The organism is Anoxybacteroides tepidamans (assembly GCF_014201465.1).
Taxonomy (GTDB): domain Bacteria; phylum Bacillota; class Bacilli; order Bacillales; family Anoxybacillaceae; genus Anoxybacteroides; species Anoxybacteroides tepidamans.
Map to the genome: position 1 here is coordinate 53,961 of NZ_JACHEP010000008.1, position 57,150 is coordinate 111,110.

65 protein-coding genes and 1 pseudogene (2 of these 66 running past the window's edge) are annotated in these 57,150 nt (G+C 43.7%); 11 read left to right on the forward strand and 55 right to left on the reverse strand.

What is annotated here, in order from left to right; genetic code table 11:
* The 3 genes from HNQ34_RS08905 to HNQ34_RS08915 all read right to left on the reverse strand — a co-directional run.
* A protein-coding gene (locus HNQ34_RS08905; protein WP_183253848.1) for a metal ABC transporter permease crosses the window boundary here: on the reverse strand, positions 1–352 show its 5' end (the start). Its footprint begins 482 nt before the window's first position; the window shows 352 of its 834 coding nt (coding positions 1–352); the start codon lies at positions 350–352; its stop codon lies beyond the left edge, outside the window.
* Between the two features lie 15 nt (positions 353–367).
* Positions 368–1,123 carry a metal ABC transporter ATP-binding protein gene (locus HNQ34_RS08910; protein WP_183253717.1) on the reverse strand — a complete coding sequence of 252 codons (756 nt, stop codon included), beginning with the start codon at positions 1,121–1,123 and terminating at the stop codon, positions 368–370.
* 95 nt (positions 1,124–1,218) lie between these two features.
* Complete coding sequence (locus HNQ34_RS08915; RefSeq protein WP_183253719.1) at positions 1,219–2,100, reverse strand: YitT family protein; 882 nt, start codon at positions 2,098–2,100, stop codon at positions 1,219–1,221.
* 84 nt (positions 2,101–2,184) lie between these two features.
* Between HNQ34_RS08915 and HNQ34_RS08920 the strand changes: the two genes are divergently transcribed.
* Positions 2,185–2,445: a DUF2624 domain-containing protein gene (locus HNQ34_RS08920; protein ID WP_183253721.1), complete on the forward strand. Its 261-nt coding sequence runs from the start codon at positions 2,185–2,187 to the stop codon at positions 2,443–2,445.
* Here HNQ34_RS08920 and HNQ34_RS08925 read toward each other — a convergent pair.
* The 3 genes and pseudogenes from HNQ34_RS08925 to HNQ34_RS08935 form a co-directional block, all read right to left on the reverse strand.
* Positions 2,422–3,938, reverse strand: a pseudogene (locus tag HNQ34_RS08925) (IS1182 family transposase). The gene HNQ34_RS08920 and the pseudogene HNQ34_RS08925 overlap by 24 nt on opposite strands.
* A gap of 105 nt (positions 3,939–4,043) precedes the next feature.
* On the reverse strand, positions 4,044–4,937 hold the full coding sequence (locus HNQ34_RS08930) for a deoxyribonuclease IV (protein ID WP_183253723.1): 894 nt from the start codon (positions 4,935–4,937) through the stop codon (positions 4,044–4,046).
* A gap of 30 nt (positions 4,938–4,967) precedes the next feature.
* The gene (locus HNQ34_RS08935) at positions 4,968–6,278 is read right to left on the reverse strand and encodes a DEAD/DEAH box helicase (protein WP_183253725.1); all 1,311 of its coding nucleotides are present in this window, start codon (positions 6,276–6,278) and stop codon (positions 4,968–4,970) included.
* Positions 6,279–6,446: 168 nt separating this feature from the next.
* Here HNQ34_RS08935 and vrrA point away from each other — a divergent pair, with 168 nt between their 5' ends.
* On the forward strand, positions 6,447–6,935 hold the full coding sequence (gene vrrA, locus HNQ34_RS08940) for a VrrA/YqfQ family protein (protein ID WP_183253727.1): 489 nt from the start codon (positions 6,447–6,449) through the stop codon (positions 6,933–6,935).
* Positions 6,936–7,008: 73 nt separating this feature from the next.
* Positions 7,009–7,956, forward strand: a complete 948-nt coding sequence (locus HNQ34_RS08945) for a 4-hydroxy-3-methylbut-2-enyl diphosphate reductase (RefSeq protein WP_183253729.1) — start codon at positions 7,009–7,011, stop codon at positions 7,954–7,956.
* A gap of 41 nt (positions 7,957–7,997) precedes the next feature.
* On the opposite strand, the gene HNQ34_RS08950 is transcribed toward HNQ34_RS08945, so the two are convergent.
* From HNQ34_RS08950 to rpsU, 20 genes are all read right to left on the reverse strand, one after another.
* On the reverse strand, positions 7,998–9,119 hold the full coding sequence (locus HNQ34_RS08950; protein ID WP_183253730.1) for a Nif3-like dinuclear metal center hexameric protein: 1,122 nt from the start codon (positions 9,117–9,119) through the stop codon (positions 7,998–8,000).
* A complete protein-coding gene (locus HNQ34_RS08955) occupies positions 9,116–9,820 on the reverse strand; it encodes a tRNA (adenine(22)-N(1))-methyltransferase (RefSeq protein ID WP_183253732.1) in 705 nt (234 codons plus the stop codon). Before HNQ34_RS08955 ends, HNQ34_RS08950 begins: the two co-directional genes overlap by 4 nt.
* A gap of 89 nt (positions 9,821–9,909) precedes the next feature.
* Positions 9,910–10,272, reverse strand: a complete 363-nt coding sequence (gene cccA / locus HNQ34_RS08960) for a cytochrome c550 (RefSeq protein WP_183253734.1) — start codon at positions 10,270–10,272, stop codon at positions 9,910–9,912.
* 133 nt (positions 10,273–10,405) lie between these two features.
* Positions 10,406–10,942, reverse strand: coding sequence for a hypothetical protein (locus HNQ34_RS08965; protein ID WP_183253736.1), 537 nt, complete (start codon positions 10,940–10,942; stop codon positions 10,406–10,408).
* Positions 10,943–11,117: 175 nt separating this feature from the next.
* On the reverse strand, positions 11,118–12,242 hold the full coding sequence (gene rpoD, locus HNQ34_RS08970; RefSeq protein ID WP_183253738.1) for an RNA polymerase sigma factor RpoD: 1,125 nt from the start codon (positions 12,240–12,242) through the stop codon (positions 11,118–11,120).
* A 34-nt stretch (positions 12,243–12,276) separates the two neighbouring features.
* Positions 12,277–14,076 (reverse strand): DNA primase, encoded by a 1,800-nt coding sequence (dnaG, locus tag HNQ34_RS08975; protein WP_183253739.1) that lies wholly within the window; start codon positions 14,074–14,076, stop codon positions 12,277–12,279.
* A gap of 36 nt (positions 14,077–14,112) precedes the next feature.
* The gene (locus tag HNQ34_RS08980; RefSeq protein WP_183253741.1) at positions 14,113–14,556 is read right to left on the reverse strand and encodes a YaiI/YqxD family protein; all 444 of its coding nucleotides are present in this window, start codon (positions 14,554–14,556) and stop codon (positions 14,113–14,115) included.
* A 335-nt stretch (positions 14,557–14,891) separates the two neighbouring features.
* Complete coding sequence (locus HNQ34_RS08985) at positions 14,892–15,689, reverse strand: pyruvate, water dikinase regulatory protein (RefSeq protein WP_183253743.1); 798 nt, start codon at positions 15,687–15,689, stop codon at positions 14,892–14,894.
* 12 nt (positions 15,690–15,701) lie between these two features.
* Positions 15,702–16,337 (reverse strand): helix-turn-helix transcriptional regulator, encoded by a 636-nt coding sequence (locus HNQ34_RS08990; protein WP_183253744.1) that lies wholly within the window; start codon positions 16,335–16,337, stop codon positions 15,702–15,704.
* A gap of 149 nt (positions 16,338–16,486) precedes the next feature.
* On the reverse strand, positions 16,487–17,242 hold the full coding sequence (gene recO, locus HNQ34_RS08995; RefSeq protein WP_183253746.1) for a DNA repair protein RecO: 756 nt from the start codon (positions 17,240–17,242) through the stop codon (positions 16,487–16,489).
* A gap of 30 nt (positions 17,243–17,272) precedes the next feature.
* Positions 17,273–17,416 (reverse strand): YqzL family protein, encoded by a 144-nt coding sequence (locus HNQ34_RS09000; protein WP_183253748.1) that lies wholly within the window; start codon positions 17,414–17,416, stop codon positions 17,273–17,275.
* Positions 17,417–17,535: 119 nt separating this feature from the next.
* Positions 17,536–18,444, reverse strand: a complete 909-nt coding sequence (gene era / locus HNQ34_RS09005) for a GTPase Era (protein WP_183253750.1) — start codon at positions 18,442–18,444, stop codon at positions 17,536–17,538.
* Positions 18,437–18,829, reverse strand: a complete 393-nt coding sequence (locus tag HNQ34_RS09010) for a cytidine deaminase (RefSeq protein WP_409978364.1) — start codon at positions 18,827–18,829, stop codon at positions 18,437–18,439. Before HNQ34_RS09010 ends, era begins: the two co-directional genes overlap by 8 nt.
* A 123-nt stretch (positions 18,830–18,952) precedes the next feature.
* Positions 18,953–19,312, reverse strand: coding sequence for a diacylglycerol kinase family protein (locus HNQ34_RS09015; protein WP_183253753.1), 360 nt, complete (start codon positions 19,310–19,312; stop codon positions 18,953–18,955).
* 3 nt (positions 19,313–19,315) lie between these two features.
* Positions 19,316–19,786 carry an rRNA maturation RNase YbeY gene (gene ybeY / locus HNQ34_RS09020; RefSeq protein WP_183253755.1) on the reverse strand — a complete coding sequence of 157 codons (471 nt, stop codon included), beginning with the start codon at positions 19,784–19,786 and terminating at the stop codon, positions 19,316–19,318.
* 69 nt (positions 19,787–19,855) lie between these two features.
* Positions 19,856–20,818 carry a PhoH family protein gene (locus HNQ34_RS09025; RefSeq protein WP_183253757.1) on the reverse strand — a complete coding sequence of 321 codons (963 nt, stop codon included), beginning with the start codon at positions 20,816–20,818 and terminating at the stop codon, positions 19,856–19,858.
* A 3-nt stretch (positions 20,819–20,821) separates the two neighbouring features.
* Positions 20,822–22,009 (reverse strand): sporulation protein YqfD, encoded by a 1,188-nt coding sequence (gene yqfD / locus HNQ34_RS09030; RefSeq protein WP_183253759.1) that lies wholly within the window; start codon positions 22,007–22,009, stop codon positions 20,822–20,824.
* Positions 22,010–22,021: 12 nt separating this feature from the next.
* Entirely contained in the window at positions 22,022–22,309 is a 288-nt protein-coding gene (gene yqfC, locus HNQ34_RS09035; RefSeq protein ID WP_183253761.1) for a sporulation protein YqfC, read from the reverse strand.
* A gap of 100 nt (positions 22,310–22,409) precedes the next feature.
* Positions 22,410–22,853, reverse strand: coding sequence for a GatB/YqeY domain-containing protein (locus HNQ34_RS09040; protein WP_183253763.1), 444 nt, complete (start codon positions 22,851–22,853; stop codon positions 22,410–22,412).
* Between the two features lie 14 nt (positions 22,854–22,867).
* Positions 22,868–23,041, reverse strand: a complete 174-nt coding sequence (rpsU, locus tag HNQ34_RS09045; RefSeq protein ID WP_027407847.1) for a 30S ribosomal protein S21 — start codon at positions 23,039–23,041, stop codon at positions 22,868–22,870.
* Between the two features lie 153 nt (positions 23,042–23,194).
* Between rpsU and HNQ34_RS09050 the strand changes: the two genes are divergently transcribed.
* Positions 23,195–24,133 (forward strand): Na/Pi symporter, encoded by a 939-nt coding sequence (locus HNQ34_RS09050; protein WP_183253764.1) that lies wholly within the window; start codon positions 23,195–23,197, stop codon positions 24,131–24,133.
* On the opposite strand, the gene deoC is transcribed toward HNQ34_RS09050, so the two are convergent.
* The 13 genes from deoC to gpr all read right to left on the reverse strand — a co-directional run bounded on the left by deoC (position 24,117) and on the right by gpr (position 38,846).
* Entirely contained in the window at positions 24,117–24,788 is a 672-nt protein-coding gene (gene deoC / locus HNQ34_RS09055) for a deoxyribose-phosphate aldolase (RefSeq protein ID WP_183253766.1), read from the reverse strand. The two genes, HNQ34_RS09050 and deoC, sit on opposite strands and share 17 nt — an antisense overlap.
* Before the next feature lie 123 nt (positions 24,789–24,911).
* Positions 24,912–26,267, reverse strand: coding sequence for a tRNA (N(6)-L-threonylcarbamoyladenosine(37)-C(2))-methylthiotransferase MtaB (gene mtaB / locus HNQ34_RS09060; RefSeq protein WP_183253767.1), 1,356 nt, complete (start codon positions 26,265–26,267; stop codon positions 24,912–24,914).
* A 10-nt stretch (positions 26,268–26,277) separates the two neighbouring features.
* Positions 26,278–27,030: a 16S rRNA (uracil(1498)-N(3))-methyltransferase gene (locus tag HNQ34_RS09065; protein WP_183253770.1), complete on the reverse strand. Its 753-nt coding sequence runs from the start codon at positions 27,028–27,030 to the stop codon at positions 26,278–26,280.
* Between the two features lie 15 nt (positions 27,031–27,045).
* Complete coding sequence (gene prmA, locus HNQ34_RS09070; RefSeq protein ID WP_183253772.1) at positions 27,046–27,984, reverse strand: 50S ribosomal protein L11 methyltransferase; 939 nt, start codon at positions 27,982–27,984, stop codon at positions 27,046–27,048.
* A gap of 8 nt (positions 27,985–27,992) precedes the next feature.
* A complete protein-coding gene (gene dnaJ / locus HNQ34_RS09075) occupies positions 27,993–29,132 on the reverse strand; it encodes a molecular chaperone DnaJ (RefSeq protein WP_183253774.1) in 1,140 nt (379 codons plus the stop codon).
* Between the two features lie 166 nt (positions 29,133–29,298).
* Positions 29,299–31,131 carry a molecular chaperone DnaK gene (dnaK, locus tag HNQ34_RS09080; protein WP_183253776.1) on the reverse strand — a complete coding sequence of 611 codons (1,833 nt, stop codon included), beginning with the start codon at positions 31,129–31,131 and terminating at the stop codon, positions 29,299–29,301.
* A 21-nt stretch (positions 31,132–31,152) separates the two neighbouring features.
* The gene (gene grpE, locus HNQ34_RS09085; protein ID WP_183253778.1) at positions 31,153–31,743 is read right to left on the reverse strand and encodes a nucleotide exchange factor GrpE; all 591 of its coding nucleotides are present in this window, start codon (positions 31,741–31,743) and stop codon (positions 31,153–31,155) included.
* A gap of 110 nt (positions 31,744–31,853) precedes the next feature.
* Entirely contained in the window at positions 31,854–32,888 is a 1,035-nt protein-coding gene (hrcA, locus tag HNQ34_RS09090) for a heat-inducible transcriptional repressor HrcA (RefSeq protein ID WP_183253779.1), read from the reverse strand.
* A gap of 81 nt (positions 32,889–32,969) precedes the next feature.
* Complete coding sequence (hemW, locus tag HNQ34_RS09095) at positions 32,970–34,112, reverse strand: radical SAM family heme chaperone HemW (RefSeq protein ID WP_183253781.1); 1,143 nt, start codon at positions 34,110–34,112, stop codon at positions 32,970–32,972.
* A gap of 65 nt (positions 34,113–34,177) precedes the next feature.
* Positions 34,178–36,004 (reverse strand): translation elongation factor 4, encoded by a 1,827-nt coding sequence (lepA, locus tag HNQ34_RS09100; protein ID WP_183253783.1) that lies wholly within the window; start codon positions 36,002–36,004, stop codon positions 34,178–34,180.
* Positions 36,005–36,107: 103 nt separating this feature from the next.
* Positions 36,108–36,446, reverse strand: a complete 339-nt coding sequence (locus HNQ34_RS09105) for a YqxA family protein (protein ID WP_183253785.1) — start codon at positions 36,444–36,446, stop codon at positions 36,108–36,110.
* A 15-nt stretch (positions 36,447–36,461) separates the two neighbouring features.
* Positions 36,462–37,661: a stage II sporulation protein P gene (gene spoIIP / locus HNQ34_RS09110; RefSeq protein ID WP_183253787.1), complete on the reverse strand. Its 1,200-nt coding sequence runs from the start codon at positions 37,659–37,661 to the stop codon at positions 36,462–36,464.
* Positions 37,662–37,736: 75 nt separating this feature from the next.
* Entirely contained in the window at positions 37,737–38,846 is a 1,110-nt protein-coding gene (gene gpr, locus HNQ34_RS09115) for a GPR endopeptidase (RefSeq protein WP_183253789.1), read from the reverse strand.
* A gap of 208 nt (positions 38,847–39,054) precedes the next feature.
* On the opposite strand from gpr, the gene rpsT reads away from it, so the two are divergent.
* A complete protein-coding gene (rpsT, locus tag HNQ34_RS09120; RefSeq protein WP_183253791.1) occupies positions 39,055–39,321 on the forward strand; it encodes a 30S ribosomal protein S20 in 267 nt (88 codons plus the stop codon).
* A 226-nt stretch (positions 39,322–39,547) separates the two neighbouring features.
* Here rpsT and holA read toward each other — a convergent pair whose 3' ends face one another.
* On the reverse strand, positions 39,548–40,573 hold the full coding sequence (gene holA, locus HNQ34_RS09125) for a DNA polymerase III subunit delta (protein WP_183253792.1): 1,026 nt from the start codon (positions 40,571–40,573) through the stop codon (positions 39,548–39,550).
* Positions 40,574–40,858: 285 nt separating this feature from the next.
* On the opposite strand from holA, the gene HNQ34_RS09130 reads away from it, so the two are divergent.
* A complete protein-coding gene (locus HNQ34_RS09130; protein ID WP_183253793.1) occupies positions 40,859–40,990 on the forward strand; it encodes a YqzM family protein in 132 nt (43 codons plus the stop codon).
* 282 nt (positions 40,991–41,272) lie between these two features.
* On the opposite strand, the gene HNQ34_RS09135 is transcribed toward HNQ34_RS09130, so the two are convergent.
* The 3 genes from HNQ34_RS09135 to HNQ34_RS09145 form a co-directional block, all read right to left on the reverse strand.
* Positions 41,273–43,570 (reverse strand): DNA internalization-related competence protein ComEC/Rec2, encoded by a 2,298-nt coding sequence (locus tag HNQ34_RS09135; RefSeq protein WP_183253795.1) that lies wholly within the window; start codon positions 43,568–43,570, stop codon positions 41,273–41,275.
* Between the two features lie 62 nt (positions 43,571–43,632).
* The gene (locus HNQ34_RS09140; RefSeq protein WP_183253797.1) at positions 43,633–44,088 is read right to left on the reverse strand and encodes a ComE operon protein 2; all 456 of its coding nucleotides are present in this window, start codon (positions 44,086–44,088) and stop codon (positions 43,633–43,635) included.
* 67 nt (positions 44,089–44,155) lie between these two features.
* Entirely contained in the window at positions 44,156–44,767 is a 612-nt protein-coding gene (locus tag HNQ34_RS09145) for a helix-hairpin-helix domain-containing protein (RefSeq protein WP_183253799.1), read from the reverse strand.
* A gap of 99 nt (positions 44,768–44,866) precedes the next feature.
* Between HNQ34_RS09145 and comER the strand changes: the two genes are divergently transcribed.
* Positions 44,867–45,688, forward strand: coding sequence for a late competence protein ComER (gene comER / locus HNQ34_RS09150; RefSeq protein ID WP_183253801.1), 822 nt, complete (start codon positions 44,867–44,869; stop codon positions 45,686–45,688).
* 66 nt (positions 45,689–45,754) lie between these two features.
* Here comER and HNQ34_RS09155 read toward each other — a convergent pair whose 3' ends face one another.
* From HNQ34_RS09155 to HNQ34_RS09190, 8 genes are all read right to left on the reverse strand, one after another.
* Positions 45,755–46,498 (reverse strand): class I SAM-dependent DNA methyltransferase, encoded by a 744-nt coding sequence (locus HNQ34_RS09155; RefSeq protein WP_183253803.1) that lies wholly within the window; start codon positions 46,496–46,498, stop codon positions 45,755–45,757.
* 209 nt (positions 46,499–46,707) lie between these two features.
* Positions 46,708–47,067, reverse strand: a complete 360-nt coding sequence (gene rsfS / locus HNQ34_RS09160; RefSeq protein ID WP_183253805.1) for a ribosome silencing factor — start codon at positions 47,065–47,067, stop codon at positions 46,708–46,710.
* The gene (yqeK, locus tag HNQ34_RS09165) at positions 47,060–47,641 is read right to left on the reverse strand and encodes a bis(5'-nucleosyl)-tetraphosphatase (symmetrical) YqeK (RefSeq protein ID WP_183253807.1); all 582 of its coding nucleotides are present in this window, start codon (positions 47,639–47,641) and stop codon (positions 47,060–47,062) included. The genes rsfS and yqeK overlap by 8 nt, the downstream gene beginning before the upstream one ends.
* Positions 47,628–48,200, reverse strand: a complete 573-nt coding sequence (locus tag HNQ34_RS09170; protein ID WP_183253809.1) for a nicotinate-nucleotide adenylyltransferase — start codon at positions 48,198–48,200, stop codon at positions 47,628–47,630. The genes yqeK and HNQ34_RS09170 overlap by 14 nt, the downstream gene beginning before the upstream one ends.
* Positions 48,201–48,232: 32 nt before the next feature.
* Entirely contained in the window at positions 48,233–48,526 is a 294-nt protein-coding gene (gene yhbY / locus HNQ34_RS09175; protein ID WP_183253810.1) for a ribosome assembly RNA-binding protein YhbY, read from the reverse strand.
* Positions 48,520–49,362: a shikimate dehydrogenase gene (gene aroE / locus HNQ34_RS09180; protein WP_183253812.1), complete on the reverse strand. Its 843-nt coding sequence runs from the start codon at positions 49,360–49,362 to the stop codon at positions 48,520–48,522. The genes yhbY and aroE overlap by 7 nt, the downstream gene beginning before the upstream one ends.
* 21 nt (positions 49,363–49,383) lie before the next feature.
* Positions 49,384–50,478: a ribosome biogenesis GTPase YqeH gene (gene yqeH, locus HNQ34_RS09185; protein WP_183253813.1), complete on the reverse strand. Its 1,095-nt coding sequence runs from the start codon at positions 50,476–50,478 to the stop codon at positions 49,384–49,386.
* Between the two features lie 4 nt (positions 50,479–50,482).
* The gene (locus tag HNQ34_RS09190; RefSeq protein WP_183253815.1) at positions 50,483–50,998 is read right to left on the reverse strand and encodes a YqeG family HAD IIIA-type phosphatase; all 516 of its coding nucleotides are present in this window, start codon (positions 50,996–50,998) and stop codon (positions 50,483–50,485) included.
* 343 nt (positions 50,999–51,341) lie between these two features.
* Here HNQ34_RS09190 and HNQ34_RS09195 point away from each other — a divergent pair, with 343 nt between their 5' ends.
* A complete protein-coding gene (locus HNQ34_RS09195; protein ID WP_183253817.1) occupies positions 51,342–51,482 on the forward strand; it encodes a sporulation histidine kinase inhibitor Sda in 141 nt (46 codons plus the stop codon).
* Positions 51,483–51,747: 265 nt separating this feature from the next.
* Here HNQ34_RS09195 and HNQ34_RS09200 read toward each other — a convergent pair whose 3' ends face one another.
* Positions 51,748–52,527: a phosphatidylserine decarboxylase gene (locus HNQ34_RS09200; RefSeq protein ID WP_183253819.1), complete on the reverse strand. Its 780-nt coding sequence runs from the start codon at positions 52,525–52,527 to the stop codon at positions 51,748–51,750.
* A 120-nt stretch (positions 52,528–52,647) separates the two neighbouring features.
* On the opposite strand from HNQ34_RS09200, the gene pssA reads away from it, so the two are divergent.
* The 3 genes from pssA (at position 52,648) to motB (ending at position 54,898) form a co-directional block, all read left to right on the forward strand.
* Positions 52,648–53,187, forward strand: a complete 540-nt coding sequence (pssA, locus tag HNQ34_RS09205) for a CDP-diacylglycerol--serine O-phosphatidyltransferase (RefSeq protein ID WP_183253821.1) — start codon at positions 52,648–52,650, stop codon at positions 53,185–53,187.
* Between the two features lie 177 nt (positions 53,188–53,364).
* A complete protein-coding gene (motA, locus tag HNQ34_RS09210) occupies positions 53,365–54,156 on the forward strand; it encodes a flagellar motor stator protein MotA (protein ID WP_183253823.1) in 792 nt (263 codons plus the stop codon).
* Positions 54,149–54,898 carry a flagellar motor protein MotB gene (gene motB, locus HNQ34_RS09215; protein ID WP_183253825.1) on the forward strand — a complete coding sequence of 250 codons (750 nt, stop codon included), beginning with the start codon at positions 54,149–54,151 and terminating at the stop codon, positions 54,896–54,898. Before motA ends, motB begins: the two co-directional genes overlap by 8 nt.
* Before the next feature lie 40 nt (positions 54,899–54,938).
* Here motB and ytvI read toward each other — a convergent pair whose 3' ends face one another.
* The 3 genes from ytvI to HNQ34_RS09230 all read right to left on the reverse strand — a co-directional run.
* Positions 54,939–55,967: a sporulation integral membrane protein YtvI gene (gene ytvI, locus HNQ34_RS09220; RefSeq protein WP_183253827.1), complete on the reverse strand. Its 1,029-nt coding sequence runs from the start codon at positions 55,965–55,967 to the stop codon at positions 54,939–54,941.
* A gap of 100 nt (positions 55,968–56,067) precedes the next feature.
* Positions 56,068–56,847 carry an undecaprenyl-diphosphate phosphatase gene (locus tag HNQ34_RS09225; protein ID WP_183253828.1) on the reverse strand — a complete coding sequence of 260 codons (780 nt, stop codon included), beginning with the start codon at positions 56,845–56,847 and terminating at the stop codon, positions 56,068–56,070.
* 10 nt (positions 56,848–56,857) lie between these two features.
* Positions 56,858–57,150 carry the 3' end of a DedA family protein gene (locus tag HNQ34_RS09230; RefSeq protein ID WP_183253830.1) on the reverse strand. It continues 310 nt past the right edge of the window, so 293 of the gene's 603 nt are visible here — the last part of the coding sequence; its start codon lies off the right edge, out of view — the gene reads right to left on this strand; its stop codon occupies positions 56,858–56,860.

Below are 57,150 nucleotides of genomic sequence, written 5' to 3' on the forward strand. Positions count from 1 at the left end.
CCAGTGAAATGAAAATCACGCTTAACCCGATTCCGCCCGACAAAATAATCGGAATCGCCAGCTCTTGATAATGCTTATATACGCCGCGCAATTTTTCAATAAATAGCGAACCGGCTACGGAAAAGCCCATCCCCATATAAAGCGGATTCCAGCCGGCAAACGTCCCGATCTTCTTTTCAAGCAGCAAACTCGCCGCAATCCCGGCAAGCGTCACATGGCTCAGCGCATCGGCAATAAGCGACAAACGGCGAACAACAATAAACACACCTAATAAAGGCGCTACGAATCCAATCAACACACCTGCGAAAAACGCATTTCGCAAAAACTCGTAATGAAACATGGCTTCAATCATCACAAAGTACCCCCGTCAATGCTGGTGGGAAAGCACATGAAGATGATGACCATAAAATTTTGACAAATCATGATCTTTCAACTGCGCAAATTCATCTGCTTTCCCATGAAAATATAAATGCTTGTTTAAGCACGCCACATGTGTCACTTTTTCCGTAATCGTTCCGATATCGTGTGTCACTAATAGAAGCGTAATACCAAGACGGTTTAATTCATCGAGCATATTGTAAAAATTTTGCACATGATGAACGTCGACGCCAACAGTTGGCTCATCTAAAATCAACAGCTCCGGCTTGCTCACAATCGCCCGAGCAATAAACACGCGCTGCTGCTGTCCGCCTGACAATTCTCCAATGTTTTGCTGACGAAACTCGCCCATTCCAACTGCATCAATTGCCTCCATTACCGCCTGCTTTTCTTTGCTCGTCAAAAAGCGAAACAATCCGAGTTTAGCGGTTAATCCGCTAGCGACAACTTCATACACGGTCGCTGGAAATCCCGTATTAAAACTGTTCGCTTTTTGTGACACAAAGCCGACGCGGTGCCACTCTTTAAACTCCGAAATCGGGGTACCAAATAAATAAATGTTGCCTTGCTGCGGCTTTAATAAACCTAGTATGCATTTTAACAGCGTCGATTTTCCTGAGCCGTTCGGACCGACTAGCCCGACAAACGCCCCCTTCGGCACAGAAAACGTCACATCTTCCAGCACATTTTCTTTTTCGTAACGGAACGACACATGTTCCACCTTTAATACTTCTTCCGTTTTCATCGTGTCCCCACCTAGTATAATTCAAATTAAGAATGATTACGATTTAGCTACGAATGTAGTATAACGGAAAGATTCCGATTTGTAAACGAGCGAGCTCAGTGAATCGCTGATTTAAATTTTGCTCCTCTTACTTCATGCGTATTCATAACCGTAATAAACGCATTCGGGTCCTTCTCGTATACGATCGCTTTTAGCTTCGTCAATTCAAGGCGGGTGACAACGGCATAAATCACTTCCTTTTGCGCGTCCGTGTAGCCGCCTTTTCCCATCAATTTCGTCGTGCCGCGCCCAAGACGATGCAAAATCGCATCCGATATATCTTCGTATTGATCAGAAACGATAATAACCGCTTTCGTTTCATCTAATCCTTCAATGACCGTATCAATCGTTTTAAACGCAATGTAGTACGTCATCACCGAATACATCGCTTGTTCTAATCCGAACACAAATGCGGCCCAGCTGAAAATAAAAATATTCATAAACATGACAAACTCGCCGACGGAAAACGGCAGTTTTTTCGTTAACAAAATCCCTAAAATTTCCGTCCCGTCTAACGAACCACCATGGCGGATCACAAGCCCGACGCCCACTCCTAAAGTAAGGCCGCCAAAAACGGTTGCTAAAATCGGCTCATTCGTCAGCGGCGCTAAACGGTGCAACGCCCGCTCCACAACTGCTAAGCAAACAATGCCGAAAATAGACGAGAACATAAACGTCTTTCCGATTTGCTTATAGCCGTAATACATAAACGGTGCGTTCAACAGCACAACAAGCGTCGCAAAATTGAGAAACGACCATTTTTCCGGCAAAACGTAGTCTAAAATGAGCGAAATCCCGATGATTCCCCCATCAATAATTTGATTTGGCACTAAAAACCGCTCGATCGACAGTGCCGCCAAAGAAGCTCCGACTAAAATCAACAACAGGCGGTACATAGCATGCGCAGCACTTTCTTTTTTATGCTGTTTCTGGATCAATCTAACTCCCCCTTTTTCTTTTTATTATAACACGTTTTGCGCCTATGTTTCATACGATACCCATATACAGAGGAGGCGATGAATATGAATCTTTATCAACAGCTTATTAATCAAAAAATTAAAACGATTACCCCTGAAGAACTTGTATCATACAGCCGTGATTACGGCATTTCATTAACGGTCGAGGAAGCGAAAAAAATCATTCATATCGCCCGGACCAATAAAATTAACATCTTTGATCCGCAAGAGCGGGCAAAATGGGTACGGGAATTGGCCAAGATTACGTCACCGCAAACTGCCAAACAGGCCAATGAGCTGTTTTTAAAATTTATGAACAAAAAATAAGCGATCTCTCAAGGGAGATCGCTTCAGACTGTTGACAAAATGGGTTACAGACGAATGTCTGTAACCCATTTTGTTCCATAAAAGAGTTGGATTTCTAAAAAAAACAGAGAGAATAAGTGACCATATGAATGAAAAGGAAGGACGGTGCTTCGTCTTCCATAGGTAATTCGCCAGTTTTTTCAAATTCATGGCAGCACAAACAAGCATCGCCTGCGCCTGATTTCTTTCCAATCCTCGGTAATTCGTCCAACGCAGACCATGCTTCTCTTTTAAATCGGCAAAATCCCGTTCAATCGTTTCTTTTCGGAGGGCATAGAGTTCGCGATACTCCGGAACATATCGCAAATGTTCGGCTTCTTCATAGTAGTCCTGCCATACATGACGCGTGACGACTTTCGTGTGATTCTTGCTTTCTGTACACTGACGAAGATACGGACAGCTTCGGCATACCGATGGGTCGGATTTATATTCCCGATATCCTTCTCGATTTGTGGTAGAGTAAGATAAGACTTGATCATTCGGACATAGATAACAGTCAAAATATTCGTCGTACACAAAATCAGATTTCCGAAAGAACCCCTCTTTTGTTTTTGGGCGAGTGTACGGCCAAATGAGCTTGACGTTTTGGTCCAGTAAATACTTGGCGATAGCCGGAGTTTTATATCCTGCATCTGCGCACAAGGCTTCCGGACATTCTTTGATTTCCTGTTTCACTCGTTTGAACAGTTCAAAAAACGCCTGACTATCGTGAATATTTGCCGCCGTCACATAAGGATATAACACCCATCCGTGGCGGTCACAAGCCGTGTGGTACGAATAAGCAAACACTCGCTCCCGTTCATTTTTCACAAACAGCCCACTGTCCGGATCCGTTTTGCTTACTTTCACTTCTCGTTTTTTTTTTTCGTTTCCGGTGGCAATGGAGACTTTCCATGAGCGATGCGATCCTGTTCGATTTCTTTTTCGAGTTCTTGTTGGTAAGCTTTCGCTTCTACTTCTGCCATTTCTGTTGTAAACTTCTTTTTATTAGCACTTGCCTTGACATGAGTCGAGTCCACGTACACCACACTTGGATCGACCAATCCGTGTTGAAAGGCTTCGTCTAAGATTCGTGAAAAAATCTGATGGAACACATCCGTTCCGGCAAAACGACGCGCATAGTTTTTACTCGGTGTCGAGTGATGAGGGACGGGATCATGAAGGCTAAGCCCCAAAAACCAACGGTAGGCCACGTTGGTTCGGATTTGTTCGACCGTTTCACGCATCGAGCGGATTCCAAATACATACCGAATCAAATACATTTTAAACAGCATCACCGGATCAATGCTCGGACGTCCATGATCAGGAGAATAGAGATCTTTTACGATGTCGTAAATAAAGGAAAAATCAATGGCTGCATCTAGCTTTCTCACCAAGTGATCCTCTGGGACAAGATCATCCAGTTTTACCGTCGTTTCTGTATAGCGCCCTTCTTCTTGGCGTGGACGAAGCATCGTTCTTTTCCCTCCGTTCTTCCTCTGTACTACTGTACTACCCTCATAATAAAACAGCTTGTCGACTTTGTCGACAAGCTGAAGCGATCTCTCAAGGGAGATCGCTTATGATTGCACGATTTTCGCTAAAACATCTTCGTCAAACGTTTGCGCACGCAGCATCGCAATTTCAAAGCGGTACGGCGGCTTTTTATTGTTTTTATCTTCGCCGACGTACGGCGTTTCTAAAATTTTCGGAATGTCAGCGAGGCTCGGATGATGAACGATATAATTGAGCGCTTGAAATCCAATATGGCCGAAACCGATGTTTTCATGGCGGTCTTTCCGGCTGCCACGCGGATTTTTACTGTCGTTAATATGAAGCACTTTTAACCGCTCCAAACCAATTACTTTATCAAATTCCTCTAATACCCCGTCAAAATCGTCGATGATATTATAGCCAGCATCGTGAACGTGACACGTATCAAAGCAAACCGATAATTTGTCGTTATGCACAACACCATCAATGATTTTTGCCAGCTCTTCAAAGCGGCTGCCGCATTCCGATCCTTTCCCGGCCATCGTTTCCAAGGCGATTTGCACGTTTTGTTCACGCGTGATGACCTCGTTTAATCCCTCGATAATTTTTGCAAGCCCCGCTTCCACTCCTGCCCCGACATGCGCACCGGGATGAAGGACGATTTGCTTTGCGCCGATCGCAGTTGTCCGCTCAATTTCTGCACGCAAAAAATCGACGCCGAGCTGAAACGTATCTGCATTGACCGTATTTCCAATGTTGATAATATAAGGAGCGTGCACGACAATTTCTTCAATGCCGTGTTCTTTCATATGTGCAAGCCCCGCTTCGATGTTGAGCTCTTCAATCTTTTTTCGCTTCGTGTTTTGCGGGGCGCCCGTATAAATCATAAACGTATTCGCTCCGTAAGAAACTGCTTCTTCACTGGCAGCGAGCAGCATTTTTTTGCCGCTCATCGATACGTGTGAACCAATTTTTAACATCTCCATCTCCCCCTTCTTTTCAATGCCGCCTTATTTTTTCTTTAAGCGGCGGAGCCGTTTTTTCTGTTTCTCGATTTGTTCTTGCAGTTTTTTCTTATATCCCGGTTTCACTTGCTTCGGTTTTTTCAGCGCTCTTTTCATAAGCGGCTCTAGCTCGTCTTCTTGTTTTGCCCGCTTGCTCCGCTCGTTCCATGGCGCCAGTTCTTCCCACTCGCCGCGCACAAGATCGCGGTGCATAAACACAATTCCTTTTTTCTCGAGCTTTGTCAACATATCTTGGTCTGAAGGTTCATAAATCGTAGCCGCAATCCCCGTATAGCCGGCACGCGCTGTACGGCCGACGCGATGAACATAAAAGTCTAAATCGTGTGGCAATTCGTAGTTAATGACGTGGCTGACTCCTTCAATGTCGATGCCGCGAGCGGCTAAATCAGTGGCGACAATGTATTGGAACTCAAGATCACGAATTTGCTTCATCATTTTCTTTCGTTCTCGCGGCGTTAAATCGCCGTGCAAAATGCCAACTTTCAATCCTTTTTCGTTGAGCGCATCGGCCACTTCATCCGCCATTTTTTTCGTATTCGTAAATACGATCGCCAAATACGGATTATATGCAACGAGCATATCGTACAATAATTTTATTTTATCACGATGGCGAAGCGGAACAAGCACATGCTCGATTTTCTCTGCCGCTACTTGTTTCGGCGCGACATGAACGTATTTCGGGTTCTCCATATACTTTTTCAAAAACGGTTTTAACTTCTCCGGAATCGTCGCCGAAAATACGAGCATTTGCAGTTCTTTCGGCATTTTGGCCGCAATTTGATCAACGTCAACAATAAACCCCATATCAAGCATTAAATCCGCTTCATCGACGACTAGCATCGCTGCCGTATGCACAAACAACGCGTGCTCGCGGATTAAATCGTTCATTCTCCCCGGTGTTCCGATAACAATGTGCGGCTGTTTTTTTAATTTTTCAATCGCTTTTTGTTTGTCCGTTCCACCAACAAAACAGCGGGCCGTAATCGGTGCATCAGGCAAACAATGTTTTGTAATTTTTAACACTTCATGATAAATTTGCGTCGCCAGCTCCCGCGTCGGTGCGGTAATAACCGCTTGCACGTCTGCGCGGGACGGATCGATTTTTTCCATGATCGGCAATAAATACGCGTGCGTCTTCCCTGTTCCCGTTTGCGACTGCCCGATCACGCTTTCTCCGCGAAGAATGCTCGGAATAAGCCGCTCTTGAATTTCAGTCGGTTTATAAAACCCGAGCTGTTTAATCGCTTCTATAATAAAAGGCTGAAACGAAAACCGTTCAAACAACGTTTCTTTCACGCTCTCATCTCCTTTCTTTGCTACGCCGCCAAAACACAAACCTAATTTATCATTATAGCTGATTTTCGCTTCCTCCCGCAACAATAGGCACTTATCTAAATGAAAAACAATTTCCGTGATGTTCGCATACTGTATGATAGAAGCCAGTTTCTCGAAAGGAGGAAAAAGATGATGAGACCCCCAATGTTCCCCCCGCCATCAGCGCGTTCGTTTCCGTTCGCCCGTCCGTTGTTTCCTACACATCCGTACACACAGGCAACAGGAGGCGGCTTTTTATCACGGCTGTTTGCAAGAGGGCCGGCAATGCCTTCGTCCCCTTTTGCAGCGCTAACGCCGATGCAAAATGCAGCCAGTAGCGCAAGCGCAACAGGTGGAGGAATTAGCGGCATGTTGACGAACGTGCAAAAAATGCTTGGCATTGCCCAAAACGTGATGCCGATGGTGCAACAATACGGACCATTCGTCAAAAATCTTCCAGCGATGATGAAAATATGGAAAGAGCTAAAAGCAACAGACGAAAACGAAAAACAAGAAGAAAAGAAGGAAGAAAAAAAAGAAAAGCAACCTTCTCAACGCGAATTGCCATCGGCGAAAGAAACAGCGAAAGAAAAACAGCCAACAGAACCGAAGCCGTCAGTCCCGAAACTGTATATTTAGTTCTTCTTTGTATTCTTCCCACTTCTCCGATATAATGAAAAAGAGTTTCCAAAAGGCGGAGGAGGAACGGTACATGGAAGTCATTAAAATTACGCCGCGTGGCTATTGCTATGGCGTCGTCGATGCGATGGTGATTGCGAGAAATGCCGCGCTCGATCCAACATTGCCAAGACCGATCTATATTTTAGGAATGATTGTTCATAATAAACACGTTACCGATGCGTTCGCTGAAGAAGGCATCATTACACTCGACGGGGAAAACCGCTTAGAAATTCTTGAAAAAATTGATCATGGCACGGTGATTTTTACCGCACACGGCGTTTCTCCGGAGGTAAAAAAACGCGCCCGCGAAAAAGGGCTTGTCACGATTGACGCCACGTGCCCGGACGTGACAAAAACGCACGATTTGATTCGCGAAAAACTGGCGAAAGGCTATGAAATCATCTACATCGGCAAAAAAGGGCATCCCGAACCAGAAGGAGCGGTCGGCATTGATCCAATGCGCATTCATCTTGTAGAGACCGTCAACGATGTCGAGAAACTAACGATTTCAAGCGAAAAAATAATGGTCACCAACCAAACGACGATGAGCCAATGGGACGTTGCACATATTATGAAAAAAGTACAAGAAAAATATCCGCACGTCGAAATGCATAAAGAGATTTGCTTAGCGACACAGCTGCGCCAAGAAGCGGTCGCCGAGCAAGCGAAAAAGGCGGATGTGACGATTGTCGTCGGCGATCCGAAAAGCAACAACTCGAACCGTCTTGCTCAAGTGTCGGAAGAAATCGCCGGAACGAAAGCGTATCGTGTGGCCGACGTCACCGAAATTGAGATTGACTGGATTAAAGACGCGAAAAAAGTCGCCGTCACAGCCGGCGCTTCGACCCCGACGCCGATCACAAAAGAAGTGATCGAATTTCTCGAACAATTTGATCCGAACAATCCTGACACATGGAAGCGCGAACGAAAAGTGCCATTACAAAAAATTTTGCCGAAAGTGAAAGCGAAAAAAGATTGAAAACAGAGGGTGTCTACCAAACGGGGCACCCTCTGTTGCGATTAAAGAAACGCAAACGGATCGGTATGCATTTGTGACACATAGACGGTCGTTGACCATTTTTGCTTGGCAAATTCCTGTTCGAAATAGCGCGCCACGCCATGTTTCATTACTTTTTCGACGTTGTGGCCAGGATCGACGATGTTAAGGCGAAGCGCCATCGCATCGTGCGCCACATGATAATACACATCCCCTGTGACATACACGTCTGCGCCGCTCATTTTCGCTTGCCAAATATACTTATTTCCATCGCCGCCAACGACCGCTACTTTCTTGACTTTATCGTGCAAATTCCCGACGACGCGCACCGCTGGAACGTCAAGCGATTTTTTTACATGTTCTGCAAACTTGGCAAGCGTCATCTCTTCTTGGAGCCATCCAACTCGCCCCAATCCCCATACGCGTCCTTTATTTTCAAGCGGGTATATATCGTATGCCACTTCTTCGTACGGATGGGCTTTGAGCATAGCTGTAACAACCTTTTTTTGCAATGAAGCAGGGAAAATTGTTTCGATTCGCACTTCTTCTACTTGTTCAAGCGTTCCTTTTTCACCAATAAACGGGTTTGCCCCTTCTTGCGGCAAAAACGTGCCGATGCCGCGGCTGTTAAACGTGCAATGGCTGTAGTTACCGATATGGCCGGCACCGGCGCTTCCAATCGCCTCCCGAACAGCAGCGGCATGCGTTTCCGGCACGTAAACGACCAATTTTTTCAGCGCCTCCTCATATGTTGGCACGAGCACATCGACTTCTTGCAGTCCAAGCGCTTCAGCGAGCCAGTCGTTCACGCCTCCTTGTGCGATATCTAAATTCGTATGAGCCGCATACACCGTGATATCATGCTTCATACATTTTTCGACAATCCGGCCTTGTGCTTGATCTGTAACAATTTGTTTCAGCGGACGATAAAGCGGTGGATGATGGGCGATAATGAGATCAACGTTTTTTTCAATCGCCTCGTCGACTACTTCTTCGAGCACATCGAGCGCAATCATCACCGTATGAATCGGTTTGTTCAGCGTGCCGATTTGCAAGCCAATTGGATCCCCTTCCATCGCTAAATGCTTCGGTGCAAACCGCTCAAACAATTGAATGATTTCATATCCGTTTGGAACTTTACTCATGACAACGCCTCCTCGACTAACTGAATTTTTCTCTCGAGCTCTTGCTTTTTTGCCACACTTTCTGGCGTTGTTGCTTTTTCTTTTAGCTGTGCAACAATTCGCTTCCAATGATTCACTTCATTCCGCCATTTTTTCAAAAAGATGTTATTCCGTTCTTTGCATAAAAACGGACCGACCAACAACTCAGCTTCTAAATGATCGTACGGTTTTGTTCCATCACCTTTTTCGGCGACAAGCACTTCATAAATTTGGCCATCTTCCTCCAAAATGCGCTCGGCGATTAACTCCCAGTCGTTAGAAATCAACCATTGCCGAACGATGTGAGCTCCGACATTCGGTTGCAAAATTAACCGCTTCACTCCTTCTAATTTATTCTTTCCAGCTTCTAAAATGTGAGCAATCAACGTTCCGCCCATGCCAGCAATCGTAATGCAATCGACTTCATTCGGCTCAATCACCGCAAGACCGTCGCCTTTTCTTACCGAAATTATATCATTTAATCCCGTTTTGGTGACTTGCTGCTTGGCCGAACGAAGCGGGCCATCAGCCACTTCACCCGCGACCGCTGTCGTAATATATCCATTCAAATACGCATAACATGGCAAATACGCATGATCCGAGCCGATATCGGCAAGTTTCGATCCTTTCGGAATAAACGAAACAACCGTTTCAAGCCGTTTCGATAACTTTACTTCGTTCATCCTATCTTCCTTTCGCTGCTACATAATTTCTTCGCTCATTGTACCATAAACAAAAAATCCCTTCACCTAAGGTAAAGGGACTTCGTCTATTATTTCAATTCTGAAAGCCATTTTGCCATTTCATCCGCTTTTTCAGCCGGAACAAGACCGGCAGGCATATTGCCACGACCGTTTTGAAGAACGTCCTTAATTTGGTCAACAGAAAGTCTTTGGCCAACACCTTTTAGCGATGGACCAACGCCGCCTTCATAGTTGGCGCCGTGACAGGCGATACATGTTTGTTTATAAAACTCTTCTGGATTGGCAGCAGCTGTTTGTTCTGTTTTTGTGCCGCCTTTTTTTTCGTCCGCAAGCTCTTTCGCATCGCCAAGCCCTTTGAATGAAAAAGCAATTGTAAGACCGATCCCAAATACCATAATGAGTACAAACGGGATCAATGGATTTCGATTCATCGTATTTACCTCCCCTTATGTATGCACTCCTAAAAATGTAACCGCTACAAACAATTTTATTTTACTGTAAATCACGAAGAAGGAAAAGCCCTAATCTACAATCTCCTTGAAAATCGTCGAAAAAGTACGAGATCTAGAAAAAGAAAGACACGCCTAGCAGTAAAATGCCGAAAAATCCGGAAATCGTCAAATACAAAAAGCGAAATCGCACGCCGACCGCAATCCATAACAAACAATTCAGTAAAATCATAAACGCAGAAACGGCTGTCATTTGCGGAAAATAGTAATCACTTATTCGAATTGATGCAAGAAATAGGAGAAACGCCCCACTAACGAGTGGCAGATGCACTAATGCTGCTTTTCTCCACATCCACACTCCCATCAAACAAACAATGACAAAAAGTGATAAAAGGAGCATTTGCAAAACGAATGACAATTCAGTAAAATAAATGACAAGAACAGTTGCTGGCAGCAATAGACAAATTAACAAGATAAAGAAAAGGCGGATCCATTTCATCCAATTGAAACGAGCTGAGCGGAAATATGAATGGCTGCCTTCTCCTTCCGTATAAAGGGCTAGCAAATAGTCGCAATATTGTTCAGGAAGAAGGCGAGAGCGCTTCCAATATTCAATTTCTCGCACGATGATTTCGCGTCGTTTTTCATTCATGCTGACCGCCCTTTCCTGATTTGAAAATAAAAATAGTTTACTTCTTACCGAATAGAAGTAAACTATTCGTTCTCAACCTTGAGGGAACGAGCTTGCGAGAAAAGAGACGGTTTCTCTTTTTTTCACAAGCTGTTTCATTCCCGTTCAATCCGGTTGAAAACTGACATACGCCGTTTTACTCTAAAAAGTCTTTTAGCCGTTTGCTGCGGCTTGGATGACGCAATTTTCGAAGCGCTTTTGCTTCAATTTGACGAATGCGCTCTCTTGTGACGCCAAATACCTTTCCAACTTCTTCGAGCGTACGCGTACGTCCGTCATCTAATCCGAAGCGGAGACGAAGCACGTTCTCTTCGCGATCTGTCAACGTATCCAGCACGTCTTCAAGCTGTTCTTTTAACAATTCATACGCCGCATGTTCCGAAGGGGAAGTCGCATCTTGGTCTTCGATAAAATCCCCTAAATGCGAGTCATCTTCTTCGCCGATTGGCGTTTCAAGCGACACCGGCTCTTGGGCAATTTTTAAAATTTCGCGCACCTTTTCAGGCGTTAAATCCATCTCTTCGGCGATTTCTTCTGGAGACGGCTCGCGTCCAAGGTCTTGCAGAAGTTGTCGTTGGACACGAATCAGCTTATTGATCGTTTCGACCATATGGACTGGGATGCGGATCGTCCGCGCTTGGTCCGCAATAGCACGCGTAATCGCTTGACGAATCCACCATGTCGCATACGTACTAAATTTATATCCTTTACGATAGTCAAATTTTTCAACAGCTTTAATTAAGCCCATATTTCCTTCTTGGATTAAGTCAAGAAACAGCATGCCGCGTCCGACATAGCGCTTGGCGATGCTGACGACAAGGCGCAAGTTTGCTTCCGTCAAGCGTCGTTTCGCTTCTTCGTCCCCTTGCTCAATTCGTTTCGCTAACTCAATCTCTTCTTCTGCCGATAGAAGCGGGACGCGCCCAATTTCTTTTAAATACATGCGCACCGGATCGTTAATTTTCACGCCAGGCGGCACTGTTAAATCGTTTAAATCAAATTCTTCTTCTTTCACAAGGTCATCTAAATCCGGATCGTCATCTAAGTCGGATTCGCTGATGACATCAACGCCTTGTTCTGTTAAATATTCATAATATTCATCCATTTGATCGGAATCGAGATCAAAGCTCGATAACCGTTCGGCAATTTCTTCATACGTTAAAACGCCACGCTTTTTGCCTAGTTCGAGTAACTGTTCTTTCACTTGCTCTAATGTTACATCAGAGTCGACTTGTTTTGAACGAGCTGATTTTTCAGCCATCACGTCACCTTCCTTCTAAAACTTTCAAATCACATCATGAAGTGGATAACATTTTTTTCATTTCAATAATTTCTTTCGCAATACGTGCAGCTTTTAAAAAGTCTTTTTGGCGCTCTGCTTCCATTTTTTCCTGTTCTTTTTCCTTTAGCATTAACCATTTCGGGTAATTCAACACATGTTTCATATAATCGTTCAACTCTCGCGAAGAAAGATTTTCGTTAATGAGCATCATCGATAGCTCGGTAACAAGCGGTTTTAACTCATTAGGCATACGGGCAAGCAACGCGCTGACATCCGGTTCATTTCCTTCCTCATAAAAAGCATAGATATAAGCAGCGATCGCCCGGTGCTCTTCAATATTAAATTCCCCTTGAATCGCTTGCTGGACGGTTAAAGCGACATTGCGGTTTCGAATCATATGAGCAAGCAGCATCCGTTCCGCGTTATGAAACGCCGGAAGCAGCTTTTTTTGCAGCGGTTGGCGCACTGCTGCCCGCTCGCTGTTCGAACGAGTCGCCTCTTGCGTTTTTTTATAGCGCTCTAGCTGTTGTTGCAAGGCGGATAAGGAAAGAGAAAACTCGTTCGCAAGCTGCCGCAAATAATAATCCCATTCAATCGGGTTAGGAAGCCGGCTAATTTCTCGCAACACTTCTTCAATGTAGCGAATTTGGTCGCTTTCATTTTGTAAATTTTTTCCTCTACGCAAATACGCCATTTTAAATGCCATGAACGAACTGCTCGCTTCAATCACGTTGCGTTGAAATCGCTCTGAACCATACTTTCGAATATATTCATCCGGATCAAACCCATCAGGAATTGTTGCAATTTTCACATGGCACCCAGCTTGTGACAACAGCTCGGCCGCACGTACCGTCGCTTCCACTCCAGCTGCATCCCCGTCATAGCAAATGACGATCGATTCGACGTTGCGCCGAAGAATGCGCGCTTGTTCATCCGTTAATGCGGTCCCCATCGTTGCGACCGCATTCGTCACCCCTGCACTCACCGCCGAAATGACGTCTGCAAATCCTTCAAATAAAACCGCTTGCTGATGCTTTCGAATGTGCAACCGCGCCTGATGAAAGTGGTATAAAATTTTTCCTTTATGAAAAATCAACGTTTCTGGACTGTTCAAATATTTTGGCTGCCCCTCACCGACAATACGTCCAGAAAACGCAACCGTTTCCCCGTGATGGTTATGAATCGGAAACATAATCCGATTGCGGAAACGGTCAAAATATTCACCGTTTTCTTTTCGAATGACGAGCCCTGCTTTTTCCATTAACTCAAGCGAGAAACCGCGGCCTTTTAAAAACTTCACCGCAAAATCCCATGAAGAGGGGGAATAACCGATTTCAAATTGTTCCATCATTTCGCGGGTCATGCCACGCGCATGTAAATAATCGAGCGCTTCCTGCCCCTCTTTTGTATTTATGAGCAAATGATGGTAAAATTTCTTTAAAAGTTCATGCGCTTCGATCATTTTTTTAGCATCGCTTGTTTCTGCCTGTCTTTTTCGTTGGTCATGAAGAAGCAAATGCGACAAATCAATATGCGCTCTCGCCGCCAACCGTTCGGCCGCATCGATAAACGAAAGACCTTCGATGTCCATCAGAAACGAAAAGACGTTTCCACCCGCCCCACAGCCAAAACAGTGGAAAATTTGCTTTTCAGGAGAAACGGAAAACGACGGTGTTTTCTCTCCATGGAACGGGCATAGTCCAAAATAGTTGCGGCCTTGTTTTTTAAGTTGGACATAGTCGCTAATGACATCAACAATATCGACCGCCCGGCGGATTTCTTCAATCGTTTCTTCGGGAATACGGTATCCCATACGAACAACTCCGTAATTATTATTCTCGGCCCATATCTAATTTCCTGCGAGTTTCGACAAAATTTTTTCAAAACTTTTTTGAAACGCCTGCCGTTCTTCAGCGGAAAAGCGCTTCATTCTTTTGGCGTATATACCTTGCCTGCGCTGCTTCGCTTGAAGATAACGGACATAGAGACGATGCCCCATTTCTTCTTCCGTATATACTTTCCCGCGCGGAGAAACAACATAAATCTCTCGGTTTACTAACATGCTCGCCAATCCGATATCTTGCGTCACAACAACATCACCTTTTCGCGCGTGATTGACAATATACAAATCAACCGCTTCTTTTTCCGCATCTACATATACCCATTTCATCACTTCATCGTGCGAAAAATGGCTATATGAAGATACAAAAACGCTCTCTATATTATATTGACGAGCAAGAAAAAAAATTTCATGTTTTACAGGACAAGCATCCGCATCGACAAAAACAGTCAAACGTCGTCCTTCATGCTTTTTACATTCTACACGATTCTCAAAAATCCTGCTTCTCCTCCTAATGGTGAGACCGAATTTTGTCGATAGGTTTCTTCTTGACAATAAACTACAAATAGTTTACTCGTTCTATATACACTCTAAACGTATTTTTATCACGATTTTTTATTATAATACAAATGTTGAGAATATGCCATAAAAAAATAAAAAGTACATTCTACCATCCCATGAATGTACTTAAAGCAATGAATGATTGCGTCTCACGTTTTCTCTAACACAGAGCGAAACGAGCTAAACGTTTCGGTTTAGCTCGTTTCGCTAGCGAACATCTATGATATTTACAACTTTCTCTTTTTCATGATAATATTCGCCGTTTCCTCGACCGCTTTGTTGGTAACATCAATGACGTCGCAACCGATTTTTTTTATGACTTCGTCAAAATAGTCGAGTTCCTCTTTAATCCGCTCCATATTGGCATAGATCGCTTTATCGTCCAATCCGAGCGCTTTTAGGCGTTCACGGCGAATCGAATTCAATTTTTCCGGACTGATTTTTAACCCGAAACATTTATCCGGAGATACTTTAAACAGTTCTTCCGGCGGCTCGACCTCTGGTACAATCGGGACGTTTGCGACTTTGAGCCGTTTATGCGCCAAATATTGAGAAAGCGGTGTCTTTGACGTGCGCGATACGCCAATGAGCACAATATCCGCGCGCAAAATGCCGCGAGGGTCGCGGCCATCATCATATTTGACTGCGAATTCAATCGCTTCAATTTTCTTGAAATAATCTTCATCTAACACGCGGACTTGTCCAGGTTCATAGCGCGGCGTCATGTCAAACAAATCCCGCATTTTTTCAATGAGCGGGCCGATGATGTCATACACCTCTACTCCTTCACGCTCAGCCTCTTCGATCAAAAACTGGCGCATTTGCGGTACGACAAGCGTAAAAGCAATAATCGCATTATTCATTTTCGCCAGCGCCACAACTTCTTTTAACGTCGATGTGTCCTCGACATACGGTACGCGCTTCAATTGAATGATCGAACTATTAAATTGGCTCGCGGCCGCTTTCACAACTAGTTCAGCGGTCTCTCCTCCCGAATCAGAAACCACGTATACAACACGCTGCATTCTCAATCCCCCTCAAAGCAAGTCATCTTTTGCTAGCGCAACGAACGCTTTTGTGATGTTCGTCTTTGTAATTCTTCCGATCACTTCGTATCCTTTATCCGTCTTTTTCACGACCGGCATCGCATCAATTTGTTTTTCGATTAATCGCTCAGCGACGTCAATTAATAAATCATCTTTATAACAAACGGTAATATTCGGCATTCTCGTCATAATAATATTCACAGGAATCGATGTTAAATCTTGTTTGCCGATGCTTGCCCGCAACAAATCTTTCCGCGACAGAACGCCGACTAATAACGATTCTTCATCGACAACAAACAGCGTCCCGACATCTTCTAAAAACATGGCGACGATCGCATCATATACGCTGACGTTTTCATTGACGACCACCGGAATCGATTGATGATCGCACACTTTTAGTTTTTTCATCCGGTCAGCGAGAAGCTGAGTGCCTGTTTTCCCTGTATAAAAATAGCCGACTCTCGGTCTCGCTTCCAAATAGCCGGCCATCGTTAAAATCGCCAAATCAGGACGTAACGTTGCTCTTGTTAAGTTCAGCTTTTCAGCAATGCTTTCCCCTGTAATCGGACCATGGTCTTTGACGATTTGCAAAATTTGTTCTTGGCGTTTATTCAGTTCGATTGTCATTCACCACCTTACACAAAGACTAAAAAGGTCATAACTTACACGAAAATATTATAACTTAATCAATAGTTTTGCAAAGATGAAATCACGAAAATTCAAAAAAAGAAAACAAATGTGAACATGGAATGTCCGCTGCTTTTGGTCACCCTTGTTCATTGCAAATGCTTTTTTAGTTGTTCAATTTGCGCTAAAAACCGTTTCGTCTTTAACGAAAGCCCAGAGTATTCATCATAGTAGGCGGAAATGGCGTGGTGCAATTCTTTTTTCGTTTCTTCTTTGACAGAAATTTTCCCCAGCCTTGATACATCAAAATAATAAAAGAGACGCAACAGTTTCACTGCTGCAGGAGAAAGCAGCAGGCGGTGAGGATCTTTCGATTCGCAGCGATGGCAAAGAAATCCTCCTTCTTTCACGGAAAAAGAAAATTTCCCTTCTGACAGCTTGCAAACGGCACAACGATCTAACGAAGGGTACAAACCCATAACGTTTAGCATTTTCATCTCATAAATGTATGTAAGAATTTCTAAATCGAGCCCGTCGTTCATATACTTTAATGTTTGCAAAAGTAACTCGAACAAATACGGATTTGGCCGCTGCTCTTCTGTAATTTTATCCGTTAGCTCGACAATATACGACGCATAGGCGGTTGCGAAAATATTTTCGCGAATAGCGCGCAGCGAATCGATCACTTCTCCTTGATGCAGGCTCCCTACCCCGCGGCTTTTTTGAATTAAATAATGGCCGTATGTAAACAATTGGGTGACAGAAGAAAGGCGACTGCTTGGCTTTTTTGCTCCGCGAGCCATCACAGCCACCTTTCCCCATTCCCTTGTCAATAATGTGACGATTTTATTCGTTTCTCCGTAGTCAATCGCTCGAAGCACGATTGCCTCGCATTTTTCAAACAATATGATCACCACCAAGCTGGAAAAAGCAGCTTACAAAATCGGCTGGTCCATCTCCGTTAGCTCTTTCTCTTGTTCATCGCCATTCGGTTGGTGCTCCCTTTCAAGCTCTTTAAAAAGGAGATACGTGTTAATATTACCCGTTTGGCTAAACAGCTTCCACGTAAACTCTAGCATCGAACCACACCTTTCCGCCTGCAGGATCTTTCCATGTTGTTTGCAAACTGCAATAACATGTTGTATGAGTTATTTATAGGTTGGCTTCCCTATAAATCATTTATGTTGCATAAAATTTGTTAATATTCATCCTCTCTAAACCCGAAATCACGCAACTGCGACAATTTGTTCCGCCAGTCTTTTTGTACTTTGACCCACAATTCTAAAAACACTTTCGAACCAAGCAACGATTCGATATCCGTGCGGGCGCGCTGGCCGATCTCTTTTAGCATTCTCCCTTGTTTTCCGATAATAATTCCTTTTTGCGAATCGCGCTCGACGATAATCGTCGCTCCCACATAAACGGTATGGCTATCTTCGCGGCGCTCGATCGTATCGATGACAACCGCAATCGAGTGAGGAACTTCTTCCCGCGTTAAATGAAGCGCTTTTTCCCGAATAAGCTCTGCCATAATGAATCGTTCCGGATGGTCGGTCACTTGATCAGCAGGATAATACTGCGGGCCTTCCGGCAAATATTTTTTAATTTGCTCGATTAATGTTTCAACGTTGTTCCCTTGCAAGGCTGAAATCGGCACAATTTCAGCAAACGGATAGAGCGATTTATAATGATCAATGAGCGGCAACAGTTCATCCGGGTGCACTTGATCGATTTTATTCACGACTAAAAATACCGGCGTGCTCACTTCTTTCAGGCGCTCAATAATGAAAGCATCTCCGCGGCCGAATCCTTCCTCGGCGTTGATCATAAACAAAATTAAATCAACTTCTTTTAAGGCGTTTTGCGCCACTTTCATCATAAAATCGCCCAGTTTATGCTTTGGCTTATGGATTCCCGGCGTATCGATGAAAATAATTTGCGCATCATCTGTCGTATAGACGCCTTGAATTTTATTGCGCGTCGTTTGCGGTTTATCGCTCATAATCGCAATTTTTTGTCCAATGACACGATTTAAAAACGTCGATTTTCCAACGTTTGGTCTACCAATAATGGAAACAAATCCCGATTTATATCCTTCTCTACTCATGCAAATCCTCCGCTGAAAATGCTCCTGGTAATAGTTCTTTTACTGTAAGTTCCATTGTGTCTCCTTTTACATTGGCTAAAATGACTTTCATATCCGGTGGACATAATTCGACAATCACTTGACGGCATGCTCCACAAGGTGGAACGGGACGAGAAGTGTCAGCGATCACCGCTAACGCCGCGTACTCCCTATCCCCTTCTGAGTACGCTTTAAACAAAGCTGTGCGCTCTGCGCAGTTGCACAGGCTGTAAGCCGCATTTTCAATATTGCAACCGCGATATACTTTCCCATCTTTCGTTAATAAAGCGGCGCCTACTTTAAATTTGGAATAAGGTACGTAAGCATATTCCCTTGCTTTTTTTGCTTCTTCCACCAACTCTGTCATATTCAATGGTGCTCTTCCTTTCTTCAGAGGTAAAACCCCTCTTTTTTATTTTACAAGAAATTGAGAAAAATTTCATCTCTATTCACAGAAATATAACAGAAAAATTAGAATTTTCTTATTTTCTTATCGGATGACGTATGGCCAAAAGATGATAAGGCCTACCGCTACCGCCATGACCGCTGCCACAAAAACCGCTCCAGCGGCGATATCTTTCGCCGCTTTTGCGAGCGGATGAACGTCTTTTGTCACTAAATCGACAACGCGTTCAATCGCCGTATTGACCATTTCTAAACTAATGACCACTCCGATCGTCAACAACAGCACAAGCCATTCTTGTATGGAAATGTGGAAAACAAAAGCGAACACCATCGCCACGGCAGCAAAGGTTAAATGAATTTTCATATGCGTTTCTTCTTTCGCAGCTGTTACAATCCCTGACCACGCGTAAAGAAAACGTTTCCATCGTTCGTTTCGCTTCTTCATCGTTTACCGCTTTAACCCATATTTTTCAAGAATTTGTTCTTGTTTCGAAAACATTTCTTTCTCTTCTTCTTCCGTTTCATGGTCATACCCTAATAAATGTAAAAATCCGTGCACAGCCAAAAAGCCAAGCTCGCGCATAAACGAATGACCGTACTCTTCCGCTTGTTCTTTTGCTTTCGGAACAGAAATGACAATATCCCCCAATACAAGCGGCATATTTACTCCAATAATTTCTACTTCTCCTTCTCCCAGCTCTTCTAGCGCAAACGAGATGACATCTGTCGGCTGGTCCTTTCCGCGATAGTCACGATTAATAAGGCGAATTTGCTCGTTATCGACAAACGATATGCTTACTTCTGCGCCATCAGGAACTTGCTCGATTTCCGCGGCATAGTTCAATAAATTTTCGAGCAATGCTATTTGCTTTTCTGTTATTTCACCTGTTTCATCGATCCAATCAATATGCAGTACCATTTATGCTTCACCTTTTCTTTTGTTATGGACAAAAATAGACCCATGTACAAGATGGGCCTTATATTTCTATTATATACCAGCTTGATCATATGCTTCAATAATTTTCCCGACAAGCGGATGGCGGACGACATCGGACTGTTCGAGAAACACAAATGAAATGCCACTGACAAGCGCTAAAATGTCTTTCGCTACCGCTAGTCCAGATGGAACACCTTTTGGCAAATCGACTTGCGAAATATCTCCAGTAATAACCATTTTCGAGCCGAAGCCAAGCCGTGTTAAAAACATTTTCATTTGTGAAGGTGTCGTATTTTGTGCCTCATCCAAAATGACGAACGCGTCTTCCAGCGTGCGGCCACGCATATAAGCAAGCGGAGCAATTTCGATCGTTCCGCGCTCAATGAGGCGCTGCGTATGATCGGCTCCTAATATATCGTGAAGTGCGTCATAAAGCGGTCGTAAATACGGATCAACTTTTTCTTTTAAATCCCCCGGTAAAAAACCTAAATTCTCACCGGCTTCCACCGCTGGACGCGTTAAAATGATGCGCTTTACATGACCGTTTTTCAGCGCCTGAACCGCCATGACAACCGCCAAATACGTCTTTCCTGTCCCAGCCGGACCGATGCCGAACACAAGATCGTGCTTTTTAATGGCAGTGACATATTGGCGCTGTCCGAGCGTTTTGACGCGAATCGGTTTTCCTTTCGTGTTTTTTGTAATTTCTTCTTCGTATAGTTCGGTTAAATATTCGAGCGTTCCGTTTTTCGCCATTTGAATCGCATACATAACATCCCGCTCGCTAATCACAATGCCTTTACGAATAACAATTAATAAATGACGCAATACGTCGTCAACGATCTGAACGTTTTCATGGCTTCCGGAGACGTTGACGACCCCTCCGCGCGTTACAATCGAAACAGACAATTCCTGCTCGATCCGCTTTAAATGAGCATCATGAATGCCAAAAAGTGCAATCGCTTCATTTGCATTTTCTACTTGTTGGCTGATCGTTACAAACTCTTCTGACATCCCTCAGTCTCCTTGAACAATAGGTTGTGGTATCGCAATATTTTCAACGACTTCGTAATAAATTTCTACTCTTACTTTACCATTCTCTTTCGCTGCATGCAAAACCTTTTCGCCTTTAATGGAGGCATCCTCTTCAAGCTTTGCCTCTAGCTCCTCTTTTCCGATTTCTTTCGCTTTTTGAAATGCCTCGTTCCATGAATAGCTCCGCTTCACTTCTTCTGTTTCCCGATAAATAACCCGTTCATAAAAAAGCGGCAACTCCCACTTCCAAAAGCGCAATGCTTGTTTTCGCCGCTCGGTTTCATAGTGCGCAAACGGCACTTTTTGAAAACCCCAGACAGGGATAGAAAGCGATTTTATTTTGATATAATGCTTCTCCATATATTTTCCGGTCAATACATAAAAGATAGCGTCAAGCGGCAAGATAACGGTAGACTTGTACCATGTTTCGCCAAAAATTTTCCCTCTTGCAGGTACAAATTTCGTTTGCCCTTCTTTCCCAATAATACCGGACACTAAAATTTGTCCTTTTGTCACATGGTCATGAACGGAAACGAGCGGTTGTCCTTCTTCGACAAACATGTCTGTAATGACCGCTTTCTTTTTCGCGACTAAATGACGGACGTTGACTGCTTCCGACTCCTTCGGTTGCTTTTTTTCAACCACTTGAAAATAAAATGCCGTTCCTTTTAATTCAACACCGACCCATGTAATCGTTTCAATGCGATCCGTCAGCTTTTTTTGAATCGTTTCAGGAGGATCAAGAAGAAATTGAAACGCCCCTTTTTCAACTCCCATTTGTTTTAATTCTTTTAAAATGCGGTATTCTGTTTCCGGTTTGGCCCCTTGAATGCGAACGTTCCACACCATGTTAGAAAGCAAAAAGACAACAGTTAAAAATAAACAAATGCCGATAAAAAATCCGCTATTTGCCACCGTCTTTCTCACTAAAAAAGGCAGTCCGCTTTTTCCGATAAAAAAAATTTTGCATCCGCTTTTTCGAACAACAACGCGCATGCGGGAGACATCTTTCAAAAGAATGAAAAAAGTCGCGACATCTTCGCCATGTTTTTTCACGTTCCAAACGAAAATGCCATTTCGTAGACACGCATTAATAAATCGCTCCACTCCTCTTCCTTGTACTTTGACTTTGACACTTCCTGATAAAAAATTGAGCCACTTGTTCTTCATTATCTTCCCCCCTCAATCATTATCCAAATAAATGACTTGATGAATTTTCCCTTCCAACAAAATTTCTTCTGGCAAAATCGTTTTAATGACAAATTGCTCGCCGCGAACGAGCAGCTGGCCTTGCTTTAATAGCAAGCGCAGTTCTTTATCGCTAAACGTCAACAACCCGCGGTGGTTTTCAATATAAATATGTATATGTCCAATCATTGTAATTCGAGGAAGGTCCATCACAATATCAGCCGGCAGTTCCAATTGATTCATCAACCAGCTTCTTACTTGCTGTCGCCATTTTTTCACCATAAACAATGAACCCCCTTTCATCTCATACATATGAGAAAAAAAAGGGGGATAGCACTTTGGCACAAAAAAAGACCGCTTCGCTTTACGCGAAACGGTCTTTTTATGCTAAATATTGCTGCACAAGTTTGTTGACGAGAGAGCCATCCGCTTTGCCTTTTACTTTTGGCATGATTGCTCCCATTACTTTGCCCATATCGGCTTTCGAAGAAGCACCGACTTCCGCAATCGTTTGTTTCACGATTTCTGCTAGCTCTTCTTCACTTAGCTGCTTTGGCATATATAGTTGAAGTATGTGAATTTCTTCTTTTGTTTTGTCGACAAGGTCTGAACGACCAGCGTTTTCGAATTCTTGGAGGGAGTCTTTACGCTGTTTTAATTCGCGAGAAAGTACGGTTAGCTCTTCGTCTTCAGATAATGGTTTGCCAAGTTTAATCGCTTCGTTTTGCAACGCCGCTTTAACCATTCGAATGACGGAGAGTTTTTCCTTTTCTTTGTTTTTCATCGCTTGCTTCATATCATCGTTTAAACGTTCAAGAAGACCCATAAATACACCCTCTTTTAATGCTTGCGCTTTCTAGCCGCTTCAGACTTTTTCTTGCGTCTTACGCTTGGCTTTTCATAGAATTCACGCTTTCTAGCTTCTTGCAACGTACCTGTTTTTGAAACAGCACGTTTGAAGCGACGAAGAGCATCTTCAAGCGATTCGTTTTTGCGAACGATTGTTTTTGACATCCTACTTCCCTCCCTCCGAACAACAACACTTGCATTTGTGTGACTAAACATGTACTTGTCAATTATAATACATCCCCTATGAGAGGTCAACTAAAAAAGCTGTCATCGGTTCCCTTTCTTGTCCATATAATGATGGAGAAAGAGGTGACAGTGATGGGACGCTTATTCGTTTTGTTTATGGTTCATATCGGCATGTTTCTGCTTGGTATGTTCATGATGAAATCAGGTCTTTATGTACTTTCCGGCCATCGGTTAAAACGATGGGTGCTGCACTTCACGAAAACGCCTGTTCAAAGCTTTTTGACTGGAGCGATCGCAACCGCGCTATTGCAAAGCAGTTCGGCGATAATGGTGCTCACCGTCGGATTGGTTGCAACCGGCTATTTAACGTTCCAGCAATCGATCGGGATTATTTTAGGCAGCAACATCGGTTCGACGATTACAACCGAGCTCATTACGCTTGATTTAGGAACAAGCATCATCCCAATGCTATTAGCCGGAGCGCTGCTCGTCTTTTTCGTTCGCCACCGCATCGGATCCGGCATCGGAATGACGCTCGTTGGACTTGCTTGTTTGTTTTTTGCAATGGAAGGATTCAGCGAGCTTGCCAAACCGCTTTCTTCCGAGCCACTTATCCATGAATGGCTGCAACAAACAAACCGTTCGTACGCATTCGGCGTTCTCGTCGGAACGGTGTTAACAGCGCTTATCCAATCGAGTGCAGCCACGATTGGCATCGCGATGGGATTCCTTGATGAGCGACTGCTCACGTTGCCAGCTGGCATCGCCATCCTGCTCGGCGCCAATATCGGGACGTGCGTCACCGCGCTTTTGGCGAGCATCGGTGCGGGTACAGAGGCGAAACTGACAGCTTATACTCATTTATGGCTGAATATTGCCGGCGTAGGGATTTTTTATTTTTTGATTCATCCGTTCGCTGATGTTGTCAGCATGTTCGCTTCTAAATCTGATGTTCAGCTAGCCCATGCAAGCGTCTTATTTAACGTGATTTGTTCGATTGCCGCTTTGCCGTTTACCCGCTGGATTGAATGGTGGATTTACCTTGTACACGGAATTAATAATCGGTCGTAGCCGTTTTTCCTTGTACGATCGCCACTCCAGAGCTTGTGCCGATGCGCGTCGCCCCTGCTTCGATCATCGCTTCTGCCCCTTGAAGATCGCGAACACCGCCGGACGCTTTGACACCGATATCTCGGCCAACGGTTTGCCGCATTAACGCGACGTCTTCAACCGTTGCACCGCCTGTTGAAAACCCAGTGGACGTTTTCACATAATCGGCACCTGCTCGCACCGCTAAGCGGCAAGCGCGCACTTTTTCTTCTTCTGTCAGCAAGCACGTTTCGATAATGACTTTAACGAGCGCTTTTCCTTGCGCTGCTTCGACTACAGCAAGAATGTCGCGCTCGACTAGTTCGTCGTTGCCGTCTTTTAATGCACCGATATTGATAACCATGTCGACTTCGGTTGCCCCTTTTTCAATCGCATCTTTCGTTTCAAACGCTTTCGTTTCCGGCGTATTTGCCCCGAGCGGAAAGCCGATTACTGTGCATACTTTCACCTCTGTTCCTTTTAACAACTCGGCTGCCGTCGCCACCCATGTCGGGTTGACACAAACAGACGCAAATCCGTACTGTTTCGCTTCTTCGCATAGTTGAACGATTTGCGCTTTTGTTGTATTCGCTTTCAATAGCGTATGGTCAATCATTTTTGCGATATCGTTTGCCATAATCGATCTCCTTTCTGAGTTTATAAAGAGGTCTGACCTCTATCATCATACCACTTTTCATTTTCAAAAACTAGTTTCCCCGAAAAATTTCTCCGCAAACAAAAAACCCAGCCAAACGCTGGGTTACGAACTTAATTTCAGTTTTTCAACCACATTATCAGACACGACACGGACAAATTCACCTTCGTTGTATGGGTAGCCGGCCTTTGTAATTTTCACTTTGACAAGTTGTCCGATCATCTCTTCGGTGGCCGCGAATTTCACTTTTAAATAGTTGTCGGTATATCCAACATATAAGCCGCTTTCCGGATCTTCTTTATATCGCTCTTCCGGAATCACTTCAAGCACTTGCCCTTCGAATTGTGACGCATATTCTTTCGCAAGCTGGTCAGAAAGCGCAATTAAACGATGAACGCGCTCATTTTTCACATCTTCATCGATTTGGTCCGGCATTCTTGCGGCTGGCGTGCCTGTTCGTTTTGAATACGGGAACACATGAAGCTCAGAAAAACGTTGCTCGTGAATGAAGTTGAACGTTTCCATAAATTCTTCTTCCGTTTCGCCTGGAAATCCGACAATGACATCAGAAGTGACTGCTAGTTCTGGAAATACTTCACGCAATCGCGCCAAACGTTCCGCAAAAAATTCAACCGTATATTTACGGCGCATCCGCTTTAGTACGGTGTTTGATCCAGATTGCAACGGAATGTGCAAATGGCGGACGATTTTATCGGACCGTTTTAATACGTCAATCACTTCATCGGTAATTTGGCTCGCTTCAATCGATGAAATGCGGAGCCGCTTCAAACCAACAACTTGTTCATCAATATCGCGAAGCAACGCCGCGAAATTATAGTCTTTCATATCTTCCCCGTAACCGCCGGTATGAATGCCTGTCAATACGATTTCTTTGTAACCGGCATCAACAAGCTGCTGCGCTTGGCGAATGACTTCTTTCGGATCGCGCGAACGCATCAGGCCGCGCGCCCACGGAATAATACAAAACGTGCAAAAATTGTTGCAGCCTTCTTGAATTTTTAACGACGCGCGCGTCCGATCGGTAAACGCTGGAACGTCCAATTCTTCGTATACGCGCGCCTTCATAATGTTACTTACGCCGTTAATCGGCTCACGTTCCCGTTTAAAACGATCAATGTACTCCAGAATTTTAGCGCGATCTTGCGTACCGATGACAATATCAACGCCGGGAATGGCCATGACCTCGGCCGGAGAAGTTTGCGCATAACAGCCAGTCACACAAACGACCGCATCAGGATTTTGCCGAATCGCCCGGCGAATGACTTGGCGACTTTTTTTATCCCCTGTATTCGTGACCGTACACGTATTAATGACGTATACGTCCGCATGGTTTTCAAACTCTTTCCGTTCGTATCCCGCCTGTTTAAAGAGTTGCCAAATCGCTTCAGTTTCGTAATGGTTGACTTTACACCCTAATGTATGAAATGCCACTGTTGGCATTGTTCTCACCTCACTTTAATTCCCATTCATACGACGCCGCTGCCAACAAATAAAGCGGAGCAGTTTCCGTTCGCAAAATGCGCGGACCGAGGCCGCATGATAAGAAGCCGTGGTCGCGAAGCAAATCGATCTCTTGTTCTGAAAAACCGCCTTCTGGTCCGAACAACACGACAAGTGACTGCCCCGGCTTCATTTGGCGCAGCACCGTTCGGAGTACGGCTCCCTCACCGTTCCTAGCCTCTTCCTCATACGCCACAAGACGGTAATCAAACGTTTGTGCGAATTTCACTAGTTCACGAAGCGTCATCGGCGCATGCACATAGGGAACGCATGAACGATGCGCTTGTTCCGCCGCTTCTTTCGCGATTTTTTGCCACCGTTCGAGCTTTTTTTCCGCTTTTTTCGCTTCCCATTTCACAACAGAACGAGCTGCGAGAAACGGGATAAACGAGAAAGCGCCAAGCTCTGTCCCTTTTTGAATGACAAGCTCAAATTTATCACCTTTTGGCAGCCCGTGAGCAATGTAAATATGCACCGGCAATTCTGTTCGCTCTTCTTTCGATTCTATAACACGGACGATGACGCTCTCATTGGTAATTTGTTCAATTTCGCACAAAGCCGCCAAGCCATTTCCGTTGCTGCAAATCACTTCGTCGCCTTCATTCATCCGCATGACGCGGACGATATGATGATAGTCGTCACCGGAAATGACGATTTGCTCGTTGTTTTTGATTTGGTCCTTCAACACAAAATACCGTTGCAAAGCGACACCTTCTTTTCATGCTTTTCTTGCGATGAATGAAACCCAATCTTCCATGACAAGCGTTTCTTCAATGACAAACCCTGCTTTTGTGAGGCCATCTTTCACTTCTTGTTTTTTCGCTTGGATGATTCCTGATGTAATAAAATAGCCATTAGGCTCCAAAAGCCGGTATGCATCGTCCACAAAGCGCAAAATAATTTCCGCTAAAATATTGGCGACAATGACATTTGCTTTTGTTTCGATACGATCGAGTAAATTATTTTGCGAAACGGTCACAACGTGTTGAACTTTATTGAGCTTGACGTTGAGCTTTGCGCTATCCACCGCGACTTGATCTAAATCAAGCGCCTGAACAGATTTGGCGCCAAGCATCGCTGCGGCAATGCTTAAAATGCCTGAGCCAGTTCCGACGTCAATAACGACATCGCCTTGCTGCACGCATTTTTCCAGCGCCTGAATGCACATAACCGTCGTCGGATGCGTTCCCGTTCCAAAGGCCATACCTGGGTCTAATTCGATGATCAGCTCATCGCTCGAAACCGGTTCGTACGTCTCCCACGTCGGCACAATCGTAAATTTTTCTGAGATTTTCACTGGGTTATAATATTTTTTCCACGCTGTTGCCCACTCTTCTTCATTTACTTCGCTAATCGTAATTTTATTTCGTCCGACATCAATATTATAAAGCATTAAATTATTAATCGCTTGTTTGATCTCTTCCACCGTTTCACCTAAAAAGCTGTTGACAGGCAAATACGCTTTAATGATAACCCCTTCTTCCGGATAGTCTTCCGGATTCAGTTCATAAATCTCACCGAACGACGTGTCGCGCTCTTTCGTTAGATCGAACGGATCTTCAATCACAACCCCGCCGGCTCCTGCTTCATGCAAAATATTTGAAATCGCCTCGACCGCTTCATGTGTCGTATGAATGCTAATTTCTGACCATTTCATAAATGTTTTTATTCCCCTTTAAACGCTTTTTTTACTTTTTCAAAAAAGCTGTCATGCGCCCCTTGATGCATGCTGTGGCCACCTAACTGATCAAACTCGCGCAATAATTGCTTTTGTTTTTCCGTTAATTTTGTCGGTGTAACGACACGAACGATTACATGTTGGTCGCCATAGCCATATCCGCGTACGTTCGGCACTCCTTTTCCTTTTAAGCGGAATCTCGTTCCCGTTTGCGTGCCAGCCGGAATTTTTAGTTTCACTTTTCCGTGAAGGGTCGGCACTTCGATTTCATCGCCAAGGGCAACTTGCGCAAACGTAAGCGGGATTTCGCAATAAATATCGTCGCCGTCACGTTCGAAAAATTCATGCGGCTCGACGTGAAACACGATATATAAATCGCCCGGAGGACCGCCGTTTACACCTGGCTCTCCTTGGCCGGCCACCCGCAGCTGTTGGCCGTCATCAATTCCCGCTGGAATTTTCACATGAATTTTCTTCCGTTTTTTCACGCGGCCGCTTCCGCCGCACGTCGTACACTTTTCTTTAATGAACTGTCCCGTACCACCGCAGTAATGACACGTTCGCCGGTTGACGATGCGCCCGAACGGCGTCGCTTGTTCTACGCTAATTTGTCCTGTTCCGCGGCAGTGTGAACATGTTTCTTTTTTCGTTCCTGGTTTTGCACCCGATCCGTGGCACGTATCGCACGTTTCTTCCCGCGGGATTTCGATGTCCGTTTCTTTTCCGAATGCCGCTTCTTCAAACGTTAACGTCATCGTATATTGCAAATCCGCTCCTGCGCGCGGCGCATTCGGATCGCGACGCCGCCCGCCGCCGAAAAAAGAGGTGAAAATGTCTTCAAATCCGCCAAAGCCGCTAAAGCCGCCGAAATCAAAATCGTCGCTTCTAAATCCGCCAAAGCCTTGATTCGGTTCTGCATGGCCAAACTGATCGTAATGCGCCCGTTTCTGATCATCGCTTAACACTTCGTATGCTTCTTTAATTTCTTTAAATTTTTCCGCTGCATCTGGCTCTTTATTCACGTCTGGATGGTATTGTTTCGACAGTTTCCGATATGCTTTTTTGATTTCTTCTTTCGTTGCGTTTTTGCTTACTCCGAGAACTTCATAATAATCTCGTTTCGTCATGATCACCCACTCCCGATTCACTCACATAAAGCTAATTGTACCATTCGTTTCTTGACGTATGCAATAGGTTGACGACAATGTTTGCGAAATTTTGACATGATCAAATTCATTCGTTCTAGAAAAAAAGTCAAAGCCAAGGCAGGCCTGACTTTGACTTTGTTCTTTATTACTTGTCGTCTTTCACTTCTTCAAACTCTGCATCTACGACATTGTCGTCTTTTGTTCCTGTATGATCTGCTCCCGCTTGTTGCTGAGTTTGTGCTTGTTTTGCCGCTTGTTCATACAACTTAATCGAAAGTTGTTGAACGATTTCTTGCAACGCATTTTTCTTCGTGCGAATGTCTTCAATATCGTTTTTCTCTAACGCTGCTTTTAATGCATCTTTTGCTTCTTCCGCTTTTTTCACTTCTGCTTCATCGACTTTACCTTGAAGTTCTTTCAACGTTTTTTCTGTCGTAAATACTAAATGGTCTGCTTCGTTGCGAAGTTCAGCCTCTTCTTTCCGCTTTCTGTCCGCTTCCGCATTTTCTTCCGCTTCGCGAATCATGCGTTGAATTTCTTGTTCAGAAAGACCAGACGATGATTTAATGGTAATCGACTGCTCTTTATTTGTGCCTAAATCTTTCGCGCGTACGTGCACAATGCCGTTCGCATCGATATCGAATGTGACTTCGATTTGCGGTACGCCGCGCGGAGCTGGTGGAATGTCGGTTAATTGGAAGCGGCCGAGCGTTTTGTTGTCGGCAGCCATTGGACGTTCCCCTTGCAAGACGTGAATATCCACCGCTGTTTGGTTGTCCGTTGCCGTCGAGAAAATTTGCGATTTGCTTGTCGGAATCGTTGTATTGCGTTCAATGAGTTTTGTAAAGACACCGCCCATTGTTTCGATTCCTAATGAGAGCGGTGTGACGTCAAGAAGAACGACATCTTTTACATCTCCAGCAATGACCCCACCTTGAATCGCAGCGCCGATCGCGACGACTTCGTCAGGGTTTACACCTTTATGAGGTTCTTTGCCGATTTCTTTTTTGATCGCTTCTTGAACCGCCGGAATGCGTGTCGAACCGCCGACAAGAATGACTTTATCGATATCCGCTGGCGTTAATCCCGCATCTTTCAACGCTTGACGCACTGGCCCCATCGTGCGCTCGACAAGATGTGCCGATAATTCTTCAAATTTTGCACGAGTTAATGTCATTTCTAAATGCAATGGCCCTGTTTCGTTCGCGCTAATGAACGGCAATGAAATTTGCGTTTGCGTGACGCCGGAAAGATCTTTTTTCGCTTTTTCGGCCGCATCTTTTAAACGTTGAAGCGCCATTTTGTCTTTCGCTAAATCAATGCCGTGTTCTTTTTTAAATTGCTCGACTAAGTAATCGATGATGACTTGGTCAAAGTCGTCACCGCCGAGATGGTTGTCGCCGGCTGTCGCTTTTACTTCAAATACGCCGTCGCCCAATTCCAAAATCGATACGTCAAACGTACCGCCACCTAAGTCGTAGACAAGAATCGTTTGGTCTTCGTCCATTTTATCTAATCCGTACGCAAGCGCTGCCGCTGTCGGCTCGTTAATGATGCGCTCGACTTCTAATCCAGCGATGCGGCCGGCATCTTTTGTCGCTTGGCGTTGGGCATCGTTAAAGTAAGCCGGAACTGTAATGACCGCTCGTGTCACGGGTTCTCCTAAATATTCTTCAGCATACGATTTTAAGTATTGTAAGATCATTGCTGAAATTTCTTGCGGAGTATATTGTTTCCCTTCAATTTCCACTTTATAGTTCGTTCCCATATGGCGCTTAATCGAAATCACGGTATTTGGGTTTGTAATCGCTTGGCGCTTTGCCACTTCCCCTACTTGGCGTTCTCCGTTTTTAAATGCCACCACTGAAGGAGTGGTTCGATTTCCTTCTGGGTTTGGAATGACTTTTGGCTCGCCACCTTCTAGTACTGCTACGCAAGAGTTCGTTGTCCCTAAGTCAATGCCGATAATTTTGCTCATCAAGATCACCCTCCTGTCACATTATTGACTGACTTTGACCATTGCCGGCCGAATGACGCGGTCTTTTAGTTTATATCCTTTTTGAAATTCTTCTACGACCGTGTTTGGTTCATAGTTGCTATCTTCGACTTGCATCACCGCTTGATGCAAATGCGGATCGAACGGTTTTCCAACCGATTCAATCGCTTCAACGCCTTCTTTTTTCAACGCTTCTAACAAAGCACGATAGACCATTTCCATTCCTTGTAAAATCGATTTCGCTTTTTCATCTTCTACCTCAATTTTTAAGGCGCGTTCAAAATTATCTAACGCAGGTAAAAGATCCATCACTAAGCTTTGGGCACGATATTTTTCCGCTGCCTCAAATTCAAGTCGTGTACGGCGGCGGAAATTATCAAAATCCGCATGCAAACGGAGATAACGATGTTCCATCTCTTGCAATTTTCCTTCAAGTTCCGCAATTTTTTCGTTTGCAGCTGCTAACTCTTCTTTTTCTGTGGATAAGTTTCCTTCACTTGGCTGCATTTCATTCACTTCCACTTCAGAGTCGTTTGATTGTTCATATGTAACATCTTCTTGCACTTGAACGGTTTCTTTTTGATCTTTTTCCACGGACTTCACCTCCCTTAAATGAATGAAACATATGTATATTCAAAAAAGCCATTCACAAGGAAAGGATGGGGTGCGGTGCACCAACCATCCATTATCCAATATGACCAATGCTAGCTGTTTTGATACCAATCTGTCAACGCTGTCGATAAATCGGAAGCGACGCGATTTAAAATTGTAATGACGCGAGAATATTCCATGCGTGTCGGTCCGAGGATTGCAATCGTTCCCAATTGCTCCTCGCCAACGGAATAGGTAGCCGTAATTAAGCTGCAGTTTTCCATTCCGCTCAATTGGTTTTCCCGGCCGATCGTGACTTGAATCCCTTTTTTGCTGTTTTTGCGCAACAAACGGTAAAAATCCTTTTCCTGCTCGATGATCGTCATTAAGGAGCGCACTTTTTGAATATCGCTGAATTCCGGCTGGCTGAGCATGTTCGTTTTTCCCGCAAAAAACATTTTTTCTTCTTGCGGTACGTCCAATGTCTCCGAGATCGTTTTTAACATGCTGTCGTAATTATAAATATGAGTGCGGAGTACATCGGCTACTTCTTTATAAATTTTATCTTTTAATTCGATGAGCGGAACGCCGATTAAACGCTCGTTTAAAATATTGACCATTTTTTCTAAATCGGAAGCGTTCACGGAAGCCGGAATCGTAATGACGCGGTTTTCAACATGCCCCGTATCTGTTACGATGATCGCCACAGCCGTTTCCTTGTTCAGCGGAATAATTTGAATTCGTTTCATCTTATTATCCTTCACTGCCGGTCCGAGAACGATCGACGTATAGCTCGTTAAATCGGACAAAATTTGCGCCGATTTTTGGACGAGCTTTTCTAATTCATAAATTCGCTCAGCGAAAATCGACTTGATTTTTCTCATATCCTCTTGTGTCAGCCGCTGTGGTGACAATAGATGATCAACATAGTAACGATAGCCTTTTTCCGATGGCACCCTTCCTGATGAAATATGGGTTTTTTCAATATATCCTAACTCTTCTAAATCCGCCATTTCATTTCGAATCGTTGCAGAGCTGAACGTAATTTTCTCTTTCTTAGACAGCGTCCGGGAACCGACAGGCTGACCGTAACGAATAAAATCATCAATAATGACTTGTAAAATAAGCAATTGGCGATCGGTTAGCAACTATCATCACCTCTGTTAGCACTCAGGTTGTTCGAGTGCTAAATCTATTATTAAAGTATCAAATTCAGCCGTTTCTGTCAATTAGGTTGTGCCAAGAAACGCCTGAAACACTTCATTGCCGAGCAGTTTGCCGCGGTGCGTGAGGCGAAGATGAGTTGCGGTTTCCTCCAATAGCCCTTTCTCTTTTTCATTTTCAATTACTTCAGCAAACACATCGTGAACCGACCGGTGAAATTTTTCGTAAAATCGCTGTTTGGCTACCCCTTCGATTTTTCGCAATCCTAAAAACATTTCCTCTTCCATCTGCTCTGTCTCGCTGACTTCATGGTGTTCTATATACGGTAGTTTACCTTGTTGAATCAACTCTATATATTTTTTGAGCGGTCTGGCATTAACATTTCGCGTTCCATTGACGTAACTATGGGCACCAGCGCCGATTCCGTAATATTCTTCGTTATTCCAATACGTCAAGTTATGGCGGCTTTCAAAGCCGGGGCGGGTATAATTGCTGAGCTCGTATTGATTGTACTTGTTTTCTTCCATTTTTTTCATAATCTCTTCGTACATTTCCGCTTCTTCCTCTTGATCTGGCAAAGAAAGATTGCCTTTTCTCATTAAATTATAAAATACAGTTTTAGGCTCAATAATTAACGAATACGCTGAAATGTGCTGAACATCGAGCGAAAACGCTAGAGCCAAATCCGTTTGTAGTTGCGCGAGCGTTTGCCCCGGCAGCCCATACATTAAATCGATGCTAACGTTAGAAAAACCGACCGCTTTTGCTGCTTCAAGCGCACGCAACACATCGGTTTGCCGATGGGTACGACCGATGTGTTTTAACAATTCGTCATCGAACGTTTGCACCCCGATACTTAACCGATTGACCCCCGCTTCTTTTAATAGCTGCAATTTTTCGCGTGACAGTTCATTCGGGTTTGCTTCCAACGTAAATTCCACGTCATCGGCCACAAACGGAAGGGAATTGTGAATGCTCGTTAACAAAAAATCGAGCTGTCGTATATCGAGCGCAGTTGGCGTGCCACCGCCAACAAAAATCGTGTGTAGCTGATCGGTCGGAAACTGCGCGATCGTCCGCTTCATTTCTTGTTCCATCGCCTGCAAATATTCCATCACTGGCTGTCCTTTTAAAAATACTTTGTTGAAATCGCAATAATGGCAAATGTGCGTGCAAAACGGAATGTGCAAATACGCTGCCCGAATCAATCGTTATCGCCCCTTTTCGTAAAAAATAAGGCCATCCCATCCGATGAGACAGCCTTTGTTTTTCGTTATTTTTTATCGTCCATTTTCAGTACAGCCATGAACGCTTCTTGCGGAACTTCGACGGAGCCAACTTGCTTCATTCGCTTTTTCCCTTCTTTTTGTTTTTCAAGAAGCTTGCGTTTCCGAGACACGTCACCGCCATAACATTTCGCTAATACGTTTTTGCGCAGCGCTTTAATGGTTGAGCGCGCAATAATTTTATTACCGATCGCCGCTTGAACCGGCACTTCAAATTGCTGACGCGGGATCAGCTCTTTTAACTTTTCTACGATGACTTTTCCGCGCTCATATGCAGAATCGCGGTGAACGATAAAGGAGAGCGCATCGACTTTCTCTCCGTTGAGAAGAATGTCCATTTTCACAAGGTTGGACGGTTTGTATCCGATCAGTTCATAGTCGAATGAAGCATAGCCTTTCGTGCTTGATTTTAAAATATCGAAGAAATCATACACAATTTCAGATAACGGGATTTCATAAATCAGCATCACCCGTTTTTCGTCAACATATTGCATATCAACAAAAATTCCGCGCTTGCCTTGGCATAGTTCCATGACCGCCCCGACGTAATCGTTCGGCACCATCACCGTCGCTTTGACATACGGTTCTTCGACGCGGTCGATTTTTTGCGGATCCGGCATGTTCGACGGATTGTCAACTTGCACTTCTGTTCCGTCCGTTAAGTACACTTTGTATACGACACTTGGCGCAGTTGTAATTAAATCAATGTTAAATTCGCGCTCGATGCGCTCTTGAATAATTTCCATATGCAATAGCCCTAAAAAACCACATCGAAAGCCGAAACCAAGCGCTTGTGACGTTTCAGGTTCAAATTGCAGCGCTGCATCGTTTAACTGCAATTTTTCCAACGCTTCACGCAAGTCGTTGTATTTGGACGTATCGATTGGATACATTCCGCAAAACACCATCGGGTTTAAGCGGCGATAGCCTGGAAGCGGCTCAACGGCAGGATTTTTCGCATCGGTAATCGTATCTCCTACGCGCGTATCGCTCACATTTTTTATCGATGCCGTTAAAAACCCAACATCACCGACGGTCAATTCATCGACAAACTTCGGCTTCGGTGTAAACACGCCGACTTCGACAACTTCAAATTCTTTTCCAGTTGACATCATTTTAATTTTTTGGCCCGGCTTGACCGTTCCTTCGACGACGCGGATGTACGCGACGACGCCGCGATACGAGTCATAAAGCGAGTCGAAAATAAGCGCTTTTAACGGCGCATCGGGGTCGCCGGTTGGGGCTGGAATTTTTTCGACAATTTGCTCTAAAATTTCGTCGATACCAATGCCGGCTTTCGCCGATGCTAACACCGCTTCGGAAGCATCTAACCCGATTACATCTTCAATTTCTTGACGGACGCGCTCCGGTTCGGCGCTTGGCAAATCGATTTTATTAATGACCGGCAAAATTTCTAAATTGTTGTCTAACGCCAAATAGACGTTCGCCAGTGTTTGCGCCTCAATTCCTTGCGCCGCATCGACGACAAGAATCGCACCTTCGCAAGCCGCCAAGCTGCGCGATACTTCATACGTAAAATCGACATGTCCGGGCGTATCAATTAAATGGAAAATATATTCTTCCCCGTCTTTTGCTTTATACTTCAGTTGAACGGCATTCAATTTAATCGTAATGCCGCGCTCGCGCTCTAATTCCATCGAGTCCAACAGTTGATCTTTCATCTCTCGTTCAGAAATCGCACCCGTTTTTTCAAGAATGCGATCCGCTAACGTCGATTTTCCGTGGTCGATATGTGCGATAATGGAAAAGTTTCGAATTCTTTCTCTTCTTTTTAATCTTTCTTCACGATTCATCTATTTTCACTCCTGCTATTTCCGAACTACACTAGCTTTGATTATAGCAACACCACCGGCAAGATTCAATGAGAGAAGAAAAAAAGTCGGGAAAAACCCGACTTCATTTGATAAGCTCACCGAGAAACGAAAGAATCTCTTTCATGACGGAACGCACCGCTTCAGCTAAACGTTTTCCAAGCTCGGAAAACAGATTGAACATTTTCATATGTTCCAGCTTTTTTTTCTTTTCATCGATGTTTTCGATCGTTACTTTGTTCCCCATCACCATCGCCTCGACCTCTCCATTTTGATCTTTGGACACACGTAGCACTGTTTGAAACGATGGATCCTCATAGCCTTTCATTTTAAGAAGTCCTTCGTTTGCTTGCTGCATCCCGAGCAATACGCCAAAAAAGAGAAGAGTCGCGGCCGCAAAAAATTGAATCGTAAATTTGATCATTCTGTTTCCATCTCCTTACTGCTTTTGAGCCGGTGCTGGCGCTTGCACTTTTTCCGCTTGCCAATAATATTCGCTAAATACATCTGCAACCGCTGCAGCCGTTCGAAACAGTTCGTCGAACGTATTGTCAACTCCGCCAAATTCGATTAACATTGCATTTTCGGATAAATCTTGATTGAATTTTCCGTTCGTTTCCGCTCCTTTTTTCTCGATGACTCCGCGGCTAAGTCCCGGATATTTTTTTTGCAACAAACGATGAAGCTGTGTCGCTAATTGCAAATTTTTTTCGTAATTCGCATTTTCCCCGCCAATAATAAAGACGACGCGGGCATAATCAACTCCGTTAATCGTGACAGTCGTATATTTTCGTCTTCGCGAATCGCGATGGATATCAATCAAATATTGTAAATCGCGATTACGCCCCATCGCCTGCATAACAACTTCCCTTGACATATCATACGATTGATAATATTTCATTCTTTTTTCAGTTAATCTTTTTTGAATATCAACAGGGCTTTCTTCTGCTCCAATTCCCCGTTTTTCCAATTCTTCTGCAAGTTTTTGTCCGACCTTTGTTATATTCACGCTGCGATGAAAAGCAAGATCCGGATCCGTTGTCCCTTTTAAAGCCGGCAAGTAAGATTCGTATGTGTGCGTATGATAAATGTAGACAACTTTTTTTCCACCCGTAGTCATCGTTGGTGGCGGCACTGGTTTTTCATCTTGCGCTTGATCAGCCTGCTGTAAATTTTCGATCGAAGCTTCCCGTTCAGCCAACATCACTTCAAGCGGTGGTGCGGATTCATACGGCATGTTCGTATAATCCGTTCCTTCTCCTGCAACGACGATTTTGCTGTCGTATAAAGCAAACCCTGGCAGTTCGCTCCCAAGCAAGCTGCGCGGATCATCAGGATTGATGCTTGTCATCATCCGAAACAAAATGGATGAATAACTAATTTTTTGCCGCTCTTTCGGCAAACTTTGCAAAAAATAATGATTTTCGAAGCTAAATAAATGGATGAACGTTTCCTCAGGGAAGTCGTTGGTCACATTGTTAACAGAAGAAGACGAAAGGCGATATTCCGGTTTCAAAGAAGTCATGAGGCCGACAAGCGTAAATGTCATCATCCATCCTAAAACCGCTAAAACCGCAACTTTTTTTATGCTTGTCCCATGAATCGTCACGATCATTTGCCGAGAACGAAGCCGTCTCATGTTCTCACCCTTTCTAAGCTTGTCTACTAATTTAACAGTATGGCCAAGCTTAAAAAGATAGAACATTTTTTTGAATTAATGTGTATAAGCGCCGGTATTGCCTTGATCGACTTGCTCGTGAAGCGCTGCATTCAAGCCGCTTGCTAGCAAATTCGCCATATCTTCAATAAATAGATCGACTTCTTTCGGGGTTACCATCAAATTATGGCCAAGCGGTGCCAATACTTCATGAATAAGCGCCCGTTTTTCGTCGTCGTTCAGCGTACCAATCATTCCAAGAAACGTCGACCGCTCTGATGGCATCGGGAGATCTTCGTCGGTTAATTTTTTTCGCCTTCCAAGCATCCATCCAGACGGTGCCAAGGCGCTAGAAGGCCGACTTCCTTCCCGCATTTCTCTACCGAAATGTTTTAAAAGAAAATCAATCGTATCGCTTGTAATCGATACCGCATCGACAACGGTCGGCACACCGATCGCAATGACGGGAATTCCTAACGTTTCTTTGCTTAGTTCTTTTCGTTTATTCCCTACCCCCGATCCGGGATGGATGCCGGTGTCCGAAATTTGAATCGTCGCATTGACTCGCTCGATGGAACGTGCAGCGAGCGCATCGATGACAACAACAAAATTTGGTTTTGTTTTTTCCACAACACCGCGAATAATATCGCTCGTTTCAATTCCTGTCGTTCCCATCACCCCTGGCGCAATCGCACTCACAGGCCGAAAGCCTTCTTCGACGCTTTCCGGCTGAAGCTGAAACAAGTGTCTTGTGATAAGCAAATTTTCCACCGCCAGCGGTCCGAGCGCATCAGGGGTCACGTTAGCGTTCCCAAGTCCAACGACAAGGCAGCTCGCCGCTTTTCCAATATTCAATTTGCACAAAAACGTATGAAATTCTTTTGCAAATACTTCCTCTACCTTTTTTTGCAGCTCCGTATCTTGCTCGCGAATGCCTTGCGCTTCAATGGTGATGTACGTTCCTGCTTTTTTCCCGAGCGATTGGGCACCTTCTTCCGTCACTTCGACGTATGACAGCTTGATGCCATCGATTTCGCGATCACGAATGATCACGCCTTCAATGTGTGAGCACGTTTCGCTTTTTTGCTGCAACCGCTCTTCCATCGCAATTTCATGAGCTTCAACCGCCAAATCTGTCCGCACGGAATATATGCTAAGATCTAACATGTCGGCGTTCCTCCTTTTTTCGATCATTTATATTTATTGTCGCCGCTTTATTGTTGTTTCATTCTTTAATAAGTAAAGTATTTTTGCTTGAATAGTCTTGCATAATTGAAGTGTGTTTGATAGAATATCACTTGTTCTTGATATGTCTATGTCGCTAAAAATGACAAAAGAATAACGTATATAGGCAGCATTACGGAGGTGAAAGACGTTGGCAAATATTAAATCCGCGATTAAACGCGCAAAAACAAGCGAAAAGCGGCGCGCTCATAACGCTTCGATGAAGTCAGCTATGCGCACAGCGATTAAAAAATTTGAAGCGCTTGTAGAAGCAAAAGAGGTAGAAAAAGCGCAAGAAGCATTTGTGATCGCTTCTAAAAAATTAGACAAAGCGGCAAGCAAAGGACTAATTCATAAAAACGTAGCGAGCCGTCAAAAATCCCGCTTAGCAAAAAAATTAAACAGCATCACAGCGTAACTAAAATAAACGACCTTTTTCGGGTCGTTTTCTTTTTTAAGAAAAGCGGAGGCGAGCCAATTTCGCCTAAAGGCAGCCCACGTCCTGCGAGCAACGGCAAAATGCCGTCGTCCTGACTCCATCTCGCAGCCAAATGTTCTTCCGACGAGAAGTGCCTGTCACTTCCGCGGAGGCTAGTTTGACACAAAAAAGCTAGTAGCTGAAGCCAAACATTGAAAAAGCTAGGTTACATCCGTTCTTGACTCCATTTCACGAATAATAACTCTATTAGCAACCGTTTATCCATCGCGCTACTTTTCATTTGGTAATCCGCTTCCGCTAGATCGTGCATCATTTTCAACAGTTCTTGCTCAGAAAATAAAACGGATTGTCCGAGAGCAAGCTTCACACGAAACGGATGTACTTTTAGTAATGAAGCGATCTGCTGCTGTCCGTACCCTTTGGCAGCCAGCCATTTGACTTGATACAAAAGACGAAATTGCGACGCTAAAAGCGATAAAATTTTAATCGGTTCCTCATTACTCTCAAGCAAGTCATAAAATATTTGCAGCGCTTCACTTATGTTTCGCTGAACGACTTTTTCGACTAACACAAAAACATTTTGCTCGAGCGTGCGGGATACAAGCATCTCTACCGTTTCTTTTGCAATCGTTCCCGCTTGTCCGACAAATAGCGCCAATTTGTCCAATTCGTTCGCCAAGATCATTAAATTCGTCCCCGCCAGCTTCAATAACGCATCTTTCGCCTCTTCCGTGATGGTCACGCCGTTTTCTTTCACCCGCTCACCGATCCAGCGGTGCAGTTCTTTTTCATGAAGAGGAGAAGCAACGAACACTTCCGCTTCATTCATCAGCCGCTTCGTTATTTTTTTGCGCTCATCCAATTTTTCGTACAACCCGACAAAAATGACAACCGCAAAAGGAGACGGAGAAGCTATGTATTCCTCAAGTTTTTTTAAATCATGCTCCACTTTGTCTTTTCCTTTTTCAGCCGTAAGAAAATACGGATTTTTCACGACAACAACCTTCTTCTCCCCGAAAAACGGAAGCGTCTCTGCCTCTTCGATCGCTGCTTCAATCGGTGTTTCTTCACAATCATACACCGATAAATGGAAATCCCGCTCCCCATCTTTCAGAGCCGTACCGACAATTCGTTCCAATGTTTCATTTAATAAAAAAGTTTCCGTTCCATATAACAAATAAAGAGATGCCAGCGTTTGTTGTTTAATTTTTCCCCAAAAGTCAATCACCATGTTTCTCTGCTCCTTTTCTCTTTAAAACCGCCCATGATGAAAAGATACACTGTTTTCTTGACATTTACAAGGGAATCAGCGGACGAAATAAAGCCGATTCCCATTTATATAAACGTTGATAAACAAGTCCTAGGACCTTATTTATCAACGGTTATTATTATGTTGTCCCGCGCTAAACGAACTATTTGTGTTAACTGTTGTCAACGAAGGAAACGAACAATTGCTATATAGATTTTTTTTTTCTTTTGACGTATACTAAAGATGATTGCATGAGGAGGGGTATGAATGAACGAGTTTGAGAAAAGCGTACAATGCACGCGCAATGATGCCGTCGATTCTGGTGTCGGATTTATAGTTTCATTTGGCTTTTTCGCCACGATGTTCATTATTGCGACATTAGTGAAATATTTTGGATGATGGGAAAGAGATTGCCTAGAGCAATCTCTTTTTCTTTTGCGCATGGATGTGAGGAAAAGAATGTTTCGGCTGTGAGCAACCGAGCAACCACCCGCTTTGCACTCTGCCTGCGGTGTGCTTTGGTTATCTGTGACGCATCAACGTAACTATATAAGTTGCAATAAGGAATTTTTCCGATTTTTCGTTTTTGTTTTCATCTCAATACAAACTGATATGATATAACATGGCGAGTGATCAGCTGGATGTAAAACAGCATTTCAACTCTTATATATGTGCTATATATTATGGCAAAATGACAGTAAAGGTTCCTGTTTTCTTTGTATATCGATATTGAATCGCTCCGTGTTCGTCTGTTCGTAAAATCTTAATGTGATGCGCTTTTAAACGTTCGATCACACCGGGGTGCGGATGATGGTACCGGTTGTTTTTTCCGACCGAAATAACAGCTAGTTTTGGTGTAATGGTCTGTAAAAAGGATTGTGATGTCGATGTTTCACTTCCGTGATGGCCGATTTTTAAAACATCTGCGCGCAAACGGGGAAACATGTGAATCAGCTGTTGTTCCCCTTCTTTTTCGAGATCCCCTGTAAACAACCATACTAACGGTCCGAGCTTCGCGTATAAAACGATGGAACGGTTGTTATCCGTCGATGGTTCCCCATCTTTATTCGGATTTAATACATAAAATGCGGCATCCCCTATTCGCCAACGATCGCCGCGCCCTACTTCTTTCACGGTGATATCAAGGTCCTTTGCCGCTGCCACGAGCGATGCTTGCAGCGGATGCGTTGTCCCTCCTTTTCCGATGAACAGCTCTTTCACTTGGATGTTTCTGATCACTTCCACGGCAGCCCCCATATGATCCGCATCTCCGTGCGTAATGATGAGCCGATCGAGCACGCGAACTCCTTTTCCTTTCAAAAACGGAACGACAACATTTTTCCCCACATCCCATTCGCTGTTTCGCTTTTGCCACGGCTGCTTCGGAAACGAAACCGCCCCTCCTGTGTCGATAAGATACACCCCTTTCCGATGCGGCAGTTCGATATAAATGCAATCCCCTTGTCCGACATCAAGAAAAACGACTTCTCCGTAGCGGTTCATATACGGAACGATCGCATGAAAAACCACCACCGCTAGCACATACACAAAAGCGCCGTATCGCCTCCGCTCCATTTGCGTAAACGCAAACAAAATCGCAACCCCATAACAAACCAGCAAATACGATGATGGACGTCCAAGAACGACTGACAGCGAACGGTTTTCAGCGAAAAAAAGAACCCATCGATTCGTCATGTCGATGACATGTTCCAATCCCCAGATGAAGAACGCGCCCATCAACTCCGATATGTAGTGCGCACCTAATGAAACAAGGGAAAGCGGCAAAATGACAAACGAATAAAGCGGAACGAAGACTATATTGAATGGAATGCTTAAAAGCGAAAACTCAAAAAAGTGGTATAACAAAAACGGAAGGGCGCTTATTTGCGCAATTAATGTCGTAAGAAAAAGGCGGGAAAGCGCCGATGAACATTGATCGATCATCTGACTAGACAAAACGAGGGCCAATGAAACGATAAACGACAATTGAAATCCTGCTTGAAATAACGTATACGGCTGAAAAATAAGCATGGCGATACATGCCCAACTGATGGCATCCAAAGGGGGAACGCTTGATTTTTTGTAACGAATCCATAAAACAATCATCGCCATCAACGATGCACGAACAACGGAAGGGGAAGCACCAGTCATCACAATATAGATCGGAAGAAGACAAAGAAGAAGGAGAGCAGCCGTTTCCCGCGTCAAAAAACGAATAAGCGCGTAAAAGCATGCTCCTACAAGCAACGTCACATGAGAACCGGAAATCGCCAATAAATGCACTAATCCAAGCTTTTGATATCCTTCGAGGAGCGAATCGTCCATCTCTGTTCGCTCGCCGTATACAAGCGCTTGAACAATTCCGACAGTAGAAGGAGGAAAAGATGCGGCAATTTCGTAGAGGCCTTGCTGCCGCAGCGACAGCAGCATTTCATACAATGTAAGCGAAGTGGAGCGGCACTGACGAAGAGAAAAAGATTGGGGCCGTATGATCCAATGAATATATTGAAACCGCAAATATTGCCGATAATCAAAGGCGTAAAAGTTTCGAAGAGGTTCGGGACTTTCTAACATTCCTTTGAACGAGCAAACCATGCCAATCGTAAGATGAGAAAGCTCTTTCTTCTCGCTTTCGCTTTTGATCCGGTACACTAGTTGTACTTTTTCTTTTTCTTTTTCTTTCGTTTTGACGACCGCTTTGAGCCGGTCACCATCAATTATAATGGGCGCGACGAAGCGAACGGAGAAGTCAGTTTTGTTTTGTGGAAGAATCGTCTGATTGTTATAGTCAATCCAAAACATATAGAAGGAAAAAAAGGTTGTTGTGAGTATGCATGGAAGCAAAATTGAACGTTTTCGAAGGAAAAGAAACAAAAAATAACTAGCGATGATCACAAAATGAAATGCATGTAATATTCGGTACCCAATCGCCACCCCGCATATGCTAGCGATCGCTACATACACCATATTCCCTTTCATTTCTACCACCCCTTTTGGCACGCCCTGCCGCCATCACAACGAAAAGCGTCAGGGCATGATGTTTACTTTTGAAGAAGCGATAGCACTTCCCGATCAAATGGGACATGTCGAACGAGCACATTCGCTTGTTGAAACAGTTCGAGCGCATACGGATGGTTTTTGTAGTCTTGGGCGTAATATACTGCGCGAATGCCGCTTTGAATGATCGCCTTGCAGCAATGCAGACACGGGAAATGCGTCACATATATTTCCGCTCCCTCGGTTGGCACTCCGAATTTGGCGCATTGAATAATGGCGTTCATTTCTGCATGGATGGTGCGAACGCAATGATTGTCGATGACATAACATCCTTCATCGATGCAATGTGCTCCTCCTGCGATCGAACCGTTATATCCGCCCGCAATAATCCGCTTGTCGCGAACGATCGTCGCCCCTACCGCTAAGCGCGTGCACGTGCTGCGCAACGCTAACAAATGACTTTGCGCCATAAAATATTGATCCCATGTAATTCGTTCCATTTCTTACCTCTCCCCTAACATTCATATAATAACAGTGTAACGAGTCGAAAAAAAGGCGTCAATTTTACTAGCGAATGATTATTTGCTCTTTCATTTTTTCGAGCGACTTTTCCCCGATTCCTGATACGTTCAATAAGTCTTCGATTTTTCGAAACGGTCCGTGTTCTTCGCGATAAGCGATAATCGCAGCTGCTTTTGCCGGACCGATGCCCTGAATTTTTTGGATTTCTTCCAATGAGGCGCTGTTAATATCAATTTTGGGCTTTTCTTCTTGTGAATCACCAGATGGCACAGGGGCACTAACTTCCCCTTTCGCCGGAACGTAAATTATCATTTCATCATGTACTTTTGCTGCTAAATTGACTTTTGTATGATCCGCTTCTTTCGTCAATCCCCCTGCCATCGCGATCACATCTTTCACGCGCGCATGTTCCGTTACCTCGTAAACGCCCGGACGAGCAACAGCTCCTTTAACGTCTACAAACAGTGCTATCGGCTGCTGCTGTTCTTGTTCTTCATTCATTTCTGCCGCGTTTTTCTGCTCTAAAGGCGGATCTGCCGTTAAAGCAAAAGATTGTTCTTGTTCGCGATCGCTATAGATGAAAATAACAGTTGCTACAATAGCGATGAGCGCCAAAACGTACCATTGCTTTTCATATTTTTTTCCCCACTGCCACACAAACGATCATCCTTTCGAAAATGATGAATAAAAAAGTGGATTCATTCATACATATCGTTGAGAGGAGAGATATCGGCCAATAAGAAAGGGGGACGAACCATGAAAATCGGAGTGATTGGCACAGGAAATATGGGGAGAATTTTAATTGAAGCGCTGCTAGAAGCGAAAGCGGTCGCCGCAACTGACCTCGTTATTACGAATCGTACGATCGAAAAAGCGCTCGACATTCAACAAAAGTATCCGAAACTCGAAGTAGCAACGAGTCCGGAAGATGTCATCAAACGATCAAACATTGTATTTTTATGCATTAAACCATTGGATATTCACCCCCTTTTAAAGCAGCTATCTCCTTATTGGACAAAAGATCATTGTCTCGTTTCGATTACAAGCCCCATTACGGTTCAACAGCTTGAGTCCGTCGTTCCTTGCCATGTCGTTCGCGTCATTCCGAGCATTACGAACCGAGCTCTTTCGGGAAGTTCGCTCATGACATTTGGTAATCGTTGTTCAGCTCACTATCGAGCATATATAGAACAGTTATTTGAACATATTTCCATCCCTATATCGATTGAACAAGAGATCACGCGGGTTGCCTCCGATATCGCAAGCTGCGGTCCGGCCTTTTTTAGCTATTTGTTGCAGCGGTTTATCGATGCGGCTGTACAAAAAACAAACATCTCTAAAGAAATGGCTAATAAGCTTGCGAGCGAAATGATCATCGGCTTAGGAGAATTGTTAAAAAAGGGGATGTATACGCTCCCAACATTGCAGGAAAAAGTATGTGTCAAGGGCGGAATTACCGGAGAAGGCATCACTGTGTTAGAAGCGGAATTAGGCGAGATATTTGAGCATGTGTTCGAAAAAACACACGCTAAGTTTAACGAAGAGATCGAAAAAATCGACGAGCAATTTCACGAATAACATTCGATAAAAACGTAAAAAATCCTTCTTGCTGAATAAAAAAAGCTGCCCTCCCGTGTGGACAGCTTATTTTTTCGCCACAAAGAAAATTCTCTCAGCCGTATCATGAGGTGGCACATCCGTAAAATCAGCGCTTACTTCAAGCACTGTAAACCCAGCAGACGTCAACCACTGTTCGTATTGCTTCACATCGAACGTGCGCTGAATGTGCCACTCATCGTATCGTTCGTACCGTCCGTCTTCTTCTTGCACAAAAAACGTCAATTCATGTACCACCGTATGCGGGGTTTCCAATGGATCACATATCCAAATATAGCTGATTGATTCATCGTTGCTTGCAAAAGTCGCACCTTGAAATACATGATCCATTTTATAGACGGAATGAACATCAAACAATAACAGCCCGCCTTCGTGCAACAATTCATAAATTCGTTGAAACGTTTGTTGAATGTCCGTTTCGTTTTGTAAATAATTGAGCGAATCGCAAAAAATTATGACGCCGTCAAATGGCAAAAATCCTTCTAACTCCGTCATGTTTTGTTGAAAAAATTCCACGTTGATGCGCTGTTGCTCCGCTTTTGCTTGTGCACTAGCAAGCATATTTTCTGATAAATCGACCCCGGTCACATCGAATCCGTCTTTCGCTAGCCGAATGGCTAATTCCCCTGTTCCGCAGCCAACATCAAGCAAGCGCTTCGTGTCAGCACGTCCGTACTGTTTAATTTTTTTATGCACAAACGCTCTCCATTCGTCGTACGGTGCATCTTTCATTAATTCGTCATACCAATAAGCAAACGATTCATAAGTCATAGCGCGAAATCACGAAACTCGCGCAAGGAAGCCCCTGCCGAAAGAGTGGGGGGGAATTGCGCCTTGCGCCTTACGCAAGTTTCATTCCCTCCTTTCGATACGTGTATCCATCCAATCGTTGAATGAGACGAATATGTGTCATGACATCTAAACGCGCGGTCTGTTTCCAACCTTGGTCAGGTCAACATGGAGCGTTCAAGCCCACGACTTTAGTCGTTGGGTTGTTGACTCGCTACATCTTCAAGCGGTGCATCGCCCCAAAGGCGCTCCAAATTATAATAAGCGCGGTCATCTTTATGAAATACGTGAACGACGACATCCCCCAAATCAACCAAAATCCATTTTGCTTCTTCAAATCCTTCCAAACGCTTCACCGGAATGTGGTGTTCTTCTGCTTTTTCTTTAATTTCCCGTGCAATAGCTTGCACTTGCTTTTCTGAATTCCCATGGCAAATCATAAAATAATCAGCCACAAGAGAAATGCCTTTCATGTTTAAGGCGACAATATTTTCTGCTTTTTTTTCATCGGCAGCTTGAACGACAACGCGCAAAATATCGTGTTCAGTCATGTACAGATTCCCCCTTTTTCTTCATGATGAGTGCGTTATACGTATGAATCGTATCTGGATAAATCGGCTGATTTTTTTTCAATAAAAACTGAACCGTATTTTTCAATGCTTGAAGAAGCGCTTGATCTAAATCTTGCTGCGCCAATGCACGCACTTCTTCGACTCCTTGAAAAATGCGTCCTGGTTCGATGTAATCCGCTACATAAACAATTTTTTCTAAAAGCGTCATGTCAGCACGCCCGGACGTATGGTAGCGAATCGCCTTTAAAATGTCTTCATCTTGAATGCCTACTTCTGTTTGCACTAAATACGCACCAACCGGAGCATGCCACAGTTCCGTATTATAAGAAAGCAAATCGTTTGGCATATTTTGCTCTAAAATAATTTGTTTCATTTCTTCTTTCGGCCGAAACTTTGCATAGTCATGAAAAATCGCCGCTAATTCCGCCTTCTTCTCATCGGCACCGTATCGCTTCGCCAGCTCAACTGCCGTTTCCATCACGCCGATCGTATGTTGATAGCGATGTTCCGTTAGTTGTTTTTTCACGATTTCTAATGCCTCATGACGTTCCATACAACCTCTTCCTCTCAATGTACTGTCGCACACATTCCGGCACTAAATACCGAATGCTCTTCCCTTGCTTCACCCGCTCGCGAATGAGCGAAGAAGAAACCGCAAATTCTGGAATTTCCACTTCCACGATCGAATACGACGTATGAAGCGAAAACCCTGGCCGTTTCACTCCGACGAACGTGACTAAATGAACAAGCTGATCAATGCAATACCAATGCGGCAAATATTCTACCATGTCCGCACCGATAATAAAATAAAATTCATACTTAGGATATAACGCTTTTAATTGGCGCATTGTGTCATACGTATAAGACGGGCCGCTCCGTTTTAATTCGATCGTTTCTATTTTGAAATAAGGATGATCAGCAATCGCCAGTTCCAGCATATGCAGCCGATCATCGCTGTTCGTTATTTGTTCATGTTGTTTATGAGGAGGGATATGGTTCGGCATAAACCAAATTTCCGATAACGATAAAGCGTGTAACACTTCGTTCGCCATTAACAAATGGCCGTTATGCGGCGGATCAAACGTCCCCCCGAAAATTCCAATTTTTTTCATTATTCCCTTCCCCTTGTGAGCCGGGTATTGATTTAACGCGGTAAAATAATTTGTTTATTTTCTTTCGATTCTTTATAAAGCACGATCGTGTTTCCGATCGTTTGCACAAGCTCTGCTTTTGCGCCGGAAGCAAGTTGCGCGGCCACCGTTTCCCGTTCCTCTTCACAATTTTGCAAGACGCTTACTTTAATTAATTCACGCGCTTCTAGCGCATCGACAATTTGCTTCACCATATTTTCATTGACTCCGCCTTTTCCGACTTGGAAAATTGGCTTTAAATGATGGGCCGCTGCCCGTAAAAAACGTTTTTGTTTTCCTGTTAACATGTTTTTCCTCCTAATTGTTGAATGACCACTTGTTTCATCCGTTCGACGTCCGGAAAAATTCCCGTCCACTTTTCAAACGCCAGTGCCCCTTGATAAACAAACATGCCGACTCCGTTTTGTACGATCGCACCTTTCTGCCGCGCTTCTTTTAGCCATTTCGTTTCAAGCGGATTGTAAATAATATCGCTAACGATAGTGTGCTCTTTCATGCAAGTAAGCGAAAGCGGCATCACTTCCACGTCCGGATAAAGACCGACCGATGTCGTATTAATAATGATCTCATACTCGCTCAAACGCTCTTCTGCTTCTTGAAGCGAATAAGCAGTAGAAGCGACGGAAACATCACATTCCTCTATTAGCTTCTCTGCTTTAAGCTTTGTGCGGTTACAAATATCGATCCGCAAAGCTTGTGCGCTAGCTAACGCAAAATAAATGCCCCTTGCCGCTCCGCCCGCGCCAATGAGCAAAATGTGTTTTCCTTGAATGTCTGTTTTTGTTTCTTCCGACAGCGCCCGCACAAACCCCGAGCCATCTGTATTATAGCCGATCAGGCGCCCGTTTTCATTGACAATTGTGTTCACCGCTCCGATGCGTGCTGCCATTTCATCGATTTCATCCAAGAACGGAATGACCGCCGTTTTATGCGGAATCGTCACATTCACCCCCGAAATACCGAGCGCTTTTAGTCCTTTGATCGCCTCTTGCAAATCTTCTTTCTCGACATGAAACGCGTGATAATGTGCATCGATCCCGAGCAGCTGAAACGCATCGTTATGCATCAATGGCGATAGCGAATGATGAATCGGACAACCAATCACCCCGTAAAGCTTCTTCATTTTCCTCTCCCCCCTAAATCTTTAAATCAGCGATTTTCTGATCAGTACATTTACACCTTTTGGCACATAAGCAACGATTTGCGCCCCCGGTTCGTTACACGTCACCCAACCAAGGCCGGAAAATACGATATCCGTTTTCGGCTCTTTAATTGTAAACGAATGCGAAACGAGCGGTGGGAACTCGTCGACATAATTTTTTTTCGGCGGCTGCAGCAATTCCCCCCGCTGTTTTTCGTAAAGCTCATCAGCGTTTTCTAATTTCGTTCGATGAATTAAGAGCTCGTTTGCAAAATAGCAAACGAACGAACGGCGACCTCCCTTGATATAATCAAGCCGTGCAAGTCCGCCGAAAAATAGCGTTTGCCGTTCATTCAACTGGTACACTTTCGGATGAATTTCCCGCTTTGGCGTGATCGTTTTTAAATCTTTTTTATCAACAAAATGCGCCATTTGGTGATGGTTGATAATCCCCGGTGTGTCGTAAATCGCCGCACCGTCATCGAGCGGAATTTCGATGATATCAAGCGTCGTTCCTAGAAAATATGACGTTGTGATCACGCTTCGTTCTCCTGTCACTTCTTGAATGATGCGGTTAATGAACGTCGATTTGCCAACATTTGTACAACCGACGACATATACATCTTTTCCTGACCGATGCTGTTCGATCGCTTCCATCACGCGCTTCATTCCGATTCCTTTAGATGCGCTGATTAAACAAACATCGATCGGCTGAAGTCCTAGCTCTTTCGCTGATTTTTTCATCCACTGAATGAGCTTTGGATATTTCGCCGATTTCGGAAGCAAATCGACTTTGTTGCCGACAAGCAAAATCGGATTGTTGCCGACAAAACGATGCAATCCCGGCAACCAGCTGCCGTTAAAATCAAAAATATCGACAATTTTCACGACAAGCGCATCTGATTGGCCGATTCCGTGCAAAATTTTTAAAAAGTCATCGTCCGTTAACGACACGTCTTGAATCACATTATAATGTTTCAAACGAAAGCAGCGCTGGCAAATGATTTCTTCTTTTTCCAAAGCGGCAGGAGGAGCATAGCCGATTTTGTTCTCGTCTTCTGTTTGAATTTGTACTCCACAACCGATACAACGAATCATGTAATCATTCCTCCCAATAAATCATCCCTTTTCGTCTCATCATATGCAAAAGTTGCCGTTCAATTTTCCGGTTGAACCTCGTCCAAAATCCGTCCGTTTGCGCAACAGGAACAACTAAAATCGTATGCAAGCCAAGCCGGTTGCCGCCTAATACGTCAGTTAACAATTGATCACCAATAACAACAACTTCTTCTTTTTTTAAATTCATCTCCTTTAGCGCTTGTTGGAACGCCCGCGTTAACGGCTTTCTCGCTTCAAAAATAAACGGAATGCCGAGCGGGTCGGCAAACGATTTTACTCGATTCTTGTTATTATTTGATACGATCACAACTTGAATGCCACTATTTCTCATGTCTTCAAACCATTTGACTAGCTGCGGCGTCGCCGCCGGGCGATCCCATTCGACAAGCGTATTATCTAAATCAGTAATAATCCCTTTTACTCCTTTTTCTTTCAGCTGTTTAGGCGTGATTTCCAATACGTTTTTTGCGTATTGATTCGGCAAAAAATAATGCAGCACGCACCTTTTCCCACCTTTCGCTTCCGTAATCCAACCTTTTCTCATCATACATAATTTTCGACATCGTTTCAAAACAAACTTTTACAAATATATACAAAACTAAAAAAAATTTCGACAAAATTCTCCTTTTTCACAAACTGTGGATAAATATACCCACATCATTCACAGCCATTTTTCCTTGCTTTTAAACGTTTATAAACATATTTTCCACACGTTATCCACCAGTTGCTGTGGATAACAGAACAGTTGTTCTCTGCGCATAATCGTGATACAGTAAAAGTAACTTACCATTATATGTATTGGTTGTCACTTTTATTCTATCGTTAAAAGGAGGGTTCTCGCCATGAAATATTTATCGGACGATTTGCTGATCGAATCGTATTATAAAGCAGTAGAATTAAAGTTGAACCCTGAGTTTATCGAGTTAATCGAAAGAGAAATTTTCCGACGTTCATTGGGACATAAAATTAAACTTTCATCATAATGGGAGCCATCGGGCTCTTTTTTTAAAGATAAGGAAGTATAAGTTTCTCAATCGCTTCCTAACTCCAAGCGCCATCCGTAGGCGTTGACACATTGATTTACTCCTTCGAACCGAGCCTACCCATGCAAAGCCATGCTTTGCTTCGTCTGAGCCTTTTCACGGCGAGGCTTGTGCGATCTTCACGGAACTAGGACGACGGCATTTCGCCGCTCTCCGCAGGACGCAGGCTGCTTTTAGGCGAAATGGGAGGCACTTTGCGCCTTTCTTATTTCCAGTAACCGATTCGCTCGCCAACTTTAATCCCCATCGGCGCGACAATTCGCGAATCAAGTTTGACGCTATCTTTTTCAAACAACAAAACAACGGTTGAACCAAATGAAAAATAAGCCATTTCTTGTCCTTTGATCAGATGTTCATTTGGATGGGTCAATTCAATGCTGTTGACAAACATCGCACCCACTTTGACTACTGCTAAATGCTTTCCGCCGTCACTTATCTCGGTAATCATCCGATAATTTTTTGACAACGGTTTTTTTCCATACTTTAAGCCAAGTCGATTGACAGGGTAGGACCTTTTCCCGAGCGCCCATTGTCTCGTGATAACTCCAGATATTGGACTATGAATGCGATGATAATGGCTTGGACTTAAATATAAAATGATAAATAGTCCGTTTAAATATTTTTCGGCAATTGCTTCGCTTCCGAGCATCTCCGAAATGGAGTATGTTTTTCCTTTCACAACGATGTTTTTTTGTTCGCTAATAGTACCGATCTCTTCAATAACCGCATCGACAGGGCTAATGATGCTGTTGGGTGTTTCATCAATCGGCCTTGCGTCAGCTTTTAATTTACGAATAAACAGCTGCTGCAGTGTTTTATAATAACGCAAACTTTTTTCCATCTCATCTTGATTAATCTCGTACACTTTTGCATAAGATGGAATAAGCCAAGCGCTGAGTCGTGATTTTGTAAAAAACGCAATAAATTTTGCAGAAATCGCATGATTGGTTAATTCAATCATGAGCCGGTATAACCATTTTAACAAACATATTCCCTCCAATTTATCCTAGAATGAACTTTTACTACTTCCCATATTATAAATAAAATGAGTATAATGGAAGTATATCTTGTTGTTTCGTCCGATAGTGAAAAGGAGCGTGAAAGCATGTTTTTATCCGATTATATTGATCATACGTTAAAAAAGCTGAAAGCGAATACTGCGAACATATTGACCTTGACCAATTTGACGCTAGGCGGCTTTTCCATTTTATTCACGATGAAGGGGCAGTTCAACGCCAGCTTGTTGTTTATTTTTCTCGCTGCGCTCGCCGATCGGTTCGATGGAACGGTTGCGCGAAAGCTCAATATTGAATCGGAACTTGGCAAACAATTGGACTCAATGAGTGATATTATATCATTTGGAGTGGCACCCGCACTATTGCTTTATCAAAGTTTATTGCAAGATTTTGGCGTACCTGGCGCGTTTTTTACGATTTTATATATCGGCTGCGGCGCGTTTCGTCTGGCGCGCTTTAACATTTCGGAAAACAACGGCTATTTTTCCGGTTTGCCGATTACCGCTGCAGGTGTGTTGCTTACGTTAAGCTATTTAACGATTCATTATTTTCCACCGCAATTTTTCATTTTTCTCATTATGATTTTATCATTTTTAATGGTCGGAACGTTTAAGTTGAAAAAAGTGTGACGGTCACGGCTGTCCATATAACGGACAGCTTTTTCTATTTAATTTTAAGATTCGTACCAAATTCCCTTTTCAATCTTTTATATTAATTATATGATAAGTTTGAACAATGAATGAGGTTTGTTCACGTAAATAAAGCAACTGTGTTTGTATGTTGTACAAGTAACGGGGGGATTGTTTTTGGATAAAACGTCGATTATTGGGATTATTCTCGGAATTATTGCCGTAGGGCTTGGTATGTATTTTAAAGGAGTCAGCCCTAGCGTATTAATCAACCCTGCTGCATTTTTTATCATCATCGTCGGAACAGCGGCAGCGGTTACAATCGCCTTTCCTACCCGAGATATTAAGCGGCTTCCAAAATTGTTTAGAGTCATTTTTAAAGAGCAAAAAATTCCGACGATCGAGGAGCTTATTCCTCTTTTCGTCGAATGGGCAAACATTGCACGGCGCGAAGGATTGTTAGCGTTAGAAGCAAAAGTAGAAGAGATTGAAGATCCGTTTTTGCGCAACGGGCTCAGCTTAGCGATTGACGGACAAACGCAAGATTTTATTCGCGATGTCATGTCCGAAGAAATTGCGGCGATGGAAGAGCGCCATCAAGCAAATGCTGCCATTTTTACACAAGCCGGGACATATGCTCCGACGCTCGGGGTATTAGGGGCAGTCGTAGGATTAATTGCTGCTTTAGGAAATATGGATAACGTCGGCGAACTCGGCCTTGCAATTAGTTCGGCGTTCGTGGCGACATTGATGGGGATTTTCACAGGATATGTATTATGGCACCCATTTGCGAATAAATTAAAACAAAAATCAAAAGAAGAAGCAAAAGTAAGACAGGTAATGATCGAAGGAGTGTTATCGATTTTAGAAGGACAAGCACCGCGTGCAATCGAACAAAAATTGGCATCCTATCTCCCGGAAAGCGAACGGAAAAAAATATTAGGACAGGGAGAGGCAAAAAATGAGTAAAAAAAAGAAGCATCACCGTGAAGATCATATTGATGAAACATGGCTCATTCCGTATGCAGATTTATTGACGTTGTTGCTGGCACTTTTTATCGTGTTGTTTGCAAGCAGTCAAATCGACCAAAAAAAATTCGATCAAATCGCTCGCTCCCTCAGCAGCGCATTAGCGGGCGGTGTAGGGGTATTTGATTTTCCAAGTCCTGTTGAACAAAACAATCCGCAAACATCAATTCCGAACAAAGAGCGGTTAACAAAAAATCAACAACAAGCCATTATTGAACAAAAAGGATTGCGGGAAATTCAAGCGAAAATCAATCAATATATTGAAACCCAACATTTGCAAAGCGATTTGAAAACAACTTTAACCGAAGAAGGACTACTTGTGACGATTTCCAACGACGTGCTATTTGATTCAGGAAGCGCAGAAGTAAAGCCGCAATATAAACAAGTCGCCAAAGAAATTTCCCGTCTGCTTGTTATGAATCCACCGCGCAACATTATCGTCAGCGGTCATACGGACAACGTTCCAATTCACAATTCAAAATTTGCCTCAAACTGGGAATTAAGTGTGATGCGGGCAGTCAATTTTATGAAACTGCTCTTAGAAAACAAACAGCTCGATCCTCGCTTGTTTAGCGCGAAAGGATACGGAGAGTTTCAGCCGATCGCATCGAATGACACACCAGAAGGGCGAATGAAGAACCGCCGCGTTGAAATTCTTATTGCCCCTAATACAAGTAAGTAAAAAGGCTGACTAGGGATCTCACTTCCCGTCAGCCTTTTTACTAAATTTTAAACGTAAATTTAATAACCCCCGCTTTGACCATCGCCTCGATAATAATAACGAGCGCAGGTCCGACAAACAACCCGGCAAAGCCTAGCAACCGGAAACCTAAATATACGCTCACTAAAGCCGCCAGCGGGCTAATGCCTAAATTGGAAGAGAAAATTTTCGGCTCAATTGTCCGGCGAATGACCGTGATCACAACAAATAAGACAATAAGGCCAATTCCTGTCGCTTCATGGCCGTTGGCGATGTTCAAAATCCCCCATGGCACAAGTACCGACCCTGTTCCTAAAATCGGCAAAATGTCCACAATCACAATCAAAAGCGAAAACAGGAGAGGATAATCGACTCTTAATATTAACAATCCGCCTAACGCAAGCAAAAACGTAATGATGCTCAACAAAAATTGCGCCTTGATAAAACCGACACCCGCGCGGCTTAATTGCGTCATAATAATCGTTAGCCGCTGCTTCGTACGTTCCGATAAATGCATTTCGATCCCTTTTTTCAGCTTCGGCCAATCTAAACTAATGAGAAAAAGCGCGATTAAATAAACGAGAAAATGAATCATAAACTCCGGAATCATCGTAATATAACGAATCATCGATTGAGTTACATTCGTCGCAAACGACAGAAGCAAGTTTTTTACTGTCTCTACACTATTTTCTAGTGAATCAATAATTTCTCTCGGTATGGAACTGGAGTACGACTGCCACCTCTGAATCAATTGATTCACAACAGTCGTCATTTCAGATAAAAGAAACGGGAGTTTTTGGGAAAACATCATCGTTTGCTCGACGAGAATCACAACGATGAAATAAGAAATACACCCCATTCCTAATAAAAAAAGGGAAAATACAATCGTCACAGCATGAATACGTTTCATGCGATCATTTTTTTGCAATTTTTTTACTGGCGGTTCTAACAAAAGTGCTGTAATAAACGCCAAAATAAGCGGCAAACTATACGGGATAAGAAAAAATCCCACTGCTACGATCAAAGCCAAAACAATCCATTTTTTTACCATCGTATCCCATTCAACCCATTTCTTTTTTCAATTTTCTCTAATGATAACTATAGCGAATGAAGACGGTATAATCAACAAAGAACGGCCACTACGGACCGTTTTAAAATCTCCCTGTTATTTGAAACGTCAACACAAGCAAGCCAAGAATCCATACATAAGCCGCAAATAATTTGAGCGAATGTTTTTGCAAATAGCGGATCATCCACCGCACCGCGATATAGCCGAATAAAGCCGATGAAACAGTTCCGGCAAACAAGGAGCTTGCGGAAATTTGTTCCACCCTTCCTTCAAGCAAATCGAATGACTGCAAAACAATCGCCCCTGCGATGGCCGGGATCGATAATAAGAAAGAAAAATACGCAGACGTTTCGCGATCTAATTTGCGAATTAGTCCGCCGACAATCGTCAGCCCAGAACGAGAAATTGCTGGAAAAATCGCTGCTGCTTGAAAGATACCAATCACGAACGCATCAGTGTATGTAATATCTTCCATGCGCTTATAGCCATTTTTCACTCCATCGGCAACCCAAAGAAATACAGCGGTAATGAGAAATTCCCAACCGATCGTAACACCTGTTTTTGAAATTTCTTCAAAATAATCTTTAAGCAACAATCCTACGACAACCGCCGGGATTGTGCCAATGACTAACAAAAAAGTAAGCTTGCTGAGCGGCTTTCGAATCATGTAAAGCAATTCTTCTTTATAAATAACAAATACCGCAATTAATGTTCCGATATGAAGCATCGTATCGAGAAACAAACCTGCCTCGTCTAGACCGAATAAACGCCTTCCTAAATACAAATGACCGGTGCTACTAATCGGCAAAAATTCGGTCAGACCTTGAATCATCCCTAAAATAAATGCTTCAAATTTTGTCATCTTCCCCTCCCTAGACAGATCCATTTTTTCTACGACGATAAAAATGGAAGCCGATATACAACAGCATGGCAACAATCGCTCCGATGATCACCGGACGTAAATACGGCTGGGCGATTTCATTAATTTTTTGCCAATTGCTTCCTAGACGCTCGCCAAGAAAAATAAAGAAAATCGACCAAGGAATAACAGCCCCTACAGTATATAAAGTAAATTTCGACCATGACATTTTCGCAACGCCGGCCGGAATCGAAATCGCATGACGGACAACGGGAATAAATCTTGCGGTAAAAATGACACCCGGTC

Coding starts and splice junctions, on each gene's coding strand:
- HNQ34_RS08910 (WP_183253717.1), bottom strand. CDS start 1,123: ATGAAAACGGAAGAAGTATTAAAGGTGGAACATGTGTCGTTCCGTTAC.
- HNQ34_RS08920 (WP_183253721.1), top strand. CDS start 2,185: ATGAATCTTTATCAACAGCTTATTAATCAAAAAATTAAAACGATTACC.
- HNQ34_RS08930 (WP_183253723.1), bottom strand. CDS start 4,937: ATGTTAAAAATTGGTTCACACGTATCGATGAGCGGCAAAAAAATGCTG.
- vrrA (WP_183253727.1), top strand. CDS start 6,447: ATGATGAGACCCCCAATGTTCCCCCCGCCATCAGCGCGTTCGTTTCCG.
- HNQ34_RS08945 (WP_183253729.1), top strand. CDS start 7,009: ATGGAAGTCATTAAAATTACGCCGCGTGGCTATTGCTATGGCGTCGTC.
- HNQ34_RS08950 (WP_183253730.1), bottom strand. CDS start 9,119: ATGAGTAAAGTTCCAAACGGATATGAAATCATTCAATTGTTTGAGCGG.
- HNQ34_RS08955 (WP_183253732.1), bottom strand. CDS start 9,820: ATGAACGAAGTAAAGTTATCGAAACGGCTTGAAACGGTTGTTTCGTTT.
- cccA (WP_183253734.1), bottom strand. CDS start 10,272: ATGAATCGAAATCCATTGATCCCGTTTGTACTCATTATGGTATTTGGG.
- HNQ34_RS08965 (WP_183253736.1), bottom strand. CDS start 10,942: ATGAATGAAAAACGACGCGAAATCATCGTGCGAGAAATTGAATATTGG.
- rpoD (WP_183253738.1), bottom strand. CDS start 12,242: ATGGCTGAAAAATCAGCTCGTTCAAAACAAGTCGACTCTGATGTAACA.
- dnaG (WP_183253739.1), bottom strand. CDS start 14,076: ATGGGATACCGTATTCCCGAAGAAACGATTGAAGAAATCCGCCGGGCG.
- HNQ34_RS08985 (WP_183253743.1), bottom strand. CDS start 15,689: ATGCAGCGTGTTGTATACGTGGTTTCTGATTCGGGAGGAGAGACCGCT.
- HNQ34_RS08990 (WP_183253744.1), bottom strand. CDS start 16,337: ATGACAATCGAACTGAATAAACGCCAAGAACAAATTTTGCAAATCGTC.
- HNQ34_RS09000 (WP_183253748.1), bottom strand. CDS start 17,416: ATGCTAGAGTTTACGTGGAAGCTGTTTAGCCAAACGGGTAATATTAAC.
- era (WP_183253750.1), bottom strand. CDS start 18,444: ATGAGTAGAGAAGGATATAAATCGGGATTTGTTTCCATTATTGGTAGA.
- HNQ34_RS09010 (WP_409978364.1), bottom strand. CDS start 18,829: ATGACAGAGTTGGTGGAAGAAGCAAAAAAAGCAAGGGAATATGCTTAC.
- HNQ34_RS09015 (WP_183253753.1), bottom strand. CDS start 19,312: ATGAAGAAGCGAAACGAACGATGGAAACGTTTTCTTTACGCGTGGTCA.
- ybeY (WP_183253755.1), bottom strand. CDS start 19,786: ATGGTACTGCATATTGATTGGATCGATGAAACAGGTGAAATAACAGAA.
- HNQ34_RS09025 (WP_183253757.1), bottom strand. CDS start 20,818: ATGTCAGAAGAGTTTGTAACGATCAGCCAACAAGTAGAAAATGCAAAT.
- yqfD (WP_183253759.1), bottom strand. CDS start 22,009: ATGAAGAACAAGTGGCTCAATTTTTTATCAGGAAGTGTCAAAGTCAAA.
- yqfC (WP_183253761.1), bottom strand. CDS start 22,309: ATGGTGAAAAAATGGCGACAGCAAGTAAGAAGCTGGTTGATGAATCAA.
- HNQ34_RS09040 (WP_183253763.1), bottom strand. CDS start 22,853: ATGGGTCTTCTTGAACGTTTAAACGATGATATGAAGCAAGCGATGAAA.
- rpsU (WP_027407847.1), bottom strand. CDS start 23,041: ATGTCAAAAACAATCGTTCGCAAAAACGAATCGCTTGAAGATGCTCTT.
- HNQ34_RS09050 (WP_183253764.1), top strand. CDS start 23,195: ATGGGACGCTTATTCGTTTTGTTTATGGTTCATATCGGCATGTTTCTG.
- deoC (WP_183253766.1), bottom strand. CDS start 24,788: ATGGCAAACGATATCGCAAAAATGATTGACCATACGCTATTGAAAGCG.
- mtaB (WP_183253767.1), bottom strand. CDS start 26,267: ATGCCAACAGTGGCATTTCATACATTAGGGTGTAAAGTCAACCATTAC.
- prmA (WP_183253772.1), bottom strand. CDS start 27,984: ATGAAATGGTCAGAAATTAGCATTCATACGACACATGAAGCGGTCGAG.
- dnaJ (WP_183253774.1), bottom strand. CDS start 29,132: ATGACGAAACGAGATTATTATGAAGTTCTCGGAGTAAGCAAAAACGCA.
- dnaK (WP_183253776.1), bottom strand. CDS start 31,131: ATGAGCAAAATTATCGGCATTGACTTAGGGACAACGAACTCTTGCGTA.
- lepA (WP_183253783.1), bottom strand. CDS start 36,004: ATGAATCGTGAAGAAAGATTAAAAAGAAGAGAAAGAATTCGAAACTTT.
- HNQ34_RS09105 (WP_183253785.1), bottom strand. CDS start 36,446: ATGATCAAATTTACGATTCAATTTTTTGCGGCCGCGACTCTTCTCTTT.
- spoIIP (WP_183253787.1), bottom strand. CDS start 37,661: ATGAGACGGCTTCGTTCTCGGCAAATGATCGTGACGATTCATGGGACA.
- gpr (WP_183253789.1), bottom strand. CDS start 38,846: ATGTTAGATCTTAGCATATATTCCGTGCGGACAGATTTGGCGGTTGAA.
- holA (WP_183253792.1), bottom strand. CDS start 40,573: ATGGTGATTGACTTTTGGGGAAAAATTAAACAACAAACGCTGGCATCT.
- HNQ34_RS09130 (WP_183253793.1), top strand. CDS start 40,859: ATGAACGAGTTTGAGAAAAGCGTACAATGCACGCGCAATGATGCCGTC.
- HNQ34_RS09135 (WP_183253795.1), bottom strand. CDS start 43,570: ATGAAAGGGAATATGGTGTATGTAGCGATCGCTAGCATATGCGGGGTG.
- HNQ34_RS09140 (WP_183253797.1), bottom strand. CDS start 44,088: ATGGAACGAATTACATGGGATCAATATTTTATGGCGCAAAGTCATTTG.
- comER (WP_183253801.1), top strand. CDS start 44,867: ATGAAAATCGGAGTGATTGGCACAGGAAATATGGGGAGAATTTTAATT.
- HNQ34_RS09155 (WP_183253803.1), bottom strand. CDS start 46,498: ATGACTTATGAATCGTTTGCTTATTGGTATGACGAATTAATGAAAGAT.
- rsfS (WP_183253805.1), bottom strand. CDS start 47,067: ATGACTGAACACGATATTTTGCGCGTTGTCGTTCAAGCTGCCGATGAA.
- yqeK (WP_183253807.1), bottom strand. CDS start 47,641: ATGGAACGTCATGAGGCATTAGAAATCGTGAAAAAACAACTAACGGAA.
- HNQ34_RS09170 (WP_183253809.1), bottom strand. CDS start 48,200: ATGAAAAAAATTGGAATTTTCGGGGGGACGTTTGATCCGCCGCATAAC.
- yhbY (WP_183253810.1), bottom strand. CDS start 48,526: ATGTTAACAGGAAAACAAAAACGTTTTTTACGGGCAGCGGCCCATCAT.
- aroE (WP_183253812.1), bottom strand. CDS start 49,362: ATGAAGAAGCTTTACGGGGTGATTGGTTGTCCGATTCATCATTCGCTA.
- yqeH (WP_183253813.1), bottom strand. CDS start 50,478: ATGATTCGTTGTATCGGTTGTGGAGTACAAATTCAAACAGAAGACGAG.
- HNQ34_RS09195 (WP_183253817.1), top strand. CDS start 51,342: ATGAAATATTTATCGGACGATTTGCTGATCGAATCGTATTATAAAGCA.
- pssA (WP_183253821.1), top strand. CDS start 52,648: ATGTTTTTATCCGATTATATTGATCATACGTTAAAAAAGCTGAAAGCG.
- motB (WP_183253825.1), top strand. CDS start 54,149: ATGAGTAAAAAAAAGAAGCATCACCGTGAAGATCATATTGATGAAACA.
- ytvI (WP_183253827.1), bottom strand. CDS start 55,967: ATGGTAAAAAAATGGATTGTTTTGGCTTTGATCGTAGCAGTGGGATTT.
- HNQ34_RS09225 (WP_183253828.1), bottom strand. CDS start 56,847: ATGACAAAATTTGAAGCATTTATTTTAGGGATGATTCAAGGTCTGACC.